Here is a 57,671-nt window from a genome sequence, read left to right as displayed (position 1 = left end):
CACAATGAAAAAAATGAAGAAGAACTATATATTGTTGTGCATGGAGCCGGAGAGTATCGTGAAAGAACCGGAACTCAGGGACCGGAGCGAAAAAAAATACTTCAAAAAGGAGATATTACAGCCATCAGTTCCATAGGCTATCATTCTATTGAAAACATCGGAGATGAACCTTTGGTTATGTTTGTTATTACGACTAATAATCCTTAATAAAGAATAAAGCTTAACATCCATCTCAACTAAGCCGTAAAATATTGGAAAGGTTTTGCCTTGCGTTCACAGAGCTCCTGTTGAAAGGATGCTGCTTTTGATCAGTTAGAGAATTGGTATTTATTAAGTATGATATGATTAACATTTTTTGTATCTCCGGATCATCTCTTATTCCATTTTATCTTCGCTTCTCGCCTGAAGGCAAAAGGTTTTCTTTATTGAAAATAATTATCATTTTTTTTCGGAAATTGATAACTGACGCGAGATTATTTGCCATATTATTGTGTTTTCATGATAACATCGTTTTAAAAAAAATATATTGATAGGTATTCCCACAATCATTATGAGTTCCGTTTTTTATCTCATATCTTATATCTTCATTTCCTGTACAATGGAGGTTGAAAAGAAAAAAAATTTAAATGTCTCTTCTGAAATTTACAATTGTACACATGTAAATAACCAAGCAAAATCATGGTCACATCCAAAGCTTCAAGAATTTTTAAAGATATTTACTGTTAACCCTATGTTTCTAGTGTTAGGGAGCAATAAATCAAAAACGGAAGGAAGTGATATAGCTTGCATATGCAGCCAAAAGATGAAGGAGCTCAATTTAATGGTTAAGGATTGCAAAGGATGCCTCAGGCCAATTGGGAATCCAACACAGATTAAAATTTTGATTTTATGCTTAGCCGCTTCAATAACGATAATTATCGGTTTAATCATATTCATCAGAATAAAACCAAATACAAATAACAATTCAGACATTTATTTGCCTGAAAAAAGCACAGAAATAAGCCCCACAGAAATACCCGATGCCAAATTACCAAATTCAATTAGTAGCAGTACCGAACTGTTGATCCTGGAAAAGCTAAATAATTTTGAAGATAATAACATGTTTACAAAAAAGGGGGTTACCCTTGGCAATCTTGCTACAGAGTTTGGAACGAATGTAAAATATTTATCTGCAATTATTAAAAAATATAAATCTGACAGCTTTAAGACTTATATTAATACTCTCAGGATAAATTATATAATCGGCAAGATGGACAGTGATATTTCTTATAAAAAATATAAGATAAGCTATCTTGCAGAAGTTACCGGCTTTGCCACCGCTTCTTCGTTCACCAAAACTTTTAAAGAAATTACAGGCCTCCCTCCATCCTTATACTTTGAAAATAAATATGATAAATCGGTTTCCGAATAATAAACTAATTGCAGCTTTCAGTAACTGAAATCAAGTGGGTATATTTTTTTTTCCACTTGGTTATCGTATTCCTGCTTAATTTAAAGATTGAAGCAGTTCGCATATTACTTAAATCGTTTTTAATTTGGTAATTTAAAATCTTTGAAATACTGTGTTTATTATATGCTTTGTGTTTTTGATTCAAAGTGAATGTGTCTTTATCAATACCTCCAAAAATTTTTTGATTCAGCTCAATTATATCGAATTGAGATAGCTCATTTTTACTTAAAATCGGCATACAGACATCTTTCCTGTCCGGAAATTTTTGTTCAAGTATATCTAAAAAGATCAGCTTATAGTTTGGCGTAAGATTCTTCTCCATATCATTATCTTTATTGATTTAAGCTTCTGTACTTTCATATTTAGATATCCATTTATACAGGGTTGTCTTTGGGATTCCGTACCTATTTATAATTTGTAATTTTGTCATTTCTCCGGAAGAAATCTTCTCCATGATAAATGCTATTATTTCCACTGTATACAGATTTTTATGCAATTCTGTCCTTGCTGGCTTTTTCACCTCGTCATCTTCACTGCTGAGACGAGCCTTTGCTTTAGGAGAATATAATATCAGGTGCTGAGTGTAAACCCTGAAAAAATCGTATTTTAAAAGCTTGCACCAGCTGAGAAGGATCTCTGCATCCAAGGTTTCAGCTTCATACATTTTGTTGATTTCGTTCATTTCACATTTGAAAAACCTGCAGATATGGCCTGTTTTAAGTCCTGATTCCATGACTTTTAAATCAATTAATTTCCCGATATGTATTTTCTTATAATTCATGCCCTATTGCCAATCATCAGGCAAAGTCTTTTAAGTTCAACGATGGATACTAGTCAGAAACTTTATATACAGATACTGACACTTTACTATCGGTGAGTAATGATAAATTAACGTTTCCAGTTTCAACAGCAAATGTGATTGTCTCACCAGCGTTCAGCGGAACAATAGCTTCAAGAGTAGTGGAAGTAACAGGTACCGAAGCAAGTGTGACACTAAGAATAGATACACGGACAGCATCAATAATTTTCTGCTCAAATACAGTATTGCCATTTTTCAGGATACCTAACCTTTTACCCCCTAACACACTTAAATCAACACCACCCGCCAGCTGAACCTCATACTTCACATCATAAAGTCCTGTTTTCGGAGCTGTATAAACTCCATTGTTGAGAAGCGTAGAAACTCCTGTTTTAGTGTCTGTTGATGTAAGGCTTATTTTATTCCAGCTTGTCCCGGAAATACCTAAATTTATTAACGACCAAGCACCATTTTTACTTGCAAAAAGTGTCGTTCCCGTTCCGCCTGCCTCTTTATTACCATTCAAGGCTGCCCAGACATTGTTAGGAGCATCATAATAGTAATAGCCTGATGCTGTGACTTGCACTGTTTTGGGTGTTGGCGTCCCAACGGGCGTTGTAACATACACTATAGCTCCATTTTGAACATTACCGTACACAGAATCTTTTGCTTTTAATTGATCTCCTGTAATTCTTGGAGGTAACAGTCCATCAATTGAAGTAGTTATAGTTGGATTTCCTACAATATCCATCGTTGCAGAAGGATTTGCGGTATTCACCCCCACCTGTGCATAAAATACTGATGTTATGCCTACAGTGAATGCTAATAATGAGTTTTTTTTCATGATATATATTAGATTTGTAAAAATTACTAGTTATTAATGCTCACAGAGCCTAAAAAATGCTCTAGCATTAACAATGTAAAAGTCAACACAAAATCACAGGCATACAAACGAATATCTACCCATTTTCGGAAATCTAATTGATGAAATTTCCGAAAACAGCTACATCTTTTTAAAGTAATAATGACGTTGTTATTGCTATGGATAAAGGAATAAGAAGATTATTCCTCTGAAGCAATTATCGTTTAAAAACTATAAGCCTTGAATAAGGAGTCCAAACTTTGCCGTTTTGTCTTGCTAAAATATAATAGCTATCCTTTTTCAGAATATCACCATCCAACTAATTAATTTGATCATTTTTATGCGCTTATATATCAATAGTTTTGGATAAAAAAGATTTTAATTTGTATTCATGAAAAAATATAATTCAGCTTAAGCTTTGGCTGGCTGATTTGGCTTTTTAGAAATAATTTTTTTTTTTCATCATTTGTGTTGTTACCACACCTAATATAATAAAAGGTGTGGTTTTTACTTCATTAAAATCTAATTCGTTTAAGAAATCAAGCCTTATGATCTGACCATATTAAGCTTATAAAGGAATTATTTTTTTACTGAAAGGGATCTAAATTGAGATGGAGTTAAGTCTGTTTTAGATTTAAAAAACTTAATAAAATTGGTTACCTCTTTAAAGCCCAGCTTATAGGCGATTTCACTTATACTTTTATCCTGGTAACAGAGATTTCTTTTGATTTCCAGAATCATCCTGTTGATCAGCCATTGTTTTGGGGTTTGTTTTTCTTCCTCTAGAAAAGCAATTTGAAGTGTTCGCAAACTCACATTTAAATTTTCAACATAAAATTCTAATGTATGCCTTTGGTGGATATTTTTATTAACCATAGACTTGAATTTTGACAGTAACAGCTTGTTCTTGGAAACATCGAGCTTTCTATCTTTATACTCTGATAAGTTTTCTGCAATTAAAAGGATATTGAATAAGTAATTATTTAAAATAGCAGACTGAGCTTCATGATAGGGTCTCTTAAGCTCATCATTTATAAAGCTGAATAAGGCGGAAATCTCATCAAATCTTTCCCTTACATCAAAATACGGTAAATTTAATGGATCATTAAATAAATCTGATTGTCCAAAAAACTGGGTCTGGCATAAATTATTTGTACAAAAAAAGTCTTCAGTAAAAATTAACACCCTCCCCTTGTAATTGGCAGGCTCATGAAATTGAGTCACTTGATTTTGAGTAACAAAAAGCATATACTTTTGTTCTATATCAATGGTAGTAAAATCTATGGTATGCTTCCCCTCGCCTTCGTCGAAAAGATAGATGACATTAAATTCCGTTCTATGTGGCTGGAATAGCTCGGAAGACCGTAGTAATAGCAACTCCGATATGCTTTTAGTGTTGATATAAGAAACACCATTATCAGCATTGAGAAAGGGCTCGATTAGAAATTCTTCCATAATTCATATTTTATTTAAAGAAATGATTAATGCTGGTATATTACAGTTTTTTATATTCATATTTAAAAACTTAATCGGATACCTGCCAAACTAATGTATTATGAAGGAATATTTGTAATAAAAATTCCTGCCACAACTACAATGTGTATTCAAAAAAAACTGCACCTATACCGATGCAGTTTAAACACAAATGATAAAAAAATATCTAGAATCTCTTAAGTCCTCAATTATTTTAAACCTATACAACTCTTTTTGAGTACTGCTACAAAAATAATTCCTCAAAATGAAATCATTTCGATAAAAAAACGTATAAAAAAGGTAAATATGCGAATTGAAGAAATAAAATTTTCTCTTTAAATATTTAAAAAGTTAATATGTTTCTCTAATTGGCAGGAAATTAAGATACATTTTCCCCCTTATGATCTTTATTTGCCTACTTAACTGGGGACAAATTCAACTGATTTGTCGTTCGAGGAAAACTTCATAAGTATCAAGATTTCAGTCACTATCTTTGCAATCTAGAAAATATCAACTAGCCAACGAGCCGGTAAGAAAATTGAATCTTTACTTCCGATCAATAGTGAGGTGAATCATAGAAATTATAATGCAAAACAATTGAATATTATCAATAACATCAGAAAAAAAATAAGGAGTTTAAGTACTAATACCTCTCTCAATTTTTGTAGGACTGTACCCAAACTGTTTTTTAAATGTATAAGAAAAATGTGAAAGGTCCTCAAAACCCAGATCAACAAAAATATCAGACGCAGATTTGCCCTCTTCTTTTATCAAAAAATGAGCTTCATTCAGACGTTTTTGCAGAATCCATTTATGCGGTGAAGCCTGAAATATTTTTTCAAAATCACGTTTAAACGTAGCAAGACTTCTTCCTGTGAGATAAGCAAAACGTTTGAGATTAACATTGTATCTATAGTTTTGATTCATAAAGGCTTCCAGATCAATTTTAAAAGGTTCGGAAAAATCAAAAAGGATATTTTTCAGTTCAGGCTGGGCTTGCAATAAAATTAAAAGAAGTTCTTTTATTTTCAGGTCAATCAGAGACTGATTTTTCAGGTTACTTTCCAGAAGTGTCTGTAAAGAGATCATAAAATTCTGAAGTACAGCATTGACTTCGATAGGAATAAGAGACTTTGCCGTAACCGCATGTTCAGTATGAAGATTATATTCTTTCGAAAAGTTTATTAAATCCTCATCATTCAAATAGATATTCATACTTTCAAAAACACCGTTTTCAGGTGGAATTTTAACAAACTTTACTAACTGATTTTTTCTGATAAGATTAAAATCTCCTGGATTTGCAGCATAAGTGCCATTACTATCTGACAACATAAAACTACCCGAAATCTGATACGAAAGAGTATGTTTCGGAACAAAATTTTCGCCTTTCCTATTCAGTTTGTGATAACAGGAATAAACAATATCCTTAGTTTGTAATCTGTTGTTCATATCGAAAAATAAAAGCATTACTATTGCGTAATGCTTTATCAAATTTACAAATTATTATTTCAGAATTGCTTTTGGTTCAAGGTAAGCTTCCAAACCATAGGTACCGTATTCTCTTCCGATTCCTGATTGTTTAAAACCACCAAAAGGAACCAATGGATCATGATTGAAACCATTGATACAAATTCTTCCAGCATCAATTTGAGAAGCAACACGCATTGCTCTTTCTGGATCTGCTGAACTAATATAAGCAGCCAATCCGTAAGGTGAATCATTTGCAATTTCAATTGCTTCATCTTCTGTTTTATAAGGGATGATGGATAAAACCGGACCAAAAATCTCTTCCTGAGCGATTCTCATTTTATTGTTGACGTTGGTGAAAATTGTAGCTTTTACAAAGTTTCCCTCTTCTAGTCCTTCAGGTTTTCCTTCGCCGCCGGCAAGTAATACAGCGCCTTCTTCCAAACCTAATTTAATATAACTTTGAACTCTGTCAAACTGTTTCACACTGACCATCGGGCCAATATGAGTATCCTCATTCTGAGGTAAATTAACAATGATTTTGTCAACAGTAGCTTTTGCAATGGCATTTACTTTATCCAGTTTATTTGCAGGTACCAAAAGTCTTGTCGGTGCAATACAAGCTTGCCCACTGTTCATATAAGCTCCATAAACTGCCATTGGAATGGTTTTTTCCAAATCTGCATCCTCAAGAATAATGTTCGGAGACTTTCCACCCAATTCCAAAGTGACACGTTTCATTGTATCGACAGCAATTTTTGCAATTAGTTTCCCGACTGCTGTAGAACCTGTGAATGAAATTTTAGAAACGTCCGGGTTATTGGTCAATTCTGTGCCAACCACATTTCCCAGGCCCGTCACGAAGTTGATGATCCCCTCCGGCATGCCGGCATCATGAAATGCTTCCATCAAAACCTGAGTCTGCAGACTGCTCATCTCGCTAGGTTTGATTACAACGGTACATCCTGCTGCAATCGCTGTAGCAACTTTGCTGCAGATGGAGCTGTTGCTGGAATTCCAGGGTGTAATGATTCCGACTACACCAACAGGTTGTAATTTCACGAATGAAGAATTGATGCTTTCTTCAAATTTGTACGTCTGAAGCACTTCTATCATACTGTCGAACCAGGCTCCGGTATGCTTACTGCTCATCGTAACGAATTGGCGTGTACCACCATATTCTTCAATCATGATATCAATAAAATCCTGTTGTCTTTTTTCGACTGCAGTTCTTAATTTTCTCAAATAATCAATGCGTGTAGCAACTGTAGATTTAGAAAAGCTTTTGAACGCAACTTTTGCCGCTGCGATTGCATTTTTCGCATCTATTTCATCAGCTAATGTGACTTCTCCGATCTTTTGATTATTAGATGGATTGATCACATCAAAAATTTCTGCCCCGTGTGGAGTAACAAACATACCGTTGATGTAAATTTTATTTACTATTTTCATTTTGTTGACTTTAATGATACAAATTTAGAATGATGACTTAACTTGAACTTTGTAGAAAAGCTCAAATTAACTTTGTAAAAAAGCTCAGGCCATAAAAGCAGAGATAAGGATTATCTTGCCTCCAATACATTGGTTCTAAAAACAATGGTCATTGTAAGTTCATTCTAATTCATATGTTACATTTACGTTTCCCTAATCTAATGCCTCTGACAACCCTGTAAGACCGTTAACCGGGCCTAATTTGATTACTATTAAAAATGGCGCCGCTTATCTAAAAGCGGCGCCATTTGTTTTTGGCCAACAAGATAGGGCTTATCTAAGCACTTCTTATAAGACCGGGTTCGTTTGAGTCAAATTAAAAGTGATGACTAAGTCCTTTCTCGTCCTTATGTTTGAGTTGTTACTATACAGCCTGATCAGAATAACATTATTCTATCCATAAATGTCCCACAGAATAGGTTCTGGCTTTACCTGCCACAACCACTCTTTCATTTTTGTTTTCACAATAGAGCTGGCCGTCTCTTTCCGATAGCTGGCGGGCGAAAAGCTTATCTTTTCCTAATCTTGATGACCAGAAAGGAATAAGCGAGCAGTGTGCAGAGCCGGTTACAGGATCTTCAAGAATAGACGACTGCGGTGTAAAATATCTTGAAACAAAATCACTGTCAGTACCTGCTGCTGTTACAATAACGCCTCCCGGATCCAGATTGATAAGGTCAAAAACAGATCTTTCAATTTTGATTTTTTTTATGTCTTCCTCAGATTCGTATACCAGAACATAGTCTCTTGATTTGAAGACTTCCTTAGGCTGGATATTGAGAGATTGGGTGATAATATCCGGAAGAGCAGATTCTTCAGGCATTCTTGACGGGAAATCCATATAATAAAATCCATCTTTTACTTCGACTGTTAATTCACCGCTTTTAGTTTGAAAAACCATTCTGTTACTCTGATGGTTTAAGATAGAAACTAAGCAATGAGCCGTGGCGAGAGTAGCATGCCCGCACAGGTCCATTTCTATTTCAGGGGTAAACCATCTCAGATGAATAGTATCGCCATTATCAATAAAGAAAGCTGTTTCTGCCACAGCATTTTCACTGGCTATTTTTAAGAGTATCTCATTGGGTAACCAGTTTTTTAATGGGACAACACAGGCAGGGTTCCCATGGAAGATCTCTTCTGTAAAAGCATCTATTTGATATAATTCTAACTTCATGATAGACAAAATTTAGGTCTATAACAAAGATAATTTATTTCCTGAACCTGAACCCAATTGAGTTTATATAAAACATGAAGCTCAACATCGATGGTATTTAACCTTCTAAAAATTTCAATGCAAAATTTTGCTTTTTTGATTTGAATATTTTGAGGTGTCTTGCAAAAATTGTAAGTTATCGAACTCATTATTTGATCAACATCCTATGTTTAAAATTTATAATATTGAAGATTTTAAGTCTGAGAAATCTATAGATAATGAATTCATGTTTGAAAGATTTGAGGATCTTAATCGCCCTCCTGATCTACAATGGCCTCATAAGCATAGTTTTTATGAGATACTGTGGCTTACTTCAGGCAGTGCTGTCAATAGGGTTGATTATCACCAAACAGAAATTGGGCCCAATACTTTATTTTTTATTTCACCTGGCCAGCTTCATCAGATGTCAACGACAAAAAATGTGAAGGGTTACAGTATTACTTTTACCGAAGAGTTTTTGTTGCTGACCTCAAATAATAAGGATAAACTTCTTTCCCTCAGTTTTCTTCATAACAGTAGTATACAGCCATTCGTTAAATTAACAGATGATAGGGTGAATGAGATAAAACGCCTCATAGAAATGTTGGAATATGAAATAGGATTATCTGAAAAATCAGCAATGATTATCAGTCATTTACTTTTTGTTTTACTCAACAGGATTCAGCGTATTATTATCAATACCCACGATTATATTTATGACAATGTAAATAGTCTAAGGTTTCGAAAGTTCCGGGAATTGGTTGACTGCCATTATCTGAATGAAAAAAAAATTGAGTTTTATGCCCAGCAGCTCGGTTTAACCCCGCATCGTCTGAATGAAGTTACCAAGCATATAACTGGAAAGACCGCTGGTGATATTATTCGGGAACGTGTATTAATGGAGACCAAAAGATTGTTAGTTCATACTGACTGGAACATTTGCAAAATATCGGAACATCTTGGTTTTGCGGATTTATCATACTTTTCAAGGCAATTCAGAAAAAAAGAAAAATTAACTCCGCTTGACTATAGAAATAAAATGTCAGAAAAGTTCCAGAATATTTAGAACTTTTCTCTATTACAATTAACTGCCTCCCAAATTTGGTTATAAAAGGGATTATGGATGATAGAGATCTTGTTTTATAGTAGTTGGGTAATGGCTAATACAAGACCAATAATGCTTAAAATGTATAAGAAGAAGCGAAAGCTAAATGATAAGCATCTGGCTCAGAATGATGATTAGTATTTTCCCAGGAATCCGCCTCCGGAGATTTTGATTTCAGAGCGGGATAAACAGCTGTAGCTATACAGTATGTTAATATGCATAGAGAAAAATATAAAAAACCACTTTTTGACATGATTAGAATTAACTTGTTGAAAGCAAATTAATTATATATCGAAATGACATGTTCCCCCATTTTGGTTTGCCCCCTATTTTTAATTAATATTTCCTCCTTTTGTTTAAAATAGTCTTTATAACTGCGATTCTCCAATGCCGTTTTTAATTTGTGAAATACCACTGCTTTAATTAAAATAAACTTGATATTACAGACCAATGTGATTGATTTAACATGCTGTAAACCAGCAAAATACACAATGCAGTATAAATGCAGTATAGATTTTTTTAAATAATAGGTGTACTCTTGTAGTAGAAATTTCAAAGCATAATTCCCTCATATTTATAAAATTTATTAAACAATAAGTTAATAACAAAAACATTAAACAAATGAAAAAAACATTCTTTACACTTTTGACAACTGTAACATTGTCAACCATGTCATTTGCTCAAGTAGGCATCAATACAACAAACCCTGATCCTTCAGCTATATTGGATGTGGAATCTACTGCTAGTAAAAAGGGAGGAGTGCTGATTCCCAAAGCCTCCTTGGGAAGTGAGACAGACGGAACTACCATTGTCTCTCCTGCCACAGGGCTTATGGTGTACAGCAATGGAGGCACTATCACAACAGGCGATGGTTTCTATGTAAATTATGGTACTCCTGCTTCCCCATTATGGAGAACTTACCAGCAATGGTCACCTGCACAATATGTACTTCATAATACTTACAATACTGTGGCTACCGCTCCTGTAAGAAGGACCGGGCTTGGACCTACTACGACTATTAATAATGTGCCTTTGGGATTATCATTGACTGTTGACATCCCTCCGCACAGTGCTTGCCGGGTGATTGTTACTTATTCTGTTCCAGTAGGGACATATAATGTGGTGCCAACTAATGCCAGTGGTTTTGGGTATTATGGCGTACGGTTTTTGAGAAATGGAGCTGAAGATCCTGCAGGTTCTCGGAAATATACAATTCTTCCTGCTGGTGGCGGTGCTTCTTCAGGCATGGTAAGTTCAGGAGCTACCTATATCGCGATAGAAACAAATGCTACTAGTACCGTTAAAACGATTACTTATGATTTGAATGGTTATATAGAACTAGGAGGAGGAGGTAGCTTCACTTCTACAAATATTGTTTTCAATATGTGGGACAATATTGGTAATCCCAACTTTAACTGGGGTTATGGAACAATGACAGCCCAGGTATTTGCAAAGGCACAATAGGTAATATCATAAATAAACCATACTGCTTATCACTATTTTTCCTGACAAAAGTTCAAAATATTGGTATGCAATTTTTAAAGGGTCAGCCTACGAAACGGAAATTTTAGTACGACAAGTTTTTTAACTATCAAATAAATAGCTTGGCAGATTTTATCCTTAACCTGACTTTTTTTTACTTTTCGTGAGCTGATTCTAATATGACCCATTTCATTACAGATTGCTAAAAAACTTTACCTTTCTGGAGATATAGAATTTAACAAATGTATTATGGGATATTAATAAGTTTATTTTTTCAATTTAAAAATAAAAAATCAACAAATTGTAAATCAATGTATTGTTTATTGCAGTATAAATGCAGTATAAGCTTTTTACATTATTGCTGTAATTTTGCTATACAAATTTTAAGTCTGATTCCCTGGTATTTTAAAATTTATTAAAAACAAGTTAACAAAAACACTAACACAAATGATGGAAAAAAATGATTACTTCTAGCAATTCTTTTTTAGCAGATTATCTTTTAACATAAATAGGAATAAATACTATTTCATCAACATTAGCCCCGGATGTGAATGGAAATAGGCGATTTCGAAATGTTCCTGAAAATAATAATCACTCTTTTATAGATTGTTATGTATGAGGCTTTTTATCCTCAGGGAGGTAACATAAGGATTACTCTGTTATGCCCAATCCTAAGCCGATATTTATTGATTATCAACTCATACAAGCAGAAGAATGGCGATAGATCCCCACTTCACTACTTTCAGTGTAGTGGAACTACAGATAAACCAAGAGGTGAAAGCTGCGGTACTTTCTCAAATCAAAGAATAAAAAAAATTAAAGAGGGGTAATTTATGAATAAACTCCATACTGTTAGCTACAGATATAAAGAACAAAAGCAGGATATATTGAACAAAATATCCTTTATATAATAGGTAATCTAAGCAGAACTCAGGAAAATATAGATGCAATGCGGGAATGTATATCATATTTTCGTCTTAAGCTTACATTCAATCTATTTCAGTTTTGATGTTTCCCGCTGCAGTAATATACAGTACCCTTTAACAAAAAATATAAAAAATGAACACAAAAAATTTATTTTCAATCGCATTGTCGGTAGTAAGTGTGGCTTTTTTTGCACAAACAGGCAATGTAGGAATTAATACAACAACTCCAGGTACAACCCTTGATGTGAATGGAGCTATTACCAACCGTGAAACAGCTATAAGTGTTGCAGGTAATACGGCTAATATCCCGGCTAATACAAGCCAGGCACAGCTTACAGGAAGTGCTACCGCAACAGTTTCGATTTCCGTTCCGGCTGCTCCCAATGCCGGTCAAAGGCTGGTAATTTTTAATAACACTACTGGTGGGTTTGGTGCAGCACTAAACGGGGTTACCATACCGAATGGAAAAGCACTGGAATTTGTATACAGTAATGCAGGGTGGAGAGCTACCGACGGAGGAACTGTAGGCGCAGCTCCTGTCAATATTTATACCGCAAATGGTGCACTTAGCAGTAACAGAATTGTAACACAGGGAGCCAATACCCTGGCATTTACAGCCAATCAGCCTAATGCATTCTCTGTAGCCGGAAGTACTTTTTCGGTAGACGCAGCCAATAGTAGAGTTGGATTGGGCACTTCAGCACCAACTGAAAAGCTTGATGTAAGAGGAAATGGAAAATTTGAGTCTAATTTCGCTCAAATTATGGCCAATTCTACAGGTACTAATCCAGCAAGTATTGATTTGACTAGATATAATGGCAATACTAATATTCCTGTTGGGCAACTTGCAGGATATCTCAATTTCAATGGTTATGTTAATAATAGTAGTTGGACATTAGGAGCTATTGTGGTAGCAAAAGCAGATTCTCCAACGACTTTGGGCTCGCAAATGGATTTCTACACCAGCGGAAATGTGACCGGTCCTAAAATGTCATTAGACAACTTGGGAAAGCTTGGTATAGGAACCAATGCTCCAACCAATACATTGGATGTAAACGGCAATGCTCGGTTTCGCTCGTTACCGACACAAACTACGCTCGGAAGTTCTAATATATTGCTTTCTAATGGAACTGGGGTTGTTTCACAGATTACCAGTAACGACTTTATTAACACCTTAAAAACTCCCAATAATGTTTTCAATGCTGAGCAATTTGCCAGTAGTGCAACTTTGCCTGGAAATGGGGTTGCTAACAGAGTTATACTGGGAACAGTCAATATCAATTCTGCAGGGGCAGGTACCTGGAACTCTACTAATAGTAGCTATACAGTTGCTAAAACAGGAATATATCATATTGTAGCCGGAGTACAACTGGAAAATGCTCCCGGCGCTCCAAATTATGGACTTTATATTCATGCAGGTAATGGTGTTTGGACTTTCAGTGGGGCTCCCCAGGCAGGAAATATTTTTATATTATCCGGGACCTATGTAAAGTTGCTTAATGCAGGAGAGGTTATTTATTGTGAGACCAAAGCAGGTATTGGCACACCTAACTATAATCATAGCAATGCATTTATGCATATTATATATACTGCATTGTAAATGTTATCATGAAGATATATTATTACTGTTAAATTTATAAGCAATAGTGGGAAGTACATAGTCCTGACAAATTGAAAATGGCTATGTAATTGTATTGATGTATCGTGTTTTCTATCAGGCAGGCATGAAGTATACTTAACAGAAAAGGCGATTTTACAATCGCCTTTTAAAATAACCGTTCAACCTTAATTGCTTATTTTATTGATTTGATAATAAATAGGAATCAAAATGAATTTAATACTAATTAAAATGTCAGAAAAGTACCAAAATATGTAAGATTTTTCCTTTATCATATTTGAGAATTTTATCAAATTTGTGGCAGGTAAGATAGCAGGTCAAAGATTCATGCGGGTGGTGCATAGACTTTAATAATTCACAAATGGCATTCTGGCAAAACCACCAATACAAAATCCAAATCTGAACAATAATCTGTAATACATATCTATGGCTAATTTTTTTTACGACCACTTTGAAAATACAAGCTGAATTAAAAACGTTAAATCTCTATACACTATTTTAAATATTATCTTTTAAATTCAGGAAAGAACTAAGTTGGGATACAATGGCATCTAATTTTGCTGAAAGGGCTTCAGGGCTGCAACAAAGGACGTTATGATCACTCAGGCCCAAAATCAGCATTCATATGTCTGATATAAATTAGATTCTTTCCCAAGCCTTTCGCATATCGAGCTTCGGTTCCGATTCCAATAGTTTTTGTTAAAGAAGCCTGGATGGCCTCAATTTCTTTAGGAAGCTTTTTATAATTCGAAAAACCAACAGCGATATAAGCTTTCACTATTTTAAATTGTAGTGCTGTAAAAATAACAGTTTACGATGAAGTAACTGTGAATAAAATGACATTTTCCGAATCATTTGAATATTACCTTAATTTTTCTTCTAGTACCTATGACCCTTTTTAAAAATATTTTTATTGTTCTGCTACTTTTGCTGATCTGTAATTTCAAATCTCAAATTACTACTGCGAAAATTGATAGTTTGCAAACCACCGTATTTAGCAAACTTTTAAAGAATGGGGAGTTGTACAAGATCGTCTTGCTGGAAACGAAACTGCGAAAAGAATGTCAGCAGTTAAATTATGAAAACGGCGAGATACGGGGATGTCTTAATTTAGCGAATGTGCTGATTCTGATGAAGAAAGATAAGGAAAGCCTTCAAATGCTTGAGATGGCTGAGAAAGAGTTGAAAGGTAAGAAAGAATATGCTCTCGAAGCATATATGTACTTTGTGTATGGTAAAAACTACAATTCTCTGGGCTTGCATGAGCAGGCAATTAAATGCTTTGATACTGCTTTTGTACTCGCTCATAAGATTAAAGATCAAAAGGAAAAAGAAAAAAGGCTCTACAGTATTTATGATTGGAAAAGAAATAGTTTTGAATATTTAGGATTAATGGACTCTGTTTACAGCAATGAACGGAAATGTATGAAATCTCCAACGCCTATGCTATTCATTACCATAGCCGAGAGGCATTTTAAGCTAAATAATATAGACTCTGCTGAATTTTACATTAATAAAGCAAATGAGCTTCTCACTACCCGGCAAATTCCTATTGAGGGTAAGGCCAATGTACTCAGGGCTTTTGGAAAGCTGAATATTGAAAAGAAGAATTACAATAAAGCTTTAAACTATTTATTCAGTTCTTTAAATATTACTTCAAAAGCTCAACTAGGTAAAGGCACACTGGAATCTTACAAATTGATTGCTGAGGCGTACAACGGCCTGAATTTTCCCGAACAAGAGAGTGAATATCTCGCAAAATACTCTGCTCTAAATGATAGCTTACAACGAGAGGAAAATTCCGGAATTAACATGGTCATTAAACGAATGCATAAGGAGCAGGCAGATAACGAAAAAAGATACAGTTCTGTTTTATTGTATGTCATACTCAGTATTGTTTTCTTAGGCAGTATTATAGTATATTTTGTTTTTAAATTTTCCAGAAGGCGGGAAAGGGTTAAAGATGCCATGATCAATGAAAAAGTAAAAGAATCAGAAAACCTTAAGCGGAAATTAACTACTACATATGAAGAACTGATCATGCTCGCTAAACGATCTGATCCCTCCTTTATGATTAAGTTTAGAGATTCACATTCTGATTTTTATGATTGCCTTATTTCAAAATACCCGGATCTTAATCCAAATGATCTGAAATTATGTGCATTTCTTAAGCTGGACTTATCCAACAAACAGATTTCTGATTACGATCATATATCAATTAGAACTGCTGAATCGAAAAAATACAGACTCCGGAAGAAGCTAAAACTTTCCAGAGATATTGATCTGTATAAATGGATTCAGAATTTTTAATTTTTTATCAATTATACAATCAGAAAATCAGTGTTTTATGGTGTGCGGTATAAATGCAGTAAAGATTTTTTGGATCTAATCGAATAAATTTGTCTTCCAGAGTTTTAGGTGCAAATAAAATCGGAAAAGTTACAATTAAAAGATTCTAAAAACACAACCAACGCTTTGCTCTATTTAGATTTTTCAGTCATTTTCCCTCACAAAGTCCGGAGTTTCTGATAGAGCGAAGGTTTGAGACAGATTCTCAAGTTTCCGGCATATAATTTCTCTAACATACAAAAATATTTGTGTATGAAAAAGACATTTAACTACCTTAGTTTATTGCCTAGTTGATACTGTTTCCTCTATTCAAAAACTAGATGTAAGCGGCTATGGTAATTTAAGTCTGGAAGTGCACATATTGATAGAAGCACGATATAATCCGGTTCGGAAGTCAGCAATACAAAACAGCACCGGATCTAGAATTTTTATTGCCTATATACCCTTATAATATGTTTATGAATTTTAAAAATATCCACATTGGGCAGATGATAGAACAAAAGATTAAAGAAAACGGAATAGAAATATCCCGGGTTTGTAATTTTTTGAATATTATGGATGCTGATTTACAGCAAATATATAAATCTGCAAATATTGATTGTGATATGTTACTAAGGTTTTCTAAGTTAACTGAATACGATTTTTTTCGGACCTACTCTCAGCATCTGATTTTGTATTCCCCTCCTAAGGGACTGAATATTAAACAGGGTAAGACCCATCTGCCGGTTTTTAGAAAAGCAATTTATTCGAAGGAATTGATTGACTTTATTCTGGAGCAAATTTCATCAGGCAGAAAGACAAAATCACAGATCATTGAGGAATATAGAATTCCTAAAACAACATTATATAAATGGATAAAAAAATTTCAAAAATGAAACAGTATCCCAATTATAATAAGATTTATGAGGATCTTATTGAACAAAAATATCCAGACAGAGAAGTAAGCTGTAAAGCTCTCTTAAAAAAGGATGTTTTATCTTCGTTAGATGTAATTAAATTAAACAATTTGCTTTTCAGCAACGGATTGCATCATTTTAATCAAAAGCTACGTTCTTATGATGAATCTGCTATTTTGGAAATTCTTCAATATCAGAAAATTAATAAGCTTAGTAATACCACTGTAGCATCCCATTTTAAATTAAGCAGGAATACTCTTACAAAATGGAAGAGACTATACAATAAATTGTAATCTAAAACGGACTTGCTGCTCTGCTTACCAATATATTCTTTTATTAAAAACTTCGGCTCATGAGATCCGGTTATTATCGTTTTTATCGGATATATTGCTGGGTAATATATTGCTGCATGATTCTTTGTATAAAATTTTTTTTATATGTAATCCCTGCATACCAATAAACGACTAATTTATAGAATATCAGCTTATCTGGTTTTAACAGGACCGTTTACATAGTATGTGAGATGTATGATTTTTAACTTATATTTTTAAATGAGGTGGTGAATTTTTATTTGTAGCGAACAGCAATTGTAGCAGGCCCAGGAATAATTTCTCCTGTAATCAAAATACAATTTAAGATACTCGCATTATAATACAAAACAAGTGAAAATTTTGAATATTTATATGACAAAACCAAAAGAATTTCAGTATTCTTCTTATTGTAAAAAATGGCATTCATCAAGTTCTTTTCCATTTTTTAAACATATAATTTTGTTGTTACTATTAGTTACTTGTTTACATGCCAAGGGACAAAAAAATGACAAAAAAGCGATCGGTAAAATTGATTCTCTAATTGTTGTTGCTGATGATTTATACATGAATGGAAAGGATAGAGAACTTATTTTAATCGTAAAAAAAAAATAATACCAGAATCAAAAAAAAATAATTACGAAAGAGGCTTATGCTATGGTCATTTTTATATTGCTTCCTGTTTATCATTTGCCGGAAAATACCTTAAAAGTAACACATATATTAAAAAATCACAATCCTATACTTCATATCTAAAAAATGATTTCATGCAAAGTTCCCGTAATTATGGATTAATAGGAGATAATTTAACAGATCTCGGGCTTTATACTTCAGCAGCCCAAAACTACCATAAAGCTGTTATCGAAATTGAAAAAATTAAGACCAAAAATTATAATGACCTTTTAACTCAAAGCACAACATATAATACCATGGCGAATTTGTATAATATACAGAATTTCCAGGATTCTGCATATTCCTATTTGCTAAAAGAAAGAAAGATATTAAGAAGAATTCCTCTGCATATTGCATATAGGGAAGTGGGAAGCTCTTATAGCTCACTGGGAAACTATTATCTTTTTAAAAAAAATTTAGATTCAGCAGAGTATTATCTTCAAAAGTCACTATCAATTCTAAACAATAAAGAACATCCGTACGAAATTGAAGCTTTAATTGGAATGGGAGATCTTTACGTGTATAGGAAAAGGAATGATAAAGCTATTCAATACTACCAGGAAGCATTGAGTAAAGCAAGTAATGATAATTTGCGTTCGCTTGGAATAATATATAAAAAACTGGGGGATTTCTATTTTAAATGCAATGACATCGAAAAAGCCAGGAAATATTCAATTTTAGGACTGCGGTTTGAGGATAGTATCAATGTAAATATGGATCGTGATCGCAATTTCATTGTCAATGAAATCTTGGAGGGAGAAAAAGAAATTTACGAAAATGAAAATAGGAAAGTTAATTATGAAATAGAGCTGCTGGTAGGTGTAATTATTTTATTATTGATAATTATTTATGCTTTTCAGAAATCAAAGAAGCAAAACGACTTGAAGCTGGACATCAAAGAACTTGAGATAGCTAAAAAGGCAGCTTATACTAATGAACTGGAGCAGAAATTAAAAATATCTTTACATGAAGTTATAGAAGCTGCAAAAAAAAACAGTCCTGTTTTTTTTGAAAAATTTCAATCTTTACATCCGGATTTCAGTATAAAGTTGTTAGAGATCAATGGTAGCCTTACCACCAATGAATTGATACTTTTGGCATATGTATACCTTAATTTTCCATCTAAGGAAATAGCATCATATACTTTTAGATCATACCGAACAGTGCAAAGCAGAAAATATATGTTGCGGAAGAAGCTTAATCTGGAGACCAATCAAGATCTCTATTTATGGTTAAAAAGAAAGACATAAAGATATACTTATGTAGTACGTAAGCATTAAGCATTTCTACTTTTTTCAAAATACAACACATTTAATATTCTGATTATAAGCTATTTATATAATTAATCCTTTTTACGTATCTGGTTTTTTTTATGAGATTTCCAGTTTATTTTCCTTTGCAACAGAAATTCTTATAAAATGAAAAAAATATTATTACCTATGGCTGCGATATTTTTTGGCACCATAATGCATGGACAAGTTGGTATTAACACTTCAACTCCAAAAGCGACTTTTGACATTATGGCAAAAAATTCGAGCGGAACTTCCACTTTAGCAGACGGATTGCTAATACCGCGTGTAGACAGGCAAAGGGCGGTGAATATGACTTCAGTTGAGCCTTCTACCCTTATTTATGTAAATAGTATTGCCACTGGCAACGCTACAGGACAGGGATCAAATATAGATAGTATAGGGTTCTACTATTTTGATGAGACAACAAGTAAATGGAGCAAACTTATTACGCCTGTCGGGGATCCTACTCCCGATGCGTTTGTGGATGATAGCGCCAATGCAATGGTTAAGCTTGGAGCAACCTCTTCGGGTTCAGCCAGAGCGGCAGGATCAGAATTTGTTATAAAGGATGCCGGAAATGTTGGCGTGGGTACTTCAACACCAGCCCAAAAGCTGGAAGTAAATGGAAATGTAAAATTCAATGCGGTACCTAATGCTTCATCTGTAGATAATACTGATAGAATAATGGTATTACAAAGTGACGGTACCGGTAAAAAAGTTCCTTTAACTAGCCTTCAACCGCCTAATACTTATACTCCAAGAGGAATATTTCGTTATCAGGCTCCTAATCCTGCTTTATATGCATTGAATACATCATACCCAACCACAACTATCATCAATAACATTGATATTGGTTATAATACCTTTACTGTATATATTCCCCCAAATACATCTTCATTGATCCTTTTTAATTACTCAATACCTAATGGATTAACTGATTCTACTGGAGATAACCTCAATTTAAATACAAGTGGTACTGTTTACCAGGGAATAAGATTTTTAAAAGCAGGAGTGGAAGAACCCAGCGGATCAAGGAAATTTCTTCAAACCGGAGTTTCTTGTTTGGCCGGAATTTATTCGGAAACTATTGATAACCCTACTTCCAGTCAAATTGCTATAGTATTCTCGCTTCATGGCTATCTAGAGATAGTTGCAGGCACTAATTTCCCAAGTGGTTCTTTTGCAAGATTTAATATGAATAAAGCAGTTGGAGCAAATTTTAACTGGGGGAAAGGTATTCTAACATTACAGCAGTTTGATAAGCCTCTGTAGTAGTTTTGACGCACAAAGCATTTAAGATTGTGGCTTATCGGAATTGAAGAAGGAGATGTTTGTACTGGTACTGTGAAATTTAAAAAGTAATTCTGAAGAGGTTCTCGCTTTAATGTATAGACATATAAGTGGATAAGAATTAGTTGAAGATAATGGAAAGGTTTAAATATTTCAGATTGGACTTCTCTAAAATAGAAACCAGCATTGGTAGACAAAATAATAAGAAAGGGCATAGTTGTTAAGCACTAAACCTTTATAGAAAAAGTAACTTTCGGAGTATATTGTTAAAATCCATTTATCTTATAACTTAACAAAATACTGTATAATAATTAAATAACGAATTATGAAAATTAAACAATTATTTTATTTGGGGATATTTGTGATATCCATTTCCTCAGGGAAAGCCCAGGACTTTTTTACAGTAATCAGTGAAAGGTCCATCAAAGCAGATCCTAAAAACAGGACAGTACAGCCGGAAAAGTCATTGACCTACACATTGGATGTGGTAGGAATGAAAAATTATTTTAATTCTGTTCCGGAATTGAAAAACAGTGATCGTAAAGATAATGCTCCGATTATTGTTTTGCCAATGCCTGATGGTACGAAAGCAAAATTCAGAATCTGGAAATCTTCAGTAATGGCTCCGGGATTAGCCAGTCAGTTCCCTCAGATTATTACCTTTACAGGGCAGGGGATAGATGATAAGTTTGCCACTATAAAACTGGATTTTACAGAATTGGGTTTCCATGCGCAGATAAAATCTGTGGTAGCTGGTGATACATACATTGATCCTTATGCAAAACTGGATGTCAACAATTATATCATTTACAAAAAAAGTGACTTAATTGATAAAAAAACGAGGTCTTGTGGAGTAAAAGATGAAGACGATACTCCATTAGGAAAAAAAAACGCTCAAAAAACCACATCTCCAAGCGTAGGAACTCAAATTAGAGTTTTCAGGCTTGCTGTTGCGTGTACAGGAGAATATGCGGTAGCAGCAACGGGTACAACTACTCCTACTGTTGCGCAGACACTTTCAGCAATTGTAACTTCTGTGAACAGGGTGAATGGAGTGTATGAGCAGGAAGTAGCTTCAAGATTAGTATTAGTGGATAGTGAAGTAAATGTAGTCTTTACAAATGCTTCTACAGATCCATTTAACGGAAATAATGATGCCGATACATTAATTGATGAAAGTCAGACTCAGATTGATTTATTGATAGGAAATGCCAATTATGATGTAGGACATACTTTTAGTACTGGCGCTGGTGGACTAGCTGGTCTAGGAGTTATTTGCATGAATGGTCAAAAAGGAAGTGGAGTTACTGGCTCGGGTAACCCAGTCGGAGATCCTTATGATATAGACTATGTTGCCCATGAAGTGGGACATCAGTTTGGAGGTCCACATACTTTTAATGCTCTTACTGGTGCCTGTGGGGGTAATCGTGATTCTGACAATGCAGTAGAACCAGGAAGCGGAATTACCATCATGGCTTACGCTGGCATTTGTGAAGCCACAAATGACCTAGATTTTCATAGTATTCCTGTTTTTCACACCAAATCATTTCAAACGATAACCACAACGGTTCAGTCAACAACATGTCAGGTGACAACTCCAGTTGCTAATACCGCTCCCGTTGTAAATGCAGGAAATGATTATATTATTCCTAAAGGCACCCCATTTAAGTTAACCGGTTCTGCAACAGATGCACAAAATAATGCACTTACCTATTCATGGGAACAAAATGATGTAGGACCTGCAGGAAACTGGAATGCACCGACTGGAAATGCCCCTCTATTCAGGTCATTTGTACCGGTAATAGTTCCTTACAGATATTTTCCAAAGATCACAGATGTTATTAATAATACGACAACCACAGGCGAGATTTTACCATCGTACGGAAGAGCAATGGAGTTTAGATTGACGGTAAGAGATAACAATGCAGGCTGTGCAGGAGTTGCAAATGATGATGCAAAAATTACTGTGGATGCCAATTCTGGACCATTTACGGTAACAGCACCTACTACAGCAGTAAGTTGGACAAGCAATACTACTCAAACCATAACATGGAATGTAGCCAATACAAATGCTGCTCCTGTAAGCTGTGCCAATGTAAGTATTTTACTGTCAACAGATGGAGGTTTTACTTATCCTACCACTATTATCGCCTCTACTCCAAATGATGGTTCCGAGACTATTACAGTTCCTAACGTAAATACATCACAAGCAAGAATTATGGTTTCAGGACAGGATAATGTATTTTTTAATATTAATCCTGTTAATTTTACCATTACCCAGACGTTAGGTGTTGGTGAAGTAACTGGAAGTAAAGATGTATTTATAGTATATCCTAATCCAAGTAAAGGACTTCTGAATATTAAATTTACTAATTTTAATGAAAATTATGATATCATGGTATATGATGTAAGCGGAAGATTGGCATTTAGTAAACTGAATAATATGTTAACGGTTGATAAAATCAGTACTTTCAATTTAGCTCACTTAATGACAGGAGATTACGTGATTAAGATTAAAACTAAGAATATGGAGAAATCCGTAAAATGGGTTAAAGAATAAGAATATCTAAATCCATAAATTGAAAAAAAGGTTGTTTTACAATGAAAACAACCTTTTGTATGTTTACTTTCCGATACAGAACTTGGAAAAAATATTCCCCAATACCTCATCATTCGTCACCTCACCGGAAATTTCACCAAGATGTTCTAAAGCATTTCTCAGTTCATAGGCCAGCAGCTCTGTAGAAATCTGGAAAGAAATGGCTTCTTTTACTTTATGGGTGGCCTCCAAAGATTTCCGAAGGGCTTCAAAATGTCTTTGGTTGGTAATGACCACATTATTTTCCTGAGACTTTAACTGCTCAACGTAGGAAGACAGTTCATTTTTAAGGTCCTGGATATTTTGGTTTTCTACGGCGGATATTCTGATAAAATCAAATTCCTGGGTAATTTCATTTCTGAAAATGTCTTCTACAGCTTCATATTTCGGAGGCAGTACTTCGTCAATTTTTGTGGCACAGATAATCAGCTTCAGATCGTCTCTCTGTAAAGATTTTATCATTTCAATATCCTCAGAATAATCTTCTGTAGCAGCATCTGCAAGGTAAACCAGAATATTGGCATTCTCCACTTTTTCCTTCGCTTTTTTCACTCCGATTGCTTCAATTTCATCCTGGGTTTCACGAAGTCCGGCCGTATCGATCAAACGGAATGCATGACCTTTGATATGCAGCACTTCTTCGATGGTATCCCTTGTGGTTCCGGCAATATTACTGACGATCGCCCTTTCTTCTTTCAATAAAGCATTTAATAAGGTTGATTTTCCAGCGTTCGGTTTTCCAATGATAGCAACCGCTGTTCCGTTTTTGATGGCATTTCCATATTGGAAACTTTCAATCAGAGAGTCTAATTTTAATTCGATCTTATCCAGCAGTCCGTTAAGAGCCGATCGGTCAGCAAATTCTACATCCTCTTCAGCAAAATCCAGTTCGAGCTCAATCAGGGAAACAAAATTCAGAAGATCTGTTCTCAGGATCGATATTTCATTGGTAATTCCTCCTTTCAGCTGATTGATCGCTACTTTTCGGGAAGCTTCATTTTCAGACGCAATCACATCTGCAATGGCTTCCGCCTGCGAAAGATCTATTCTTCCGTTGATAAAGGCACGGAGGGTGAATTCTCCTGCTTTTGCCATTCTTGCCCCGTTCTTAGTCAGAGTTTCCAAAATACGTTTTCCGATATGCGGTGAGCCGTGAAAAGCTATTTCCACAGAATTTTCTGTAGTAAAACTTTTCGGAGCCAGAAAAATAGAAAGCATCACTTCATCAATAGCTTCCTCACCATCCATAAAATACCCGTAATGGATGGTATGAGACTTCTGCTTTTCCAGTTTTTTGCCCGGAAAACTCTTCTGGACAACCGGTAAAGCATCGTTCCCTGAAACTCTGATAATCCCTAAAGCTCCTACTCCATTGGCTGTGGCCAGTGCGCAAATCGTATCGTTATTCATGGTGCAAATTTACGTTTTTTCAGGCTAATTTCTGATGGGGTATTTTATACAGATTGTCTATGACTTTGATCGGAATTATTGGAGTTTTCAAGTCATTGCGAGAAACAAAGTGACGAAGCAATCTCAATTCGTGATCATTCGTGCTAAACATTTATATTATTTGTGTTGAGATATCAATAATTCTGCAAAAACAAAAATCCTATGTAATTAGTCTCCGGGAGATTAAAACATTCCCTTTTTAAAATAAGGCTACTCCGCCACTTGTTCCTTGCAATGACAGTTATTTCTGCCGTTTTCCTAATTCTCTTACTTTCTGAAGCCATCCGTTACGCTGTATCTCGGTAGAATTTCGTATGACACCTATATAAGTGACCTTCACCGGTTTTACACCACAGAATTCCAGCGTTGATTTTTTTAGCTGATTAATGCTCGGCCTTCCATAAAAAAGCCGGTAATACCATCCCGGCTGATCCAGTGTTGTAATGATGTGGGCGGTTTTCCCTTTCAGCAGCTTATCCCACCAAACTGAATTTTCTCTGTAGCGGTAGGCAAATCCCGGAAGAAAAAGTCTGTCAATAAACCCCTTCATCAGGGCAGGCAAACCGCCCCACCAGACCGGATGGATCCAGACCAGATGATCTGCCCACTGGATAATTTCCCAAGCCTTCAACAGATCGGGTTCCAGCTCCATTCTTTTCTGATATCCAAAGTGAAGAACAGGATCAAATTCCAATTCTGCTATTGTGATTTCTCTGACTTCAGCTCCTGATTGCTCGGCTCCTCTCTTGTAAGCTTCTGCCATTCCAAAATTGAAGGAATCCTTGTTGGGATGCCCGTTAATAATGGCTATTTTCTTCATCTTGATGTTTTTATATGTATGGATTCATAAGCTTTAAGCTTCTCCAGAAGTAAGGATGGCTGATGCAGCTGGTGGCTGAAATACGTATTATTTTCATGGAAATTATTCAATAGCTCTTCCGTATGAAGCACCGCAGAAAGCGCCGTTAATTCTGCCTGTCCCTTTGTGCTTTGCAGGCTTAGTTTTTCATTCCCGGATTTAGTTTTTATAATCATCTCAAATACGCTCTGATCGCCATTTCCACTTGACCCGAAAATCATTTTCCGTTCTTTAAGTGATAAAATATTAAAAATCCTCACCTTTTGAAATGCCCCTAAAAGCCATGTGATGAACTTCGAATTATAAGTCATCTTCACAGTCACATTAGGTATGTTTTCTATCTGATTGAGAATATATAAATCCGGTACATCAAAGTTGTAAGCTTCTCTTTTCCCTATCCCAAACGAAAAATCAAAATCTTCGGAATCTAAAAAATGTTTTATGGGAACCTGTCGGTTATTTTCATACCTGATAAAAGGCTTGGCTACATTTTCGGCCATAAAATGCGCCGAGCTTTCACCCGCAAGGTCTTTCACGGAATAGTATACAAAAAGTTTCACTTCCTGAATATCGTCCGTATTACCTGAAAGTGTTTTTACCAATCCGTTGACAATACCTCCCATCCATCCGGAACTGAAGACAATCCTGCTATGGACATCTCTGTTTTTAGCAATTGCATACGCTTTGACAAGATCGGGAGTCGGTTTGGTGATATCCAGATAATCTATTTTATTTTCGATGGCAAAACGAAGAATATGATCCTCTTTATCATTCACAGAAAGAATGACCAGATCTATTTTCTTTTCCAGAATCACCTGAAAAGTCCCGGGATCAGTAACATCAATTCTAAGATGATTGCCTGTACCTCCTTTTCTTCCGCCAACGAATATATTGACATGTGGGTTTCTAGATTTTAAAATCCGGATAATTGTTTTACCTACAAGGCCGTTTCCTCCAACGACCAGAATATTGTGCTCCATAATATTTTTTTACAAAATTATAGAGCTGTAATGCCGTGGCGTAGGACAAATGTCTAAAAATTATATGACCGTTTCTTTTCTGATTCTGCTGAGATGTCTCTGTGTAATTCCTAAATAAGAGGCCAAGTACTGCAGAGGAATTTTCTGAACATAATCGGGCTGATTGCCAAGCAGCGTTTCATACCGCTGTGCTGCACTGTCTCTTTGGAGCTGAAAAAATCTTTTCTCGAGCTCAAGATATTCCTGTTCAGCTATCATCTTTAAAAATTTCGTCCAGTTGAGATCATCTTTTATCAGATCATCTATTGCATCTTTTTTTAAAACCAGCAAATCGGCATCGGTAATGGCCTGCATATTTTCCCTGCTGGGACAATCTGAAATAAATGAGGAATAACTGGCCATAAGCTGATTGGGAAACCTGAAGCAGTAAGTCATATCCTTTCCATTATCCGAAATATAATAGGAACGGAAAATTCCCGATATAATAAATGCTATTTCCCTGCATTTGTCGCCTTCCTGCACAAAAAAGTCATTTTTATACACTTTTCTGGCTTCAAAAAGCTGTAAGAAATCTTTAATCTCATGGTCTGAGAATATATCAAAGCTCCGGAAATAGTTTTCTATCATATTTTTCAAATTGTACTTAAAACCCTGAAAGTTTTTCTTCAGCTTTGTTTTTTTACAAAATTAAACAAATACAAAAGCGGCTGCAAGCCTTTTCTTTGATGCTTATTTTAACTTTAGCCTTTTAAGTATGATTATATTCAAAATTTGAATGTAATCAACTACCTGTTAGAAATCTTATCCGATGATGAAAAATAAAACCATTTCAGAACGAAATGGTTTTACCTGCTTTGAATTTAATAAGTATATGAAGATATGAATGATGTTTTTTATTGACACAAAGATAGATGGTCCCGTAAGATGTTCTGTCAGGGGAATCCCTAAAATTATATCCGTGAAAATACGGTTGTAGATATAAAAAAGCCCTGCGGATTTCTCTGCAGGGCTTCAGAATTTATCTAACAATTATTAATGTTCAAAGTACGGAATTCAATGTTTAAAGTCTAAAATTGATCATTGACTATTCACATTTATCTATTAAAGCGGACTTACCAGTTCAAGGAACCATGTTTTAATGTCTCCTTCAAGGTAAGGCCCTATTTTTTCTTCACATGTTCTGTGATAGTCATTCAGCCATTTAATTTCTTCTTCTGAAAGAATTTCTTTTACAATAGTATCCTTAAAGAACGGGCAGAATGTAAGGGTTTCAAACTCATAGAAAGTTCCGTGAATTGTTTTTTCCGCTTCTTTTACAGCAATCAGGTTTTCGTGTCGGATTCCATATTCTCCTTCAAGATAATATCCGGGCTCATTGGAACATACCATTCCAGGTAGAAGATCTTGTGGATTCATATCTTTTCTGATGCTCTGCGGACCTTCATGAACGTTCATGAAGCTTCCTACTCCATGGCCAGTTCCGTGATTGAAGTCCTTTCCTTCCATCCAAAGTGGAAGCCTTGCAATGGCATCAAGGTGAACCCCTTTTGTTCCTTTCGGGAACTTTACCATCGATAAACGGATCAGCCCCTGAAGCACTAAAGTGGAGTTTCTTTTGAACTCATCGGAAACAGCTCCTAACGCCAGGGTTCTTGTAATATCGGTCGTTCCTTCCAGGTACTGCCCCCCTGAATCTACCAGGATACTTGCATCGTTGGTAACCTCTTTACTTCCTTCACTTTTTGCTGAATAGTGCATGATAGCTCCGTTATCCTTATATCCTACAATGCTGCCGAAGCTTTCCCCAACGAAGTTTTCTCCTTCTGCACGGAAGCCTCTCAGTTTTTCACCGATAGAATATTCGTTCATACTTTCTTTTCCTGCATTATGGGTCAGCCAGTAAAGAAATTTCACCATGGCAACACCATCCCTTACCATTACTTTTCTGAACCCTTCCAGCTCGGTTTCATTTTTCTGGGCTTTCATCAGGTTACCGGGAACCGGAGCTTTTATAAACTGGTTGTTTTCTTTTAAAGTTTCAATGATCATCTGGTTACTGTTTGGAGAAACCAGGATTTTTTCATTTTTGAATGCTTTCAGATAATTGTAAAACTCTTCATAAGGCATCATTTTCACAAACGAGTCATCCATTTGTTTTCTTGCCTCCACTTCCAGCTTTTCAAGATCTGTGAACAGTACTGCATCATTTTTGGTAATGACAACATATCCTAAAAACACAGGATTGCTCTGTACATCGCTTCCCCTTAAATTCAGTGTCCATGCTACATCATCAAGACTGGAAATAATATGAACAGTAGCTTCCTGGTCTTCCATTTTCTGACGGATAGCTCCCAGTTTATCTGTAACAGATTGTCCGGCTCTCTCTACAGGATGTACGAAAATAGGATTTTTTGAGGGTGTACCTCTGTCTTTCCAGATCTCTTTTAATAACGGAAGATCTGTTAAGGTAATATTTTTTGACTGCAATTTTTGTGAAATCAGCTCCCAATTGGCATTGGAAGTGGCAACAGCATTAACGGCTACTTTTCCGCCTGCAGGAATCTGGGAGATAATCCAGTCAATATAATTGGGTGTTCCTTCCATTCCGTCTTTGAAAAGATCGATTCCTGAACCTTCCAGCTCTATGGCAGCCTGAGTAAAGTATCTTCCGTCTGTCCAAAGCCCTGCTTTGTCTTTTGTAATTACCACAAAACCTGCAGAACCCAAAAATCCTGACAGCCAAGCTCTTTCCTGCCATTCTTCAGGTAAATATTCGCTCATATGCGGATCTGCAGAATATACTATAAATGCATCAACATTATTCTTTTGCATTTCTTCACGAAGTGCAGCCACTTTTTCCTTTGAAGTCATTCTTTTTCTTTTTTAAACACCGAAAGTTACAAAAAAATTGAGGTTCAGAAGTGTATTCCATCCTGTATTTTCGTTAATAATCTGTTATTTTTTCTTTCATATGCATTAATCCTTAAAGGCAATAATATTTATAATTACATACCACAAAAACAACATTATTGCTAAACATATAAAGTTTTGGAGAGATTATTGCTATTATTCTGGCATGAGAGAGCAGAATTATAAAAATCACAGGAAATTTTATCCTCCCCATCATTTTATTTATCTTCCGCTACTGATCGTGCTGGAAATTCTTGGAATTTATAAAATCTGGGACGATCCTGAAAATAAGCTGATATGGATATTATTTTCAACCGTGATATTTCTGCTTTTCTACCTGGCTTTTATGACGAGACAGCATTATGCGCTGGGACTTCAGAACCGTATGGTAATGCTTGAATTTAAACAGCGGTATTTTGAAATTTTCGGACAGAGAGCTGATGAAACGGCTGATAAGCTGAGATTTGACCAAATTGCAGCGTTAAGGTTCGCCTATGATGATGAATTCAGGGAACTTCTGTACCGGGCACTTCACGAAAATATATCAGGAGACGAGATCAAGCGTTCTATCAAGAACTGGAGAGCCGATCGCCAGAGAATCTGATTTAACACCAAAAATATTATATCATGAGAAAGTTAACTTTATACAGTATGATCGTTTTCACATTGCTAACGTTAACAAGCTGTGAAGCAATTGAAACTATTTTTAAGGCTGGAATGTGGTGGGGAATTATCCTGGTCGTTGCAGTAGTAGTAATCCTTTTTCTAATCTTTTCGAGGGGTAAGAACTCTTAACCATTTTTTATGGAGAAGAATACGGATCTGGAAATTATTTCCCACTTAAAGCCTTCAAAAATTATCAAGATCATGAAGGATCCCGAAGCCTCCGCAAAGGCGGTACATCTTGTATATACCACCGATGCGGAAACTGCCGGGATTACCCGTAAAAAAACGGGGAAAAAGTATTCTTATTACAAAAACGGAGAAAAGCTTAAAGATAAGGATGAGATTTCCAGAATCAATAAGCTGGTGATACCTCCTGCCTGGGAAAATGTATGGATTTGTGCATTGGACAATGGTCATCTTCAGGCCACAGGTTTTGATATAAAAAAAAGAAAACAATACCGGTATCATCCCTTATGGAGTGCTTTAAGAAATCACACAAAATTTTACAGAATGCTTCAGTTCGGGTATGCATTGCCCAATATCCGGCTTCATGTGGAACAGGATCTCGCTTTAAGAAATTTTGAGAAGAGAAAAATCCTGGCATTAATTGTAAGTTTAATGCAGCATACAAACATCCGTATCGGTAATAATGCCTATGAAAAGCTATATGGTTCTTTTGGCTTAACGACTCTGAAAGGCAAACATGTGAAAATTAACGGTCAGAAAATTTCCTTTTCGTTTAAAGGGAAGAAAGGAATTATGCATAATATTGATCTCAAAAGCCGAAGACTTTCAAGGCTTGTGCAGAAATGCAAGGATATTCCAGGAAAAGAACTTTTCCAGTATTTTGATGATGAAGGAAACCGTCATTCGATAGATTCGGGGATGGTAAATGAGTATATTAAGGAAATAAGCGGGGAAGATTTTACAGCCAAAGATTTCAGAACATGGTCGGGAACAGTAAGTGCTTTAATTGCTTTTAAAGAGATAGGCTACGCCGAAAATAACAGTCAATATAAAAAGAAAGTAAAGGAAGCCTTGGATATGGTTGCAGAACACCTGGGGAATACCAGTACGGTCTGCAGAAAATACTATGTGCATCCGCTGGTGATCAATCTTTATGAGAATAATTCGATCAAAAAATATCTTGATGAACTGGAACAGATCGAAGAAAATGACGGAAAAGCAGGCCTCACCCAGGAAGAAAAGCTAGTCCTGAAAATTCTGGAAAATGAAAAGATGTAAGTTGCCGATAAGAATTTAAAGATCAACAAGAAAACACCATATCTACTCATTTTGAATCATCAAAAAATAATATTTTTTGAATTTAAAACAGTATTAAATTTTATTTTATAAAGATGAGCTGCTTTTTTTCTTTGCGTTAATTATTGTAAATTTGTATACCAACATATTTATCAATTTTAAAATAATACAACATAATATGTCAAAAGCAATTTCGCAAGTACCATTTGCAGTAAACGAGCCGGTAAATTCTTACGTACCGGGATCTCCAGAAGTTAAAAGCCTTATCGCTACTTACAAAAAGATGTGGGCTGAGAAGACAGAAATTCCAATGATTATCAATGGCAAGGAAGTAAAGTCTGATGAGAAAGTTCAGCTTCAGTCTCCTCAGGATCACGCTCACGATTTCGGGTTTTACTATAAAGGTACGATGCAGCATGTAGATGACGCTATCAACGCGGCACTGGCAGCTAAAAAAGAATGGAACGAACTGGGCTGGGAACAGCGTGCAGCTATTTTCCTGAAGGCTGCTGACCTTTTGGCCGGACCTTACAGAGACGTAATCAACGCAGCAACCATGATCGGGCAGTCTAAGAACGTACACCAGGCTGAAATAGATTCTGCCTGTGAATTCATCGATTTCTTAAGATTCAATGTAGAATTCATGACTGAAATGTATTCTGAACAGCCGGTTTCCGACAGCGGAATCTGGAACCGTGTAGAATACAGACCACTGGAAGGGTTCTGTTTTGCAGTAACTCCTTTCAACTTTACAGCGATTTCCGGAAACTTACCGACTTGTATGGCAATGCTTGGAAACGTTGTCGTTTGGAAACCTTCTGACAAGCAGGTTTATTCTGCTAAAGTAATCATGGATGTATTAATTGAAGCGGGTCTTCCTGCTGGGGTTATCAACATGGTTTTCACAGACGGAAAAGAAACTGCTGAGAAAGTATTGGCACATCCTGATTTTGCAGGCCTTCATTTCACAGGTTCTACGAAAGTATTCCAGGGAATGTGGAAAATGATCGGCGATAATATCCATAATTACAGAACATATCCAAGAATTGTTGGGGAAACCGGAGGAAAAGACTTTGTGATCGCTCATCCTTCTTCCAATGTTGAGGCCGTGGCTACTGCTTTGGTAAGGGGATCTTTCGAATATCAGGGACAAAAATGTTCTGCAGCTTCAAGAGCTTATATTCCTAAATCTCTTTGGGCTGATGTGAAAAAAGTAATGGAAACTCAGATGAATTCTATCAAAATAGGTTCTCCTGAAGATCCGTCAAACTTCGTTAACGCAGTTATTGACAAAAATTCTTTCGAAAAGTGTAAGGGATACATCGACAGAGCAACTGCTTCCGGTGAGGCTGAAATAGCAATTGGTGGAAAAGTTGATGATTCTAAAGGTTGGTTTGTACATCCTACCGTAATTGAAACTACGAATCCTCATTACGAAAGTATGGTAGAAGAGATCTTCGGACCTATCTTATCTGTATATGTATATGAAGATCAGGACTGGAAAGAAACTTTAAAATTAGTAGATTCTACTTCTCCATATTCATTGACAGGTTCTGTTTTCTCACAAGACCGTTATGCAATCAATGAAGCTTTCAAAGCGTTGGAAAATGCATCAGGTAACTTCTATATCAATGACAAACCGACAGGTGCGGTAGTAGGCCAGCAGCCTTTCGGAGGAGGAAGAGCTTCCGGTACCAATGATAAAGCAGGTTCTAAAATGAACTTATTAAGATGGACCTCCGTAAGAAGTATCAAAGAAACTTTTGTTTCTCCAAAAGATTACAAATACCCATATCTAGGATAAAAGTTATAGTTATAAATTGTGAGTTATAGATAATAAATAATCAGTAATAAGCAATGAATAATAATCATAGAGCCTCGAAATTATATTTCGGGGCTTTTTTATTAATGATCAGATCTAATTTCATCACTCACAGCTTTCTTCTAATCATCTATAATCCTTTACTATTGTTTTTTTTCTAACAACTTTTAACAAAGTTTATCTATGTTTTAATATTTTGAACAACCGGTTAGGAATAATTATTGAACTTTAAATAACAACATCAAAAATAAAATATTTATGAAAAAGTTTTTGTTAGCAGCCATAGGTTTAGGAATAATAGTTGTGAGCTGCGGAACCAAAGAATCTTCTATGTCATCCAACATTAAGGATTCCACTGCAGTAAGCAATACCCAAACCGTAACGCCTAGTGCAAAGGATTCAACAAAGATGACTACTGATACGGCCAAGATCAAAGTAGATTCATCGGCAACCGTACCTCTATCTAAATAGATACAAACAAGTTTAATCCAAAAATGGAAAATCCGCAGATGAAAGCTCTGCGGATTTTTTTGTTTTTTTCATAATGTCATTTCATTATCTTTGCAAAAACAAAACAAAAACAATGATAAAAAAACTTTTATATGCCGCTACTCTTGTAGCAGGTTCCTTTCTATTTGGGCAGGGTGTCAAATTTGAAGAAGGTAAATTTTCCGAAATACTCGCTAAAGCAAAAAAAGAAAACAAATTGGTGTTTATTGATGCTTACACTTCCTGGTGTGCTCCCTGCAAGCTTATGGTTAAAAATATTTTTCCATTACAATCTGTTAGTGATTACTACAATACCCATTTCATTAGTGCAAAAATTGACATGGAAAAAGGTGAAGGTGTTCAGTTAGCAAAAAAATATAAGGTAAATTCCTATCCCACTTATTTATTTATTGATGGAAATGGCGAAGTTATTCACAGAGGTTTAGGTTATTTTGAAGAAAAGGATTTTATCCAGCTCGCGAAAGATGCTGATGATCCCAATAAGAAGCTAGCTGTTTTAAAGAAGAAATTTGAAAAGGGTGAGAAAAGTCCAGAATTTCTAAACAATCTTGCTTCACTTGCAGATTCTTATGGTGACAAAGAGCTCGCAGTAAATGCATTAAGAAGATATTTTGAGGCTAAACAAGGAAAAGATTTTACAGAAAGAGACTTTAATTTTATTTTGTTTAATACTAAAACTACGGATGCTCCCACCTATATCATTTTTCAAGAAAGAAAAGATGACATCCTTCAATATATTTCAGAAGAAGAATACAACAAATCAAACAACCGCTTCAAATTAAACACTATTTCTAAAAAATCCTATAATCAAGATACCAAATTATTTGATGAAAAATACTTTTTATCTGAAGTTGGAAAAATAGTTGGAAACGCAGAGGCAGAAAAATATCTTCAAAAAGAAAAAGCAGAAAAAGCACTAAAAAATAAAGATTTTGCTACCTATGAAAAAATCTCTTTAGATTTATATAAAGATCCTTCAAAAGAAGATTCCGGAGAACTGGCTATGGCAGCATGGAATTTCTATGAAAAGGCAACAGATAAATTTTCTCTGGAAAGAGCAACTCTTTGGGCTCAGGAAGCTGTGAACAAGGGTCAAGACCCTATGAATACAGGTACTTTAGCAAACCTTTACAATAAAATTGGAGATAAAAAAAATGCTAAAATCTGGGCCGAGAAATCTATAGAGATAGCTACTAAACAATACGGAAAGGAAGCTGTAGATCCAGATATGATAAAGCTATTAGACAGTTTAAAATAATAAAAGAATGCAGAAATTCATAGAACTATGGATTTCTTTATTTAGAAAAATATGTTTCTTTAAAATTGCACTAGGATTTCTTATATTTGATTAATACTAAACAATTAAAAGAATTACTATGAAAAAATTATGGATAGGAACTGCTCTCGGAATATTATTTTTAGGAAGCTGCGCCCAGAATAAAGAGAAAAGAGAAGCGTTTAAAGATGAGCACAATAAAGATTCACTGAGAAACAATATGGGAGATTCAGCGGTTGCCAACTCTGAGCCGGCTCCGGTAACTAAAGATACTGCCAAAGTAAAAGCCGACAGTCTGAAAACAAAATAAAAAAACAAATCCGCAGCATACTGCGGATTTGTACTTAAAAAAACTTGACTGAAAAAAACCGGGCAATCAACCCCGATTGTATTATAAATATTTATTGCACCAGGTCAGATTACTAATTCTGATCAATAAAAAAATATTTACTATTTGTTACAAGAAAGCTTGAAGAAACTCTCTCTCAGCTTTGGATCCGTTGTTTATTATAAATGACACCGAGACCGCAACCGGCACAGCTGTATTGGATTTCTATCTTTTTAAAGGTGTTGATAGAAAATATAAATTCCAATACGGCCGCTGAAGTTGCCATCCGTTTAATTTTTACTAGCTTAAAAGTTTTCATGGTTAGCATAAAATCAGAGATATTTACACTTCTAGTAATTTTAGTGTTTAAATTTGAGCGCTGTTCTGCTTTATCGGAATGAAGATTAAAATATGAGTGACAAACCGCAGTATGTCTATTCCCATAAAGCTGGCGCAAAGATATAGATGTGAAGGCCTTACGTAAAACAATAGGTTAGCCATTTTCATGAAAATGAAAAGACAGAATACGTAAAAACATCTGCTTTTTAATTGTTTTCAGGAAAATGGGTATTTTTATCTGATTGATTTTCATCCAGATATTTAATATAGGCTGAAGGAGAAAAATCGGTCACCGCCTTAAATACTGAAGCGAATTTGCTGTGTGAGGAAAAACCGCATTCTTCAGCAAGAATACTTATTTTATACTGCCTGTATTTATCATCATTGATGAGCTTGTCTACAATATAATTAATTCTTAAACGGTTAACATATGTTTTGACATCCGTACATTTATGTCTATTGATCACATAGGACAGATACTTTGTATTGGTATTGAGTTCCGCAGCCAAAAATGATAAAGACATATTTTTGTTGTTGTATAACTCACCTTTTTCAAATTCCTCCAGAAGTTCCAGAAGCTTTGATTCGGTTTCGGAAGTCATCAGAGAGTCACTTCTTCGTTTATCACTTTCCCCTGCCCTGTCATCTACTTCCTCCACAGAAATATTTGGAAAATCAGAGTATTCCCTTTTTAAAGGTAAAGGCTCACTGCGTACACTGATCATCCGGAGTTGGGTCCTAATAATATTCCTGAATTTTGCACGCTGCTTTTTCTGTTTGGTTCTGAAGAAAACAACAATGGCAATCAGAGCCGCAAAGAGTACAATAATTGCTGCATTTTTAACAATACTGATCCGGGCACTTTTTTTACTGGGCTTAACTAGAATTTCTGAGCTTTTAAATGCAAACTCACGGTTTTTTGCGGTAAGGCTGTCATAGGCTCTTACATATTTTATGGCATACAGGGAAGCTTTAACGTTATCGCCTGTCCCTTCATAATAATCATTAATATTGGAATATACGGCTTTCTTAAGCTTAAGACTGCGTGAACTGTCCGCTATATTTTCTGCTTTTTTTAGATATATTTCAGCATCTTTCCAGTTTTTCTGCCTTAAGCGGATGCCGCCCAATCCATTATATACCAAACCCAGAACACAGCATTTATCTTTAAGGATTGATTCTGCTTTCCGGTAATTCTTTTCAGAAGTAACGTAATCTTTAAGCTTAAAATATATATCACCAAGAACTTGGTAAGAGGCTGCTACAGCCCGTTCATTATTCTGAATATTATCTTTTCCGAAAGAGTGTAATGAGTATTCGATATAATTAATAGCATCGGAATAATTCCCCTGTTCGATTTCATAATAGGCCATTTCCTGATTCAGCAGCCCCATTACCTCTCCTCTTTTTTGAGTATCGCTTATGCTTTTCGCTGCTTCCATACCCAGCAGCGTATATTTTTTCGATCTTTCAAAGAGACCAACCAGCCGGTACTCTTTAGCCAAAAACTCATTGACACGGCAAAGCCATTCTGCATCATCAATCTGCCTGAGCAGGGAGTGAGCATTTTCACCATAACATATGGACTTTTTGAATTCACCTGCAGAGTGATAAAGTTCGGCAGAAAGTAAAAGGCTTTTCACTTTGTCCAGAGGTTTCTGCGCCTTCATGTATAAGGAATCTGCTGTTTTTAAAGCTTCGGGAATATCTTTTTGTGTCACCTGAACAGATGTTCTTTCACAGATCTGGTCAAAATTGTATTTTTTCTGTGCCCAGATGGGGACAGCGGTAATGAACAAAAACAAAAGTTTTAGCAGACTCCTGGACATAAAAAAATAAATTATTATTTTGACTTTATAATAATTCATCATTCTCATGGGGTGTCTTTTTGTTTTTACAAAGCTACTAATATTTTATATTTTATTAAAATATTCTTCTATTATTTAATTTTTTAAACTAAAAAGTTTAAAACTATTTATTTTAATAACATTTCATCAATGATTTTCACTTTAAATAGACTTATTACATTTTAAAATAAAATATCCGTAACTATTTTCTTTATACGCCGACTTATTTGTTAGCATAATTATTACATTTGTAATCAATAAAAAGTTTTATGAAAAAATTAGCACTATTTTCTTCTTTATTTATAGGAGCTCTGGCGTTGGCGCAGGGAATTAAATTTGAAGACAGCAATTTTGCGGCTATCCTGGCAAAAGCAAAAAAAGAGAATAAACTGGTATTTGTAGATGCTTATGCATCATGGTGTGGGCCTTGCAAACTGATGGTAAAGAATATTTTTCCGCTTCAGACAGTTGGAGATTTTTATAATTCCCACTTCGTGAATGCAAAAATAGATATGGAAAAAGGTGAAGGAATAGGTCTTGCCAAGAAATACAATGTAAAGGCATTCCCAACTTATCTTTTCATCAACGGTGACGGGGAGGAAGTACACAGAACACTAGGCTATGTAGAGGAAAAAGATTTTATCCAGTTCGCTAAGGACGCTGAAGATCCGAATAAAAGGCTTACCGCATTGAAGCAAAAGTTTGAAAATGGAGAAAAAGATCCTGAGTTTTTAAAAAATCTTGCAGGATTGACAATCTATAATGATTCTGAATTTGCAGGAAAGGTACTTGACCGTTATTTTCAGCAGAAAACAACACTTGACCAGGAAGATGTACAAATGCTTCTTTCAGGAACACAAAGCACAGAAAGCCCACTATATAAAATATTCCAGGCAAAAAAATCTGAAATTATCAAGATTTTCCCGGAAGAAAAGTATGCAAAATTCGACAAAAATATTAAACTTAATACCGTTCTTAAGAAGTCTTACAATGCAGATACAAAATCCTGGAACGACAACTATTTTCTAGCTGAATCTCAAAAATTCATGACGAAAGATGAAGCTGAGAAAATATTAAAAAGAGCAAAAGCAAGCAGAGCTTTAAAGAATAAAGACATTCCGACCTACGAGAAATTAATGCTCGAGCTGTATAAGGATTCTTCTGCAGCCAGTTCTGAAGAATTAAATTCCCTGGCATGGAACTTTTTTGAAAACGTGAGCAACAAAGCTTCTCTGGAAAAAGCGGTAGCCTGGGCTCAGGAATCTGTAAAGAAAGATGAAAATTATGCGAATACAGATACTTTAGCTAATCTTTACAACAAAATCGGAGATAAGAAAAATGCTAAAATCTGGGCTGAAAAATCTGTTCAGCTGGCTAAAAGTACAGGACAGGATTCTTCGGATACTGAAAAGTTATTGAAAAGCCTTTAATACAAAAAAGAATCGCCAGTTTTTACTGACGATTCTTTTTTTGTCCTATACTGTCTATTTAGTTATTGTATACTAAAACCTGCATTTTGGTAAGCATCGCTTCCGTATCGCCGTTATATCCTGCATAAGTAGTAGGGTCAACATTAACTCTTGCAGTATTAGCCCATGCTGTATATTGTACTTTAAATGTATATGTCCCAGCTGGAAGCGTCACCGATTTTAAAAAAGTTACCGGGACAGGGAGATCATTTAATCCGCCACCTGCAGATCCTATTTTAGTTGTATAAGCCGATGATATTTTAACATTATTTTGTAATAAGCTAAATACACCTTGCGAACTAACTCCTCCACTAGGAAAATTAGTTGCATACCCCAAAATCGTAAATAAGAAAGTCTGGGTCATACCTGCCGGAACAGTCAATGTCAATGTAACTCCTGGTACATCTGCTGTATTTCCCGCAGTAATTGTTGCTTCAGTAGTTCCCTGTACATAGTTTGCAGAAGAAATAGTTCCACTTGATGTATTAAGAGTTTTCCAGGTAGGTGCCGCTCCGGCTCCGCTTGATGTGAGAATCTGTCCCGTAGTCCCTGCACTTCCCGCTGTGTTTGTAGTCCCGCCCACATTCAGTTCGTTTGTGATCTGTAATGCTCCGTTAACATGCAGTTTTTTTTGTGGCGTTTGAGTTCCTATTCCTACATCACCAGCACCAGTCACCGCCATTCTGTTGGTATTATTAGTATGAATATTTACAGGATTTGCCGAGATGGCATTGATGTTCATGCTTGTACTGGTTCCGGATGTAGTAATCTGTGCGGCTCCGTTATTATCTACAAACATATTTAAAACAGCTGAACCGCCGTTTGCCTGAAATGCTCCTCTTGAAGAGCCCGTTGCCGATACAAGCCCCATGGTTCCAGTAGTGCCAATTATTACACTATTTGTTCCGTTAGTGAAAGAAAGTTGATTTCCTGCCGTTGTTACGATTCTGCTTGTTGCAAGGGTACCATTAGAAGTATAAATATTAACAGGGGTATTTAGTTTGGTCCAGACCGTACCATCGTAATAATAATATCCTACAGCATCAATATTTGCAGCGGTTCCAGCTTGCGTTCCCGTTGCAATACTGTTCACATAAATTAACGTGGAAACAGGAGTTCCCGTCATACTTTGCGCTCTTTGCCTGTCAACTCTTGGAACCAGTAATCCATCCACTTCAGCAGTGGTACCGGTAGCATTTTTGGCTGTTATATCGAGGGTTGAAGCAGGATTTGGGGTATTTATCCCCACTTGTGCATAATAGAATAAGGGCAGTAGAAAAGCCCCAGATAATAAATACTTTTTCATTTGTTTTTGTTTATAGTTAAGTATCTCAAAGCTAATAAAAAAAAATCAGTTTTTCTTATTTTTCAAACAAAACCAATATTATATTACTAAAAACAGAAAGCAGGTAGAAAACCACCTGCTTTTATTCACTTATAATTGAAAAACATTAATATTCAAACAATACACTCCCCCACGTAAATCCGCTTCCGAAAGCTGAAAGAAGGACAAGATCTCCTCTTTTGATTTTTCCTTCTTCAATTGCTTCACTTAATGCAATAGGAATAGAAGCTGCCGTTGTATTTCCGTATTTCTGAATATTATTATGAATTTTCTCATCCGGAAGTCCGAATTTCTGCTGTACAAACTGTGCAATTCTAAGATTGGCCTGGTGAGGAATGAACATATCAAGATCCTCTATTGTTTTTCCGGCTTTATTCAGAGCCTCCATCATAGTTTCAGGGAATCTTGTCACCGCATGCTTGAATACAAAATTACCGTTCATGATAGGATAAACCTCCTTATCGGTCACATTTTCAGGTTCTTTTCTCATTCTGTCGCTCCATCCGAATTTGGAACCCGGGAACTGTGTACACAGTTCATCGGCATATTTTCCTTCAGAATGCATATTTACCGCTAAAATATCTCCTGCATTTTCATCTTCCGTTGCTGAAAGTATGATGGCTCCTGCCCCATCTCCAAAGATCACCGAAACACCTCTTCCCTCATCAGAGAAATCAAGTCCGAAAGAATGGATCTCCGCACCTACTACAAGGATATTTTTATAGGTTCCTGATTTAATAAAAGCATTGGCAACACTCACCGCATACACAAATCCGGAACATTGGTTTCTTACGTCCAAAGCACCTATGGTGTCACAGCCCAGCATATCCTGAAGCAAAACACCACAACCCGGGAAATAATAGTCCGGAGAAAGCGTTGCAAAAACAATATAATCTATATCCTGAGCAGTGAGGTTTGCTTTTTCAAGGGCTTTTTGAGAAGCTTTGAAAGCTAAATAAGCAGTGGTTTCCTGAGAATCATTTCTGTTTTGTCTGTGTCTTCTTTCTTTGATGCCTGTTCTTTCTGTAATCCATTCATCATTGGTGGTCATCAGTTTTGCTAAATCATCATTCGTAACAACATTATCTGGAACATAAAATCCAATCCCTTTTATTGTACTTTTAATCATATAGTTTTTTTAATTTTGGCAAAGATAAAATTATTTAACACATAGTTTTTCAAAATATTAGTATTTTTATTGTATGCCAATCGACACGATATACAGAGACTCCCAATGTGAATGGGTAGATGTAGAGGCTCCCACTGCGGAAGACCTGAAATTTCTTCACGAAAGATATGAAATCAACAATCTTCTCCTGGAAGATACGATGGATCCTAACCACCTTCCGAAATATGAAGAGGATGGCAATATAAGATTCTTTCTCCTCCGGGAAAGTACAGAGCTGGAGCGTAAAAATCTCAATACCATAAGCGATATCAGCACCAAGATTGGGATTTTTCTCCTGGAAAATACTATTATCACCATCCACAGGATGAAGACCAAAAGTATTTCGGAGACGAAGAAGCAGATTGCCGGTATGCAGACAGAAGTCCCGCCTTCAAAAATAGCATTAATGATCAGCCTCCTGATCATGAAAAGTTTCGATGACGAATCGGTAAGCCTCCTGGAAACTATGGACAACATCGAAAACGAAATTTTTCTTAAAAACACCAACCATACCAATCAGATCAGAAGACTGTATAAGCTGAAAAGAAAATCAGGACTGAATTCAAGAGTACTGACTATTTCCACAGATGCTGTAGATAAGTTTAAATTATTAAACCTTCAGGATTCCGAGATCGTCGATTTAAAAGACAAGCATAAAGATGTAGTGGCAGATTTCGACCATTTGAATATCCAGATTACCAACCTTATTTCGATGTTCCTCGCATTATCGGATCAGAAGGCCAACCAGGTTATGAAAGTCTTGGCTATTTATTCAGTGTATTTCTTGCCGATCACCTTTATTGCCGGTGTTTATGGGATGAATTTCGATAATATGCCTGAGCTGCACCATAAGTATGGGTATTTTATAACCATAGGGATTATGGCATTGGTGGTGATCTGTACATTTATTTATGCGAGGAGAAAACAATGGTAATGGAATTAAAAAAAAATCAAATAAATGAAAACACTCAAGGAAAAAATGAAAGATTGGACGGATATTGACATTGCAATGCATGAGATTGCATTGAAATTAGAGCTCATACCTGAAGACAATTTTCCCAAATTTAAATCATATTATTGGTCAGGGACAGAAAAAAGCAAAGCTTTAAAAAATATATTATATGAATTAACAAATATTGGATTTCTGGACTTTAATTCAGATGAAAATATTGTCAAAGTAAATCAAGAGTTTTGTTTTGAAAAATAGTTTATAAGCTTATCAAGAAATGTTTTTTCGTTGTGTAGAAGAAACTTCTTCAAGATTGACTGTTCAGTCACAATAAACACCAAACCACCATGAAAGCTGAAATTCTAAATAAAATCCTCGCGGAAAATGTACTTTCCCGGGAATCTAAAGAGAAGCTCTCTGCTCTGCATGAGAATATATCTTCCAGGGAATTTTCTGATCTTCTGGATGCTCAGGGAAACCAATATGTAGAGTTTGTTCAGGAAGGAGGTGGTGTCTGGGGTAGTGCTCTGGTTGGTTATCTTTATGGTCTGGAAATTTTTGGGGTCCGTTTTCTGAAAGTAGCAGGAACCAGTGCCGGAGCAATCAATACCATGCTTATTGCCGCCTGTAAAACCAAAGAAGAGGCTAAAAGTGAAGTGATTAAGGATATTCTCTTCAGCTGGAATTTTGCAGATTTTATGGATGGAAAAACCTACGTTAAAACAACCATTCATGCCATCCTGAACAACAAAGATTTTTTTAAGATCAATGCTATTATTGCAGCAGTTGTTATGATTATCCTTGTTATCATCCCTTTTGCAGCTCAACCTGCAACAACTCTTAATACCAAACTGCTTTTCCTGATTCCTTTGATTCCTGTAATTATTACTTTTTTTTGCATTAAAAAGTTCTATAATGATTTCCGGAAACAGAACAGCGGATTTAATCCGGGCAATACATTCTTAAACACCATGCAAAATGTTCTGGACGGTTTCGGAATTAAAACAGTAGCTAATCTTAATGAAAAATTTATCCAGAAAGAACTGGATCTCAATCTTAAGTACCGTTACGGAAATGGCCAGGAATATTATACGATTGCACTGAAAAGCATAGAAGCCATTAAAGACAAAAATCTTGAACATATTGACCAGACACGCTACAGGATATTCTATGAAAGTGCCGTCAGCAATGATTATTATAAGAACAATCCCTTCTATCAGCTCCGCTCAGAATATGTTGTGATTACTACTGATATTAATGCAAAAATAAAAGTAGAGCTTCCTACAATGGCCAATTTATACTGGTCGGAAGAGGAGCTGAAGCATGTAAGTCCTGCTGAGTTTGTACGGGCATCCATGTCTGTCCCGTTCTTTTTCGAACCCTTCCAGAAAAGAATCAACAAGGATGATGATTCCGTGAAATATGCCTGGAAATTCTGGATGAATACGAAACCGGAAGGCATCTACCCTGCCGGGCTGTTCATTGATGGGGGAAGCATTTCCAATTTTCCCATTGATATTTTCCACGCCAGTGATGTATTTTATCCGAGAATGCCGCTTTTCGGAGTACAGCTTACAAGTGATTCTGATCTTCTTTCGGAAAAAGGAAAAACCAGTGAGGAAATCCTCAAAACTCCTTTTTCTTATGCGGGAAACATTATCAGCACATTAAAAGGGTTTAACGACAAATCATTTTTAACCAAGCACAGTTTTTACCGTCTTTACAGCATCCAGTCCGTTAATTGTGGCACAAGCAGCTGGCTGAATTTCTTCATGAAAAGAGAGGAAAAAGAGGATCTTTTCAACAGAGGTTTTCAGGCTGCCCTGGATTTTCTGAATCAATTCGACTGGGAAAAATACAAATACGAAAGAATGATGCTTTCGATGAAGGAGGAAAAAATATTGAAGGAAGAGGATACGAAGACGGTGGGGTAATAAAATAATTAAAAACATATTAAAATGATAGAATTAATTCATACAGTTCCTTATTTATCTCTAAAAGATGAAGATTATATATTAAATGATTTCTCAGTAATTACTGGATTAAATGGATCCGGCAAAACACATTTATTAAACGCAATAGATCAAGGTATTATTAAAGTAACTGATATTAACAAGTCAGCTATTGCTTATTATAATTATAATGATTTTAGTCTAAATGAAAAAGCTTCAGAAAATGAAAAACTTAAATCTAAGGAAACAATGTTAATGGATAAATTTAATGATTTTAATGAGGAATTACAACTTGAAAGACGAACGATATTAAATAGTTATAAAGTTTGGAATGAATCCTTATTCGTTCCAAAAGATTTTTTTGAAAATGGTGAGCTAGCTGTGGACTCTTTTGACTGGACAAATGAAGAAATTGATTTTTTTAGAACTTATGAGAAAGAAAATAAATACCGCCCTCATTTAAGTCAGCAAAAAGATTTATTAGGCGGTTATATACTTCAAAATCAAAACCCAAATATTGAAAATTTGATATCTGAATTAAAACATTCTTTAATAAAACATCATCTCTTAATTTCTATAAGAAATATTAACATAGATTTTCTTTTAAATATAGATTGGGATGATTCTGAAATAGAAAAATATAATTTAAAAAAGAAAAACAATTCTAATTATAAGTTTTTACCCACTATAGTTGGAACTTTTTATTCTGATGGTTTTAACTCTGGCTTTGTAAATTTTATTGTTGCTATTGATTCTAATCCTTTCTTATGTCAAATAGAACAACAATTAGGGCTTAAAAAATTAAAGACATATTTACTCGAATTATCATCTGATATAAAAGAATATTTCAGAAAAAATATTTCCAGGGAATATCTAAAGCAAGCAATACAAATTCATGGTGAAGAAAATATATGTGATTATATTCAAGTAGATCATGGCTTTTTAAACTTACAGGAAATCGCAAATGCTGAAAAAAATTATCAATATTTAAAAATAGAAAATAATTACAGACAATTTATTACTACTCAAAATGAAACAATTAAATATTATAACGAAGAAGAGTTTCTTAAAATTTATGGATCATCCCCAGTAGATTTGCTTAATGAAGTTTTAAATGAATATGATTGTAACGGATATGAATTTAGAAAAAGTAATATTCATATTGATTTATATAATGGTATTGCAAGGCAAAGTGTTTCAATTGAACTTTACAATAAGCTTCAAAAATATACAACAAATTTAGATGCACTTTCTTCTGGAGAAAAAACTTTAATAGCACTATCTTTTTACCTCTATAAACTTCAACAAAATAAGGTCATTACCAGGCTACTTTTATTAGATGAAATTGATTCGACATTACATCCATCGATGTCTAAAAGATTATTAGATGTTTTATACAATATTTTTTACAAAAAAAAGGGTATTAAAATTATAATATCTACACATTCCCCTTCAACAGTAGCCCTTGCACCAGAGGAAAGTATTTTCGTTATGGATAAATATTCTACTCCTAAGATAATAAAATCTTCCAAAGATAAGGCATTAAAAAAATTAACCTTAGGTGTTCCATCTTTCAGTGTTAATTATGAAAACAGAAGACAAGTTTTTGTAGAAAGTGAATATGATGCTAGTTATTATGAGAGTTTGTATAATATTTATAATGACAAATTAAATCCTGAAATCTCTTTAAATTTCATATCATCTGGCAAAACTAAAATTAACGGAAATGGGATTGGTATAGCAAGTTGTGATCAAGTTGTTAATATAGTTGATATTCTCAGAAAGGCTGGCAACAATTTTAGTTGGGGAATTATTGACTGGGATCTAAAAAATAAATCTACGGATTACGTTAAAATTTTAGGTGATTCTGAAAGATATAGTGTTGAAAACTATTTACTTGATCCTTTACTGTTAGCAGTTTTACTTTGGAAAGAAAATATTCTAAACGCAGAACATTTTGGATTTGAAAAGAATGAAGTTTATTTCAATATACTGCATTTTAATCAATCGCAACTCCAACAAATTGTTGATAAGATAATTTCTGACATACAGATAAATTTAAAAAGTAATGCCTTATCTGAACTGGTTAACTATACTTTATGCAACGGAATAGTTTTACAAATACCAATTTGGTATTGTAAAACTCAAGGACATTCCTTGGAAGAGAATATTATAATGAAAACTTACCCTCAATTAGAAGCTATAAGAAAAAAAGATGAATCAGCTTTAAAAAAAGCTGTTATTAATAAAGTAATCTTAAATTTCAAAGATTTATCTTCTGTAGATTTATTAGATATTTTTAGAAGTATTCAAGAAGATTAAATAAAACTATTATGAAATACATTTGTGAATGTTGCGGCGAAGAAAGAGAAGATTGGCCGGCCATTGCCTACAATGCTCCTGTTTTTTACTCTGACTTAAATGAAGAAGATGCTGGTAACTCAGAACTTACTTCAGATTTATGCATTATTGAAAATCAGGAATATACCTACCTGTTTATTCGTACCGTCATGGTTCAGGAAGTATCAGATAGCTGCCAGGATCTTGAATATGGAATCTGGGTTTCTTTAAGTGAAAAGAGTTTCAATGAATACGTAGAAAATTATAATAATAAAGCTTTTGAAGCTGAATATTTCGGATGGCTTTCTACTTACCTTCCGGATTATGATTTTGAGGAAAGTATTCCGACTACTGTCGTTGTCAATAATAATATAGGAAGGCCTTTTGTTTTTCCTCACCAAAGTTATGAGCATCCTTTTGTTCATGATTTCTATAATGGAATTACAAAGGTTGAGGCAGAGAAAAGAATCAACAGGATTTTAAATAAAGAATAGATCAAAAAATGAGTCTCACATGTTGAAAATAAAAAAAATTATCTCAGAAAAGTTTCACATTATTATTTTAACACTCACTTTAATTTTTATCATATTTTGTTTAATTAGTACCTGTTTAGGAATTAATAACATACTCAAAAGCCCTAAATATACAATTGGAGAAACCACATCAGACTGGCATTATAAAAACAATAATAGTGTAGGAATAGATTATAAATATAATGTTAATGGTATTACATATTCTAAAACTGCTAATTTTTCTTATCAAAAAGGAGACAAATTTCTTATCATTTTTGATTCTATAAAACCTGATAATTCGACGATACTTGATATCTACTCCATTGAGAACTATCTTATAGATTTAAAAGTTCCTTCAAAAGGCTGGAAATATCAGGATGTTCCCTTTAATATTGACAGTAATACGATAAAAAAATATGTACAGGACTGGAATGTGAAACCCTTTGAATATATTCAAAAGTAAGTTGAACTCATTTTAATTCAAGAGTCCAACTTTACTTTTCATATTGTTATAAATTATCCAAAAACTCCAGATACATCGGCACACTCCTTTCCACCCATTCCTCTGAAGGATCATTTTCGATTCCATAATAGACGAAAGGTTCCTTATAATCTGCCCTGATATAATCGAAAGTCAGTTCATACGGCCGGAAAAGCTCATTCATGGTATACTTATAATTTCCGGATGCGCTGTAGCCTTCTTCATCAATTCCTGCTGTAACGGCTAATGTTATTTTCTTCCCTCCTGCTTTGAAACCACTTTTACTTCCGTAGGCCCAACCGTAAAGAAGCACCTCATCGAACCATTTTTTCAGAAGTGGCGGACTGCTGAACCAGTAAAACGGAAACTGAAAAACGATTCTGTCATAAGATTCTATCAGCTGCTGTTCCTTGGCTACGTCAATTTTTTCGTCCGGATAAGCACCATACAGTGAACGAACAGTATATTTTTCCGGATGCTTTTTCAATTCCTCCATCCATCTTTTATTGATCACTGATTTTTCTATATGCGGGTGAATGACTATAATTAATGTTTTCATTTCTATTTAAATTTCTTTAGCAAAAATAATATACGTAACTTACATTTTCAATAGTAGTGCCCAATTGTACGGTACTATAAAAAATGTAAGTAATGACTAAAATAAAGAAAACATCCACCAATTTTGCCAATAAAAAAGCCCTTTCCGATGAATGTCCCGAGATCTATGCGTCCAATACTATCGGCGGACAGTGGGCGCTTGCCATCTGCTGCTACCTCATCAACGGAAAACTAAGATTCGGAGAGCTAAGAAAAAAGCTGAACAATATTACAGAACGAATGCTCACGCTGCAGCTCCGAAGACTGGAGGAAGACCGTATTATCACCAGAACGGTTTATGCCGAAGTTCCGCCCCGGGTAGAATATGAACTGACCGAGATCGGATATAAGCTGAAACCGATCATCCTGGAATTTGAAAAATGGGGGAAAGAGCATAAGGAAATTATGAATGATAAGCATTCTGTCTCTGAATCTGAAAAGGCATAGACATTGACGAATTTAAATTTTGAGCAAAGTCATTCCTCTGAATTTTCATTAAACGGTTAAGCCCCTTTTCTATTGAGAAAACAAATTTACCCCTTTCAGAAATGTAATGATGACTTAATGAATACGAAAAGGGTATTGATTTCGACTATTTTTATAAGGAAGGTGAAGAACATAATTTTCTCATTTACTTCAAGTATACAGGGATAATAATTATTAAATTTAATCCGCCTTAAATCACCAAAAACTAAACTATGAAAAACTTAACCTTTTTAATCAGCTTATTAGCGGTACTCCTTTTTGGAATTTCAGTAAAAGGACAGAAAATCTCCGATGGCCAGACCATAGAGGTCAACGGAATGAGTGTCACATTTAATATTTTAAACAAAGAAAGTGTTGAAGCAGGCGGAAAGCCATATGACCGTTATAAGGTTTCGGCATCTGTAAAAAATACCTCAGATAAAGCGTACAACATCCGTTTGGCTTCTTATCCTCAGATTGTTACCAATACCGGTCTTGTAGAATTAGACTGTATCAATGCAACCGGTGCAAAACTGACCTCTAAAAAGATCGAGCTTAAAATGAAAGCGCAGATGATCAACGTGACCTACTCAGCATATGACAAATCCGGAAAATTTGCAACCAGCACTATTCCCGTAATAGGAAGCTATTATTTCGATCAGGGAGATACCATCAGCGATAATGCCATTTTTATAGTTCCACAAGGCGAAAAACCAGATGTTTCAGTAAGAAGTCTGAGATAATCCTCATAAAATCCCGGAACTCTCAAACTCCTTTAACCCCTACTCCTTCCAAAGCGGCTTCTGTTCCAGTATCTGATGATAAACAGGGCAGCTTTCGGTATGAGCACCTTTCAGATATCCTGTACTCATTAAAAATTCATTAACAATTTCTCCGCCCGTAAACTTGAATGTTTTTTTGAACAGCTTCATCCATTCCGGAAGTGTTTTCGGATGATGGTGTTCCAGCCATTTTTCAAATGAGCCAAATTCTTCCTGTAAAGTCAAAATGGTTTTAGCATTTTCAATGGCAGCATTCACTTTCAGCCGGTTCCGGATTATTCCGGGGTCATTCAGCAATCTTTCCCTGTCCTTTTCGGTATATGCTGCAATAGCCTGAATATCAAAATTACTGTAAGCTTTTCTAAAGCTCTCCTCTTTCTTTAAAACGGTCTCCCAGCTCAGTCCTGCCTGATTGATCTCCAGGATCAGTCTTCCGAAAAGTTCGTTGTCATCATGGATCGGGAATCCATAATAATGGTCGTGGTAGTTTTTATGCAGTTCTTTTCTGCTTTCGGGCTGCATTCCTTCTATGGCTAAACAATAACTCATTTAAATAAATTTTCTGTCTTGGTTAAAAATTGCTCTAAAGCTACTTTAATATCAATTCCCGTACGATCTGCCAACACGATCAGCCACCAGATATTCTCTCCCAGTTTATGTTCCAGCTCTGCAGCAGAATCTTTTTTCAACCATCTTTTCTGATGCGACATAATATCTCTTCCTACCAGTCCGGTATCCGTAAGGTAAGCAAGCGCATCTTCTTCTAAGGTCCATTCTGTGCCATGGTGCTGACGTTCCAGCTCATGATACTTCTCCCTGATAGCCAAAGAACGTTTGATGATTTCGTCAAGATTATTTTGATCCATTGTTTTGTTTTCTTGAAATTGATGATTCTGAACAATTCAGGCAATAAAGATAAGGCAGGTTTGTGACAACTGTTTGTCAGTGGCATTTTAATTTTGAAATTAATGATATAAAATTTTAAAGAAACATCATAAATTAGAGACTCCAAAAACAATCTATGAAATATCTTCTATCTCTGCTTTTTACCCTGCTTTTCATTTCCTTTAATGCCCAGAAAATCTATTCCAAGGCTTACGGCAATTCAAAAAATACACCCATTATTTTTATCCATGGCGGACCGAGTGGAAATGCCACTTTATTTGAAGGAACTACAGCTCAAAAGCTGGCAGAGAAAGGTTTTTATGTTATCGTATACGACAGACGCGGAGAAGGCAGATCTAAAGACGAGAATGCCTCTATGACTTTTAAAGAAAGTTTTGAAGATCTTAGTCAGATTTATAAAACCTATGGAATTAAAAAAGCAAACATCCTTGCCCACAGCTTCGGAGGAATCGTTGGAACACTCTTTACAAAACAGTTTCCTGAAAAGGTAAGCTCATTGACGTTAATCGGAGCTTTATTTTCCCAGCAGGAAACCTACGATCATATTTTAAAACAGGCTAAGGAAAAATTTAAAAACAATCCTTCTAAACTGAAAGAGATCTCTGAGATTGAACATTTGAGTAAAGACTCTGCAGATTACAGGAAAAGATGCTACAATCTAGCAAGTGATATGAATTTTTTCACCATGCCTTTCCCTACATCTGAAAGTCAGCAATTAAGGAAGAAATATGAATCCGGTGAGTTTTACGCAGTCAATTTCAGAAACCCGGAATCGCCTTTGAAATTTTATAAAAATGAAGTTCAGAACAATCTCGACAATACTGCCATTTTGAAAAGAATAAAAAAACATGGAATTCCCATTTTTGCTATTTATGGAAAAGATGATGGCATATTTTCAGAGAAGCAGCTCAACGATATGAAAACGATTGCCGGAGAAAATCATTTTAAGGTTATTGACAACTGTTCGCACTACTTATTTGTAGACCAACAGGATGAATTTCTGCAATTCATAAGCTTACATCTAAAATAAAGTGTAGTTTTGTGAAAATGCCCATACCAGGAACCCATATGAAAAATTACAAAGCACTCATCATGATGCTTATTTTGGTGTTTTCATTATCACCGTGTTCCGTAAAAAGAGATTTTCTAGGTATTTTTGATATCCAGCATATCAGTGGTTTAAATAAAATAAAAATAACAGCCGGGTCAGTATCTGCATGTGATCTTTCTGCAAGCGCTTCATCTGCCCGAAGCATCTTTTCAAAAGCTGGTGTAAAACGTAAATGGGAAGGGGCTCTTTTCAATTCAAATACAGTTCTCAGTTTTAGGGGGACAAAAAATACTTTCAACAAATACTCCGGACAAGCTTCCGGGAACAGTCCTCCGAAATATATTCTATTTAAAAGATTGAAATTAAATCTGGCTTAAGTTTTAACCGGATCAAATTTTAATTAACAATCTTTTAATACTATACAATTTCAATGAAACATATTTCAGACAGCCGGTCTTATGACCTGGCCGGACTCTATACATTATCACTCCGCCTCGTTATCGGATGGACCTATTTTTCAGCTTTCTGGCGAAGGCTCATTCTCGAAAACAAACTTATTCCGGATGAAGCCGGATATATCGGGGAGAAATTCAATCATTTCCTGCCAAATGCTTTAGGAATAAAACCTCTTATAGAGTATCTGGTTACTCATCCGGATGCTCTGCACACTTCCATGGTTATTTTTACTATCGTTGAAGCTGTTGTAGGACTCTTTATTATTCTGGGATTATTTACAAGATTAATGAGCATCGGGATTTTTGGCCTTGCAATGGGCATCTTATTAGGCTCCGGCTGGATCGGAACAACCTGTCTTGATGAATGGCAGATCGGTATCCTGGGAATTGCAGGAGGATTTGTTTTGTTCCTTACCGGGAGCGGGCCTTTTTCCCTCGATCATTATTTCATTAAGAATAATAAAAATTTCACCCGCAAAAATTGGTTTCCATGGCTGGGATCAGGTATCCTTCCTCTATCGAAGCCAAAAACAATTGTACTCGCAGGGTCAGTGTTCATTTTTGGACTTACGCTGTATACCAACCAGTATTTTCATGGTGGGGTCTGGGGAACGCTGCACAATAAATCTGTAAAACCTAAGATTGAAATTTCAAATATTTCCTTAGTCAACAGAGATTTAACCTTTGAGATTTACAGAACAGAAGGTGTGGATGTTTACGGCTCTTTCCTGATCGGCATTCATATTCTGGATAAAAATGGGAATATTGTGAAAGCTTTAAACCATGCAGAACTTTCAAAATTCCCAAAAGAAAACATCAGGAATCATTATGTAGCTAAAGTAAAGCCCGGAAAGCACAGCCTGGTTATTCCTCTTGGATCAAAGGCTGATCTTACCCTGAATCTTAATGATATTTTAGTGGAAAAAGAAGAAATCCATACGGTAAAACTGATCGACATTAGTGGTATAGAGTGGACAGCGAGGATTATAACTTTTAACCATTAAGGGTTTTTAAGTTTTTAAGAATAATAAGTGAGATGCTTCGAACTCTGCTCAGCATGACAATGTTAAAAGAGATTGTTAAAAAAAGTTCATATTTGAAATATCATGCTGAGCATAAACTGAAAGTTTACGAACGTAGTTCACGAAGCATCTTTAGTAAGAATATTTGTATTATTTCCACAAAAAACCTCCGGAATGTCCGGAGGTTTTGTATTGAATTCGATTTAATGCATAGCTTCACTTAAATCTATTTTTTCTTTACTTTTCCTTTCTTTAATGAAAAGGATAAACGGTATACATACGAGGAATATGACTCCTAAATAAAGGAAGACATCCATATACGAAAGCACGGTAGCCTGTTTTGTGACTGACATATCCAGCATTTTATAAGCAGCATTCATGGCTGCGTCGGGAGTCATTCCTTTTGCAACAAAACTGGCTTTTAATGCGTTCAGGCGTTGCTGTACATCAAAACTGTTTTCATCCAGATGGGAAATCAGATTGAGCCTGTACTTCTGACCTGCATTGGCAATAAACGTAGTGATCGCCGCAATCCCGAATGAACCTCCGAGCTGTCTCATCATTCCTGTAAATGCTGCTCCCTGGCCAATCTCCTGCCCTTTCAGTGTACTTAATGACAGTGAAGTGATCGGGATAAACAGAAGTCCTAACCCGGCTCCCCTTACAATCAGCATCCAGAAAAAGGCGTCTTTACTCGTATCTGGCGTCAGGATCTTGTATCCCCAGAAGCTATAGACAAAGAAGATGAAAAGTCCTAAAGATACCAAGATCTGCTGTTTTGCCCCTTTTGAAAGGAGCCTTCCGATAATTGGCATCATAAAGGCCGTCGTCAGGGCCGCAGGAATCATCAAAGCTCCCGACTGTAAAGCCGTCCAACCTAAAATACTCTGCGTATACAGCGGTACAATAAATGTAGAGCCATACAGTCCGAATCCTAAAACGAACGACATCACCGTTCCGATTCTTAAGTTCCCGTTTTTCAGTACCCTGAGTTCCACAATGGGATATTTGAAGGTAAGTTCCCGCCATAGGAAAAGGATGAAACCTAAGATGGCCGATACGGTAAATGTTACAATCATTCCACTTTCAAACCAATCTTCTTCGTGTCCCCTTTCCAGGATAAACTGTAAAGATCCAACGGTAACAGCCAGCAAGGCAATTCCGACCCAGTCTACATCCGAAGCCTTCCGTTTTTCAGCATATTTCGGACTTTTCACAAACTGTAAAGTCATCAGCATTGCTGCAATCCCAATCGGAATATTAATATAGAAAATATATGGCCAGCTGAAATTATCTACGATATATCCTCCCAAAGGCGGACCTAAAGTTGGGCCAATAATTACCCCCAAACCATAAATCGCCTGTGCCATACTTCTTTTCTCAATAGGATACGATTCTGTAATAATCGTCTGTGAGGTTACCAAGAGTGCTCCCCCGCCTATTCCCTGCATCAGCCTGAAAAATACAAGCTCCCAGATATTGGTGGCATTTCCGCATAAGAACGAAAATATGGTAAATATAATGATGGAAGCCGCGAAGTAATTTCTACGTCCAAACTGCTGTGACAGCCAGCTCGTCATCGGCACCACAATTACGTTACCAATTGCATAAGCTGTAATCACCCAGCCTACTTCAGAAAGTGTGGCTCCAAGGTTACCCTTCATCTCATTCAGGGCAACGTTCACAATCGTGGAATCCACAATTTCAAGCAGAGCACAAAGGATTGCCGTGATCGTAATGATCACTCTCCGGGCTCCATATTCTACTAATGAATCTTGCATAGTTTTTTACGATGTAAAAAGGTGAATTGTCAATAATTAATCATCTTCATTGTCAATTTTCAGCTTCATATTATCCTCATTCATTGACTTGCATCAGCAAAATTGACAATTCACTTATTTCACAGTTTTAATATTATTTAAGCGATACTTCTGCCTTCACGTTCATTCCTGTTCTCAGTCTTTTTGCAATATTCTTATCAAGATTTACAAAATCGATTTTTACAGGAAGTCTCTGAACCACTTTTACAAAGTTACCGCTGGCATTATCCGGAGGCAGGATTGAAAAAGTAGCTCCTGTTGCCGGAGAGAATGAGCTTACAACTCCATCAAATTCCTGGTCAGGGAAAGCATCAATCTCAATTTTCACTTTCTGACCTTCTACCATTTTATCTACCTGTGTTTCCTTGAAATTGGCTACTACCCATTTCTGGTCGTTTTTAACCAAAGCAAAAAGTTGTGATCCGGCCTGCAAGTACTGACCTGCCTGAGTGGAAACTTTCCCTACATATCCGTCTTCCGGAGCAAGAATCACTGTGTATGATAAGTTTAATTTAGCATTTTCCACATCTACTTCTCTCTGTTTTGCTACTGATCCGGCAACACTAATCTGTTGAGAGCTCGCTGCAGTCTGAGAAGATGCAATAGTAGTCTGCTGTGCAATCTGGTTTCTCTGATCCATCAAAACCTGAAGCTGTCTGTCTGCAGACTGTTTAGCCGCTAAAGCCTGTTCGTACTGCTGTTCTGTAATAGAGTGATCTTTTACCAGGTTGGCATATCTTTTCAGATCCTGTGATGTTTTCCAAACGTTTACTTTTGCCGCTTCTATCTGGGCATTGGCCGTTGTTACCGCTGCTTGAGAAGAACTTATATTTTTTGAAGTTGCTGTAGTAGTTGCTTCCGCATTTGAAATGTTACTTTTAGCTGTTGATAAAGCAGCCTGAGCCTGCTCAAGGGCCATCTTCTGATCTCTGTTATCCAGAATCACCAAAGTATCTCCTTTTTTTACGAACTGATTGTCTTTTACTTTTACTTCTGCTACATATCCGGAAATTTTGGAAATTACCGGCGCCATATTGGATGTAATCTGTGCATCATCTGTTTCTTCGTGATACTGTCCGTAAGTAAAGGCTCTGTATCCATAGATCCCTCCACCGATTACTACAGCGGCTAAGATGATAGGAAAAACGAAACTTTTTTTCTTTTTAGGTTCAAGTTCAACGGTTGGTTTATTATTATTTTCCATTTTGGTTTCAGTCTGATTATTTAATTGTTAAAGTTCCTGTTGTCTGTAATAGTTTTCTGTACGCTAAAGCGGCATCTGCTTTCGCATTGATCACGCCTACGTTAGCTGATATCTGAGCTGCGTCCGCATCCAGAAGCTCTGTCATGGTTGCAAGACCGTTGTCGTATTTGTTTTTGGTAATTCTGTAGTTCTCGTTAGCCTGTTCAGCAGCTTTTTCATATACTGCGATTCTCTTTTTAGAGTAATCCGTATTCTGATATTCTCTGTTAACGTCAAGCTTAATGTTATCATTCAGTAATTCATCGTTTGCTGCTAACTGCTTTTCTCTTGCCTGAGACTGTCTCAATGAAGAGTTTTCTTTCCAGATATTGGATAAATTGTAAGAAATTCCAACTCCTACGTTTACAGCATTGTATATGGTAAGGAATTTTGGAATGTCTGCGGCTACATATCCTCCGGTAAATGCTATGGAAGGAAGGTTTTCAGCTTTTGCGGATTTTGTTCCCAGTTCTGCCGCTTTTCTTTGCTGAGCCAAAGCCTGCAAATCTTTACGGTTTTCTTTAGCTTCATTTACATAGTAATCAACTGTTTTTACTTCAGAACCTTCATCAATATAATTCTGGTCTACTTCAATTTCTGTAGTTTCCGGAATACCCAGCAGCAGATCCATATTGATGTTGGCAATATTGTAGTTGTTTTTAGCTTCCAATAGCTGCAACTCGATATTTGAGGTCTGAAGATTTGCTTTTAAACGGTCATTTCTAGCAATAACCCCATTATTTTCAAGTTTAAGAAAAGTCTCATCCCTTTTTTGAGAAGCTGTAAGGTTTTCTTCTAAAACTTTGATGGACTGGTTGGCTTTAAATAAATTATTATAAGCCTGGGCAACATTATAAGCGATGGCTATTTTATCATTTTCGGTGCTTAGCTTTGATGCTTCCACCAAATATTTTGCAGACTGGATACCGTATTTGATTCTTCCGCCACTGTAAATCGGTACACTAAGGTTAACCGATCCATAAGCAACCTGATGCACTTCCGGGCCTCCTGCTCCTGCTTCCGAAGCACTGGAAAGCTTTAGATCAACAGTAGGCTTAGTGGGTAGGTACATATAGCTCCCCGAAACTTTCAGTTCCGGAAGCTGCCTGTTTTTGGCTTCCAAAAGATCTGCCGTAGCTTCTTCGATCTTGGCGGCATCGATCTTAAGATTTTTACTGTTCTGGATTCCCAGCTGCACGGCTTCATCGAGAGTGAGCTGTTTTTTCTCCTGAGCATTTATGGCTGCAACTCCCATAAACAGGGATAATGCCAACACCGAGTTATTTATTCTCTTCATAACCTAAAAGGTCTTTTAGTAAATATTTTATATGTTTATTAAGTTCTGTGTAGTACTTTTCATCAAAAACTTCGTCATCATTCGTATCGTTGAGGAATTCTTTGTACATCTCTTTAGCATTGGATGCATAAAATAAAGTCCCGCTTACGGTAGCATGAAGTAAATAAATCGGAGGGTTTTTAGTGAAAATTCCTTTTTCCAGTCCGCTTTCAAGGACCTGCGAATACATGGAGATAAAGCCCATCTTGGTCTGCTTCAGAAATTCCACGATCTGCGGGCTTTCCGTGTGAAGCT

Annotated in this window: 54 protein-coding genes (2 of these 54 cut by a window edge); 31 read left to right on the top strand and 23 right to left on the bottom strand. The window is 35.7% G+C overall.

Annotated features, from left to right (window positions below; genetic code table 11):
• On the top strand, positions 1 to 207 hold the 3' end of the coding sequence (locus V6R96_RS05575) for a cupin domain-containing protein (protein WP_336378251.1). It extends 261 nt beyond the left edge of the window; only the last 207 of its 468 coding nucleotides appear in the window; its start codon lies beyond the left edge, outside the window; its stop codon occupies positions 205 to 207.
• 391 nt (positions 208 to 598) lie between these two features.
• Positions 599 to 1,411 carry a helix-turn-helix domain-containing protein gene (locus V6R96_RS05570; RefSeq protein ID WP_336378250.1) on the top strand — a complete coding sequence of 271 codons (813 nt, stop codon included), beginning with the start codon at positions 599 to 601 and terminating at the stop codon, positions 1,409 to 1,411.
• A 4-nt stretch (positions 1,412 to 1,415) separates the two neighbouring features.
• On the opposite strand, the gene V6R96_RS05565 is transcribed toward V6R96_RS05570, so the two are convergent.
• The 7 genes from V6R96_RS05565 to V6R96_RS05535 form a co-directional block, all read right to left on the bottom strand.
• A complete protein-coding gene (locus tag V6R96_RS05565) occupies positions 1,416 to 1,772 on the bottom strand; it encodes a helix-turn-helix domain-containing protein (RefSeq protein ID WP_111959637.1) in 357 nt (118 codons plus the stop codon).
• Positions 1,773 to 1,790: 18 nt separating this feature from the next.
• On the bottom strand, positions 1,791 to 2,231 hold the full coding sequence (locus V6R96_RS05560; protein ID WP_336378249.1) for a transposase: 441 nt from the start codon (positions 2,229 to 2,231) through the stop codon (positions 1,791 to 1,793).
• A 49-nt stretch (positions 2,232 to 2,280) separates the two neighbouring features.
• Complete coding sequence (locus V6R96_RS05555; protein WP_336378248.1) at positions 2,281 to 3,093, bottom strand: hypothetical protein; 813 nt, start codon at positions 3,091 to 3,093, stop codon at positions 2,281 to 2,283.
• Positions 3,094 to 3,690: 597 nt separating this feature from the next.
• The gene (locus V6R96_RS05550) at positions 3,691 to 4,566 is read right to left on the bottom strand and encodes an AraC family transcriptional regulator (RefSeq protein WP_111959631.1); all 876 of its coding nucleotides are present in this window, start codon (positions 4,564 to 4,566) and stop codon (positions 3,691 to 3,693) included.
• A 654-nt stretch (positions 4,567 to 5,220) separates the two neighbouring features.
• Positions 5,221 to 6,033, bottom strand: coding sequence for an AraC family transcriptional regulator (locus V6R96_RS05545; RefSeq protein ID WP_336378247.1), 813 nt, complete (start codon positions 6,031 to 6,033; stop codon positions 5,221 to 5,223).
• 54 nt (positions 6,034 to 6,087) lie between these two features.
• Positions 6,088 to 7,503, bottom strand: coding sequence for an aldehyde dehydrogenase family protein (locus tag V6R96_RS05540; RefSeq protein ID WP_336378246.1), 1,416 nt, complete (start codon positions 7,501 to 7,503; stop codon positions 6,088 to 6,090).
• Between the two features lie 427 nt (positions 7,504 to 7,930).
• Entirely contained in the window at positions 7,931 to 8,719 is a 789-nt protein-coding gene (locus tag V6R96_RS05535; protein ID WP_336378245.1) for a PhzF family phenazine biosynthesis protein, read from the bottom strand.
• Positions 8,720 to 8,924: 205 nt separating this feature from the next.
• On the opposite strand from V6R96_RS05535, the gene V6R96_RS05530 reads away from it, so the two are divergent.
• From V6R96_RS05530 to V6R96_RS05520, 3 genes are all read left to right on the top strand, one after another.
• Complete coding sequence (locus V6R96_RS05530; RefSeq protein ID WP_336378244.1) at positions 8,925 to 9,803, top strand: AraC family transcriptional regulator; 879 nt, start codon at positions 8,925 to 8,927, stop codon at positions 9,801 to 9,803.
• Positions 9,804 to 10,463: 660 nt separating this feature from the next.
• Positions 10,464 to 11,306 (top strand): hypothetical protein, encoded by an 843-nt coding sequence (locus V6R96_RS05525; RefSeq protein ID WP_336378243.1) that lies wholly within the window; start codon positions 10,464 to 10,466, stop codon positions 11,304 to 11,306.
• 1,077 nt (positions 11,307 to 12,383) lie between these two features.
• Complete coding sequence (locus tag V6R96_RS05520; RefSeq protein ID WP_336378242.1) at positions 12,384 to 13,850, top strand: hypothetical protein; 1,467 nt, start codon at positions 12,384 to 12,386, stop codon at positions 13,848 to 13,850.
• A 616-nt stretch (positions 13,851 to 14,466) separates the two neighbouring features.
• Here the strand turns inward: V6R96_RS05520 and V6R96_RS05515 are convergent.
• Positions 14,467 to 14,646, bottom strand: a complete 180-nt coding sequence (locus V6R96_RS05515) for a hypothetical protein (protein WP_336378241.1) — start codon at positions 14,644 to 14,646, stop codon at positions 14,467 to 14,469.
• 200 nt (positions 14,647 to 14,846) lie between these two features.
• Between V6R96_RS05515 and V6R96_RS05510 the strand changes: the two genes are divergently transcribed.
• The 7 genes from V6R96_RS05510 (at position 14,847) to V6R96_RS05480 (ending at position 23,235) form a co-directional block, all read left to right on the top strand.
• Complete coding sequence (locus V6R96_RS05510; protein ID WP_336378240.1) at positions 14,847 to 16,178, top strand: hypothetical protein; 1,332 nt, start codon at positions 14,847 to 14,849, stop codon at positions 16,176 to 16,178.
• 497 nt (positions 16,179 to 16,675) lie between these two features.
• On the top strand, positions 16,676 to 17,092 hold the full coding sequence (locus V6R96_RS05505) for a transposase (protein ID WP_111959665.1): 417 nt from the start codon (positions 16,676 to 16,678) through the stop codon (positions 17,090 to 17,092).
• The gene (locus V6R96_RS05500; protein WP_228452575.1) at positions 17,089 to 17,406 is read left to right on the top strand and encodes a helix-turn-helix domain-containing protein; all 318 of its coding nucleotides are present in this window, start codon (positions 17,089 to 17,091) and stop codon (positions 17,404 to 17,406) included. Before V6R96_RS05505 ends, V6R96_RS05500 begins: the two co-directional genes overlap by 4 nt.
• 390 nt (positions 17,407 to 17,796) lie before the next feature.
• On the top strand, positions 17,797 to 18,036 hold the full coding sequence (locus V6R96_RS05495) for a hypothetical protein (RefSeq protein ID WP_336378239.1): 240 nt from the start codon (positions 17,797 to 17,799) through the stop codon (positions 18,034 to 18,036).
• A 152-nt stretch (positions 18,037 to 18,188) separates the two neighbouring features.
• A complete protein-coding gene (locus tag V6R96_RS05490; RefSeq protein ID WP_336378238.1) occupies positions 18,189 to 19,343 on the top strand; it encodes a tetratricopeptide repeat protein in 1,155 nt (384 codons plus the stop codon).
• Between the two features lie 270 nt (positions 19,344 to 19,613).
• The gene (locus V6R96_RS05485) at positions 19,614 to 20,657 is read left to right on the top strand and encodes a hypothetical protein (RefSeq protein WP_336378237.1); all 1,044 of its coding nucleotides are present in this window, start codon (positions 19,614 to 19,616) and stop codon (positions 20,655 to 20,657) included.
• Positions 20,658 to 21,000: 343 nt separating this feature from the next.
• The gene (locus V6R96_RS05480; RefSeq protein ID WP_336378236.1) at positions 21,001 to 23,235 is read left to right on the top strand and encodes a reprolysin-like metallopeptidase; all 2,235 of its coding nucleotides are present in this window, start codon (positions 21,001 to 21,003) and stop codon (positions 23,233 to 23,235) included.
• 63 nt (positions 23,236 to 23,298) lie between these two features.
• Here the strand turns inward: V6R96_RS05480 and mnmE are convergent, their stop codons facing one another.
• The 5 genes from mnmE to V6R96_RS05455 all read right to left on the bottom strand — a co-directional run bounded on the left by mnmE (position 23,299) and on the right by V6R96_RS05455 (position 29,433).
• Positions 23,299 to 24,684 carry a tRNA uridine-5-carboxymethylaminomethyl(34) synthesis GTPase MnmE gene (gene mnmE, locus V6R96_RS05475; protein ID WP_111959387.1) on the bottom strand — a complete coding sequence of 462 codons (1,386 nt, stop codon included), beginning with the start codon at positions 24,682 to 24,684 and terminating at the stop codon, positions 23,299 to 23,301.
• Between the two features lie 280 nt (positions 24,685 to 24,964).
• Positions 24,965 to 25,543 carry an NAD(P)H-dependent oxidoreductase gene (locus V6R96_RS05470; RefSeq protein WP_336378235.1) on the bottom strand — a complete coding sequence of 193 codons (579 nt, stop codon included), beginning with the start codon at positions 25,541 to 25,543 and terminating at the stop codon, positions 24,965 to 24,967.
• Positions 25,540 to 26,562 (bottom strand): saccharopine dehydrogenase, encoded by a 1,023-nt coding sequence (locus tag V6R96_RS05465; protein WP_336378234.1) that lies wholly within the window; start codon positions 26,560 to 26,562, stop codon positions 25,540 to 25,542. Before V6R96_RS05465 ends, V6R96_RS05470 begins: the two co-directional genes overlap by 4 nt.
• A 60-nt stretch (positions 26,563 to 26,622) precedes the next feature.
• Positions 26,623 to 27,189 (bottom strand): Crp/Fnr family transcriptional regulator, encoded by a 567-nt coding sequence (locus tag V6R96_RS05460; protein ID WP_223558950.1) that lies wholly within the window; start codon positions 27,187 to 27,189, stop codon positions 26,623 to 26,625.
• 474 nt (positions 27,190 to 27,663) lie between these two features.
• Positions 27,664 to 29,433, bottom strand: coding sequence for an aminopeptidase P family protein (locus tag V6R96_RS05455; protein WP_336378233.1), 1,770 nt, complete (start codon positions 29,431 to 29,433; stop codon positions 27,664 to 27,666).
• Between the two features lie 205 nt (positions 29,434 to 29,638).
• Between V6R96_RS05455 and V6R96_RS05450 the strand changes: the two genes are divergently transcribed.
• The 7 genes from V6R96_RS05450 to V6R96_RS05420 all read left to right on the top strand — a co-directional run bounded on the left by V6R96_RS05450 (position 29,639) and on the right by V6R96_RS05420 (position 35,319).
• Positions 29,639 to 30,076: a DUF6526 family protein gene (locus tag V6R96_RS05450; protein WP_336378232.1), complete on the top strand. Its 438-nt coding sequence runs from the start codon at positions 29,639 to 29,641 to the stop codon at positions 30,074 to 30,076.
• Between the two features lie 23 nt (positions 30,077 to 30,099).
• Positions 30,100 to 30,267, top strand: coding sequence for a phosphatidate cytidylyltransferase (locus tag V6R96_RS05445; protein WP_111959374.1), 168 nt, complete (start codon positions 30,100 to 30,102; stop codon positions 30,265 to 30,267).
• 9 nt (positions 30,268 to 30,276) lie between these two features.
• Positions 30,277 to 31,383, top strand: coding sequence for a DNA topoisomerase IB (locus V6R96_RS05440; RefSeq protein WP_336378231.1), 1,107 nt, complete (start codon positions 30,277 to 30,279; stop codon positions 31,381 to 31,383).
• A gap of 196 nt (positions 31,384 to 31,579) precedes the next feature.
• Positions 31,580 to 33,205: an L-glutamate gamma-semialdehyde dehydrogenase gene (gene pruA / locus V6R96_RS05435; RefSeq protein WP_111959369.1), complete on the top strand. Its 1,626-nt coding sequence runs from the start codon at positions 31,580 to 31,582 to the stop codon at positions 33,203 to 33,205.
• 276 nt (positions 33,206 to 33,481) lie between these two features.
• Complete coding sequence (locus V6R96_RS05430) at positions 33,482 to 33,694, top strand: cytochrome C551 (protein ID WP_336378230.1); 213 nt, start codon at positions 33,482 to 33,484, stop codon at positions 33,692 to 33,694.
• Positions 33,695 to 33,806: 112 nt separating this feature from the next.
• Complete coding sequence (locus V6R96_RS05425) at positions 33,807 to 34,991, top strand: thioredoxin fold domain-containing protein (protein ID WP_336378229.1); 1,185 nt, start codon at positions 33,807 to 33,809, stop codon at positions 34,989 to 34,991.
• 118 nt (positions 34,992 to 35,109) lie between these two features.
• Positions 35,110 to 35,319: a hypothetical protein gene (locus tag V6R96_RS05420; protein WP_223558943.1), complete on the top strand. Its 210-nt coding sequence runs from the start codon at positions 35,110 to 35,112 to the stop codon at positions 35,317 to 35,319.
• A gap of 563 nt (positions 35,320 to 35,882) precedes the next feature.
• Here the strand turns inward: V6R96_RS05420 and V6R96_RS05415 are convergent.
• Positions 35,883 to 37,475, bottom strand: a complete 1,593-nt coding sequence (locus V6R96_RS05415) for a helix-turn-helix domain-containing protein (protein ID WP_336378228.1) — start codon at positions 37,473 to 37,475, stop codon at positions 35,883 to 35,885.
• 317 nt (positions 37,476 to 37,792) lie between these two features.
• Here V6R96_RS05415 and V6R96_RS05410 point away from each other — a divergent pair, with 317 nt between their 5' ends.
• Complete coding sequence (locus tag V6R96_RS05410; RefSeq protein ID WP_111960593.1) at positions 37,793 to 38,953, top strand: thioredoxin family protein; 1,161 nt, start codon at positions 37,793 to 37,795, stop codon at positions 38,951 to 38,953.
• 58 nt (positions 38,954 to 39,011) lie between these two features.
• On the opposite strand, the gene V6R96_RS05405 is transcribed toward V6R96_RS05410, so the two are convergent.
• Positions 39,012 to 40,298, bottom strand: coding sequence for a hypothetical protein (locus V6R96_RS05405; RefSeq protein ID WP_336378227.1), 1,287 nt, complete (start codon positions 40,296 to 40,298; stop codon positions 39,012 to 39,014).
• A gap of 145 nt (positions 40,299 to 40,443) precedes the next feature.
• Positions 40,444 to 41,466, bottom strand: a complete 1,023-nt coding sequence (locus V6R96_RS05400) for a 3-oxoacyl-ACP synthase III family protein (RefSeq protein WP_223558939.1) — start codon at positions 41,464 to 41,466, stop codon at positions 40,444 to 40,446.
• 73 nt (positions 41,467 to 41,539) lie between these two features.
• On the opposite strand from V6R96_RS05400, the gene V6R96_RS05395 reads away from it, so the two are divergent.
• The 6 genes from V6R96_RS05395 to V6R96_RS05370 all read left to right on the top strand — a co-directional run bounded on the left by V6R96_RS05395 (position 41,540) and on the right by V6R96_RS05370 (position 47,721).
• Complete coding sequence (locus tag V6R96_RS05395; RefSeq protein WP_111960599.1) at positions 41,540 to 42,439, top strand: CorA family divalent cation transporter; 900 nt, start codon at positions 41,540 to 41,542, stop codon at positions 42,437 to 42,439.
• Between the two features lie 24 nt (positions 42,440 to 42,463).
• Positions 42,464 to 42,712, top strand: coding sequence for a hypothetical protein (locus tag V6R96_RS05390; RefSeq protein WP_111960601.1), 249 nt, complete (start codon positions 42,464 to 42,466; stop codon positions 42,710 to 42,712).
• Positions 42,713 to 42,801: 89 nt separating this feature from the next.
• Positions 42,802 to 44,388, top strand: coding sequence for a patatin-like phospholipase family protein (locus V6R96_RS05385; RefSeq protein WP_336378226.1), 1,587 nt, complete (start codon positions 42,802 to 42,804; stop codon positions 44,386 to 44,388).
• A gap of 24 nt (positions 44,389 to 44,412) precedes the next feature.
• Positions 44,413 to 46,728, top strand: coding sequence for an AAA family ATPase (locus V6R96_RS05380; RefSeq protein WP_223558937.1), 2,316 nt, complete (start codon positions 44,413 to 44,415; stop codon positions 46,726 to 46,728).
• An 11-nt stretch (positions 46,729 to 46,739) separates the two neighbouring features.
• Positions 46,740 to 47,240, top strand: a complete 501-nt coding sequence (locus V6R96_RS05375; RefSeq protein WP_336378225.1) for a DUF2199 domain-containing protein — start codon at positions 46,740 to 46,742, stop codon at positions 47,238 to 47,240.
• A gap of 19 nt (positions 47,241 to 47,259) precedes the next feature.
• The gene (locus V6R96_RS05370) at positions 47,260 to 47,721 is read left to right on the top strand and encodes a hypothetical protein (protein WP_336378224.1); all 462 of its coding nucleotides are present in this window, start codon (positions 47,260 to 47,262) and stop codon (positions 47,719 to 47,721) included.
• A 46-nt stretch (positions 47,722 to 47,767) separates the two neighbouring features.
• Here V6R96_RS05370 and V6R96_RS05365 read toward each other — a convergent pair whose 3' ends face one another.
• A complete protein-coding gene (locus V6R96_RS05365; RefSeq protein ID WP_336378223.1) occupies positions 47,768 to 48,298 on the bottom strand; it encodes an NAD(P)H-dependent oxidoreductase in 531 nt (176 codons plus the stop codon).
• A 92-nt stretch (positions 48,299 to 48,390) separates the two neighbouring features.
• On the opposite strand from V6R96_RS05365, the gene V6R96_RS05360 reads away from it, so the two are divergent.
• Together V6R96_RS05360 and V6R96_RS05355 are read left to right on the top strand one after the other, a co-directional pair.
• A complete protein-coding gene (locus V6R96_RS05360) occupies positions 48,391 to 48,783 on the top strand; it encodes a winged helix-turn-helix transcriptional regulator (RefSeq protein ID WP_336378222.1) in 393 nt (130 codons plus the stop codon).
• A 251-nt stretch (positions 48,784 to 49,034) separates the two neighbouring features.
• Positions 49,035 to 49,544, top strand: coding sequence for a hypothetical protein (locus V6R96_RS05355; protein ID WP_336378221.1), 510 nt, complete (start codon positions 49,035 to 49,037; stop codon positions 49,542 to 49,544).
• Between the two features lie 39 nt (positions 49,545 to 49,583).
• Here V6R96_RS05355 and V6R96_RS05350 read toward each other — a convergent pair whose 3' ends face one another.
• Entirely contained in the window at positions 49,584 to 50,132 is a 549-nt protein-coding gene (locus tag V6R96_RS05350; RefSeq protein WP_336378220.1) for a DNA-3-methyladenine glycosylase I, read from the bottom strand.
• Positions 50,129 to 50,449 (bottom strand): MazG-like protein, encoded by a 321-nt coding sequence (locus tag V6R96_RS05345; RefSeq protein WP_336378219.1) that lies wholly within the window; start codon positions 50,447 to 50,449, stop codon positions 50,129 to 50,131. The genes V6R96_RS05350 and V6R96_RS05345 overlap by 4 nt, the downstream gene beginning before the upstream one ends.
• 155 nt (positions 50,450 to 50,604) lie before the next feature.
• Here V6R96_RS05345 and V6R96_RS05340 point away from each other — a divergent pair, with 155 nt between their 5' ends.
• Genes V6R96_RS05340 through V6R96_RS05330 form a run of 3 tightly spaced genes read left to right on the top strand, consistent with a single transcriptional unit; the run spans position 50,605 to position 52,999 of the window.
• Positions 50,605 to 51,519, top strand: a complete 915-nt coding sequence (locus tag V6R96_RS05340) for an alpha/beta hydrolase (protein ID WP_336378218.1) — start codon at positions 50,605 to 50,607, stop codon at positions 51,517 to 51,519.
• A gap of 38 nt (positions 51,520 to 51,557) precedes the next feature.
• Complete coding sequence (locus V6R96_RS05335; RefSeq protein ID WP_336378217.1) at positions 51,558 to 51,917, top strand: hypothetical protein; 360 nt, start codon at positions 51,558 to 51,560, stop codon at positions 51,915 to 51,917.
• Positions 51,918 to 51,970: 53 nt separating this feature from the next.
• Positions 51,971 to 52,999: a TQO small subunit DoxD gene (locus V6R96_RS05330; protein ID WP_336378216.1), complete on the top strand. Its 1,029-nt coding sequence runs from the start codon at positions 51,971 to 51,973 to the stop codon at positions 52,997 to 52,999.
• Between the two features lie 221 nt (positions 53,000 to 53,220).
• Here the strand turns inward: V6R96_RS05330 and V6R96_RS05325 are convergent, their stop codons facing one another.
• From V6R96_RS05325 to V6R96_RS05310, 4 genes are all read right to left on the bottom strand, one after another.
• Positions 53,221 to 54,798 (bottom strand): DHA2 family efflux MFS transporter permease subunit, encoded by a 1,578-nt coding sequence (locus V6R96_RS05325; protein WP_336378215.1) that lies wholly within the window; start codon positions 54,796 to 54,798, stop codon positions 53,221 to 53,223.
• Between the two features lie 133 nt (positions 54,799 to 54,931).
• Positions 54,932 to 56,041 carry an HlyD family secretion protein gene (locus V6R96_RS05320; RefSeq protein WP_336378214.1) on the bottom strand — a complete coding sequence of 370 codons (1,110 nt, stop codon included), beginning with the start codon at positions 56,039 to 56,041 and terminating at the stop codon, positions 54,932 to 54,934.
• 16 nt (positions 56,042 to 56,057) lie between these two features.
• A complete protein-coding gene (locus V6R96_RS05315) occupies positions 56,058 to 57,377 on the bottom strand; it encodes a TolC family protein (protein ID WP_111960633.1) in 1,320 nt (439 codons plus the stop codon).
• Positions 57,361 to 57,671: the final stretch of a TetR/AcrR family transcriptional regulator gene (locus V6R96_RS05310; protein ID WP_336378213.1), read on the bottom strand. Its footprint extends 316 nt past the window's final position; only the last 311 of its 627 coding nucleotides appear in the window; the start codon falls outside the window, past its right edge; the stop codon is at positions 57,361 to 57,363. The genes V6R96_RS05315 and V6R96_RS05310 overlap by 17 nt, the downstream gene beginning before the upstream one ends.

The organism is Chryseobacterium sp. CCNWLW53 (assembly GCF_037083525.1).
In the GTDB taxonomy this organism is placed as follows: domain Bacteria; phylum Bacteroidota; class Bacteroidia; order Flavobacteriales; family Weeksellaceae; genus Chryseobacterium; species Chryseobacterium lathyri.
This window is presented reverse-complemented; position numbering and strand designations above follow the sequence as displayed.

Coding starts and splice junctions, on each gene's coding strand:
- V6R96_RS05570 (WP_336378250.1), top strand. CDS start 599: ATGGAGGTTGAAAAGAAAAAAAATTTAAATGTCTCTTCTGAAATTTAC.
- V6R96_RS05565 (WP_111959637.1), bottom strand. CDS start 1,772: ATGGAGAAGAATCTTACGCCAAACTATAAGCTGATCTTTTTAGATATA.
- V6R96_RS05560 (WP_336378249.1), bottom strand. CDS start 2,231: ATGAATTATAAGAAAATACATATCGGGAAATTAATTGATTTAAAAGTC.
- V6R96_RS05555 (WP_336378248.1), bottom strand. CDS start 3,093: ATGAAAAAAAACTCATTATTAGCATTCACTGTAGGCATAACATCAGTA.
- V6R96_RS05550 (WP_111959631.1), bottom strand. CDS start 4,566: ATGGAAGAATTTCTAATCGAGCCCTTTCTCAATGCTGATAATGGTGTT.
- V6R96_RS05545 (WP_336378247.1), bottom strand. CDS start 6,033: ATGAACAACAGATTACAAACTAAGGATATTGTTTATTCCTGTTATCAC.
- V6R96_RS05540 (WP_336378246.1), bottom strand. CDS start 7,503: ATGAAAATAGTAAATAAAATTTACATCAACGGTATGTTTGTTACTCCA.
- V6R96_RS05535 (WP_336378245.1), bottom strand. CDS start 8,719: ATGAAGTTAGAATTATATCAAATAGATGCTTTTACAGAAGAGATCTTC.
- V6R96_RS05530 (WP_336378244.1), top strand. CDS start 8,925: ATGTTTAAAATTTATAATATTGAAGATTTTAAGTCTGAGAAATCTATA.
- V6R96_RS05525 (WP_336378243.1), top strand. CDS start 10,464: ATGAAAAAAACATTCTTTACACTTTTGACAACTGTAACATTGTCAACC.
- V6R96_RS05520 (WP_336378242.1), top strand. CDS start 12,384: ATGAACACAAAAAATTTATTTTCAATCGCATTGTCGGTAGTAAGTGTG.
- V6R96_RS05505 (WP_111959665.1), top strand. CDS start 16,676: ATGAATTTTAAAAATATCCACATTGGGCAGATGATAGAACAAAAGATT.
- V6R96_RS05500 (WP_228452575.1), top strand. CDS start 17,089: ATGAAACAGTATCCCAATTATAATAAGATTTATGAGGATCTTATTGAA.
- V6R96_RS05495 (WP_336378239.1), top strand. CDS start 17,797: ATGACAAAACCAAAAGAATTTCAGTATTCTTCTTATTGTAAAAAATGG.
- V6R96_RS05490 (WP_336378238.1), top strand. CDS start 18,189: ATGCAAAGTTCCCGTAATTATGGATTAATAGGAGATAATTTAACAGAT.
- V6R96_RS05485 (WP_336378237.1), top strand. CDS start 19,614: ATGGCAAAAAATTCGAGCGGAACTTCCACTTTAGCAGACGGATTGCTA.
- V6R96_RS05480 (WP_336378236.1), top strand. CDS start 21,001: ATGAAAATTAAACAATTATTTTATTTGGGGATATTTGTGATATCCATT.
- mnmE (WP_111959387.1), bottom strand. CDS start 24,684: ATGAATAACGATACGATTTGCGCACTGGCCACAGCCAATGGAGTAGGA.
- V6R96_RS05470 (WP_336378235.1), bottom strand. CDS start 25,543: ATGAAGAAAATAGCCATTATTAACGGGCATCCCAACAAGGATTCCTTC.
- V6R96_RS05465 (WP_336378234.1), bottom strand. CDS start 26,562: ATGGAGCACAATATTCTGGTCGTTGGAGGAAACGGCCTTGTAGGTAAA.
- V6R96_RS05460 (WP_223558950.1), bottom strand. CDS start 27,189: ATGATAGAAAACTATTTCCGGAGCTTTGATATATTCTCAGACCATGAG.
- V6R96_RS05455 (WP_336378233.1), bottom strand. CDS start 29,433: ATGACTTCAAAGGAAAAAGTGGCTGCACTTCGTGAAGAAATGCAAAAG.
- V6R96_RS05450 (WP_336378232.1), top strand. CDS start 29,639: ATGAGAGAGCAGAATTATAAAAATCACAGGAAATTTTATCCTCCCCAT.
- V6R96_RS05445 (WP_111959374.1), top strand. CDS start 30,100: ATGAGAAAGTTAACTTTATACAGTATGATCGTTTTCACATTGCTAACG.
- V6R96_RS05440 (WP_336378231.1), top strand. CDS start 30,277: ATGGAGAAGAATACGGATCTGGAAATTATTTCCCACTTAAAGCCTTCA.
- pruA (WP_111959369.1), top strand. CDS start 31,580: ATGTCAAAAGCAATTTCGCAAGTACCATTTGCAGTAAACGAGCCGGTA.
- V6R96_RS05430 (WP_336378230.1), top strand. CDS start 33,482: ATGAAAAAGTTTTTGTTAGCAGCCATAGGTTTAGGAATAATAGTTGTG.
- V6R96_RS05425 (WP_336378229.1), top strand. CDS start 33,807: ATGATAAAAAAACTTTTATATGCCGCTACTCTTGTAGCAGGTTCCTTT.
- V6R96_RS05420 (WP_223558943.1), top strand. CDS start 35,110: ATGAAAAAATTATGGATAGGAACTGCTCTCGGAATATTATTTTTAGGA.
- V6R96_RS05410 (WP_111960593.1), top strand. CDS start 37,793: ATGAAAAAATTAGCACTATTTTCTTCTTTATTTATAGGAGCTCTGGCG.
- V6R96_RS05405 (WP_336378227.1), bottom strand. CDS start 40,298: ATGAAAAAGTATTTATTATCTGGGGCTTTTCTACTGCCCTTATTCTAT.
- V6R96_RS05400 (WP_223558939.1), bottom strand. CDS start 41,466: ATGATTAAAAGTACAATAAAAGGGATTGGATTTTATGTTCCAGATAAT.
- V6R96_RS05395 (WP_111960599.1), top strand. CDS start 41,540: ATGCCAATCGACACGATATACAGAGACTCCCAATGTGAATGGGTAGAT.
- V6R96_RS05390 (WP_111960601.1), top strand. CDS start 42,464: ATGAAAACACTCAAGGAAAAAATGAAAGATTGGACGGATATTGACATT.
- V6R96_RS05385 (WP_336378226.1), top strand. CDS start 42,802: ATGAAAGCTGAAATTCTAAATAAAATCCTCGCGGAAAATGTACTTTCC.
- V6R96_RS05380 (WP_223558937.1), top strand. CDS start 44,413: ATGATAGAATTAATTCATACAGTTCCTTATTTATCTCTAAAAGATGAA.
- V6R96_RS05375 (WP_336378225.1), top strand. CDS start 46,740: ATGAAATACATTTGTGAATGTTGCGGCGAAGAAAGAGAAGATTGGCCG.
- V6R96_RS05370 (WP_336378224.1), top strand. CDS start 47,260: ATGTTGAAAATAAAAAAAATTATCTCAGAAAAGTTTCACATTATTATT.
- V6R96_RS05365 (WP_336378223.1), bottom strand. CDS start 48,298: ATGAAAACATTAATTATAGTCATTCACCCGCATATAGAAAAATCAGTG.
- V6R96_RS05360 (WP_336378222.1), top strand. CDS start 48,391: ATGACTAAAATAAAGAAAACATCCACCAATTTTGCCAATAAAAAAGCC.
- V6R96_RS05355 (WP_336378221.1), top strand. CDS start 49,035: ATGAAAAACTTAACCTTTTTAATCAGCTTATTAGCGGTACTCCTTTTT.
- V6R96_RS05350 (WP_336378220.1), bottom strand. CDS start 50,132: ATGAGTTATTGTTTAGCCATAGAAGGAATGCAGCCCGAAAGCAGAAAA.
- V6R96_RS05345 (WP_336378219.1), bottom strand. CDS start 50,449: ATGGATCAAAATAATCTTGACGAAATCATCAAACGTTCTTTGGCTATC.
- V6R96_RS05340 (WP_336378218.1), top strand. CDS start 50,605: ATGAAATATCTTCTATCTCTGCTTTTTACCCTGCTTTTCATTTCCTTT.
- V6R96_RS05335 (WP_336378217.1), top strand. CDS start 51,558: ATGAAAAATTACAAAGCACTCATCATGATGCTTATTTTGGTGTTTTCA.
- V6R96_RS05330 (WP_336378216.1), top strand. CDS start 51,971: ATGAAACATATTTCAGACAGCCGGTCTTATGACCTGGCCGGACTCTAT.
- V6R96_RS05325 (WP_336378215.1), bottom strand. CDS start 54,798: ATGCAAGATTCATTAGTAGAATATGGAGCCCGGAGAGTGATCATTACG.
- V6R96_RS05320 (WP_336378214.1), bottom strand. CDS start 56,041: ATGGAAAATAATAATAAACCAACCGTTGAACTTGAACCTAAAAAGAAA.
- V6R96_RS05315 (WP_111960633.1), bottom strand. CDS start 57,377: ATGAAGAGAATAAATAACTCGGTGTTGGCATTATCCCTGTTTATGGGA.